The organism is Paenibacillus sp. FSL K6-1566 (genome assembly GCF_038050475.1).
GTDB classification, from domain to species: domain Bacteria; phylum Bacillota; class Bacilli; order Paenibacillales; family Paenibacillaceae; genus Paenibacillus_AQ; species Paenibacillus_AQ lactis.
This window is the reverse complement of the sequence record NZ_JBBOSR010000001.1, coordinates 3276787-3334457: the sequence shown is the minus strand read 5'-3', so window position 1 is coordinate 3334457 and position 57671 is coordinate 3276787. Positions and strand designations below refer to the sequence as shown.

Sequence of the window (57671 nt, the reverse complement as noted above, 5' to 3'; positions counted from 1 at the left end):
TCGAAGCTCGTATAGATTCGGCTGCTCCAGCGACCACTCCTGTACATCCGGGTATGGCAACGTCACAATTAGTTCTCCACGTTCGCCAGGACCGACCACACAGCTGCCCAGCGGCAAATTTGAACCTGCCAGTCTTCCCTGGACATCAGCCTTCTTGGTCACTTGACCGATATTGCGTATGATCACCTTCCATTGCCCTTGCCAGCTGCCTTGCTCTCTGTGAGGAGTGAACATGACGTTCTCGATGTACAGATCACCGATCTCTTCAAGCACGACCGGCCGGATGATTCCTCCGTACGTATAGTAGTCGTTCGGGACGTGAAGCGCGGAGGCCTCGCTGAAAGCATTGTCTGAGTAGACCAGAAGCTCGTGCTCCCCTGGCTCCACATCAGGGATGACTGCATCGAATGCGGTATACGCATTGTAATGACGGGCAACCAGTAGCCCATCAAAGTACACTTGAGCCGTGTGGCTGATTCCTTTAAAAACCAAACGTAAATGGGTCTTCTCTGTTAACTTGATCCGTTTTCTGTAGACCCCCGTCCCCCTGTAGGTTCCGAATTGGGGATGCAATTCCCAGCAGCCGGGAACGGGCAGCTTGTATGGAAATGCTTCAGGGGGTTCCCCTAGAGCGGCTGCAGGCGCGAAATCCCACATCCCCTCCAGCTCCTCGATCTTACGGATTTGATGTGTATTGAATAGCCTGATCAATATGATTCCTCCTCAGCGATTCATTAAGCTCCCAGCACATCCGAAATCATCACTTTACGGCCCGTCTTAGCGCTTTCCAGGGCGGCGAGCACCATAGCCATGCTGTAAATATTATCGCTGCAATCGGTCTCCGGCTTCGTCCCGTTCAGCAGGGAATCGAACATATGCTCAAGGCATCCATGATGACCGATCTTCGCCATGTCCGGGAGCACTCCATTTATGCGCTCATATTTCCGGATAAACTGGCCTGTCTGATCACTAGGGGCGACAACCTCCGCATAAATCTCGTCATGTCCGTCCCAGATGGCGGTGCCCCTCTCTCCCGTCACCCTCCATGCAGCTTCCCATGAGGTCTGAACCCCTTCCGCGCACCATGAGCCGCGGTAGTTGAACACCGAACCATCCGACATCTCATAGATGCACACGGCCATTGCATTGCCGGCATACCAGGACCCCGGCGGGTTAAATTCGTGACAGTATACGGATACCGGGTCCGCTCCGCTGATCAAGCGTGCTTGGTCGAACGTGTGGATCGCCATATCCAGCAGCAGCGGGCTATCCATGACATCCCGAAATCCGCCGAAATGCGGCCCTAGGAAAAAATCGGCTGCCATAAAACCCGGCTTTCCGATGGAACCGCTGTCAATCAGCTCTTTAAATGCCCGTATGCGCGGATCAAAGCGGCGATTTTGCATGACGGCATGCGTCCTCCCGGTTTCTTGAGCTAGACGCACGATTTCCAGACATTCCGGCATGGATTCAGCGAGCGGTTTTTCACTAAAAACATGACATCCATGCTTAAGGGCAGCTGTGCTGATTGCATAGTGGCTAGCAGGGACGGTTACGTCAAATACTACATTGGCTCCGGTCGATTGGATCGCGTCGGTGACATCGGTAAATACGGGACATACCAGGCCGTGGCGGTCTGCCATGGCAACGGCGAATGATTCCTGGATATCCACCAAACCTACGATTTCCGTATCTGCTCTTCCTTTTGCATAGTCCACCCATGTATTCGACATATGGCCGCATCCGGCAACGACGACTTTAAATGGCTTGGTCATGATCTCATGCTCCCCACATCAGATTTTTAGGTGCTCCATTGCATCGCCGGGCAGATAAGATCGGACAATCTGTCCGCCTTAGTCGACTTCTCATTGAGATAAGCACCCGGTTGAAATCATTCGAATATTGGCTTACTGTAAATGAAGCAACTTCATTATATAAGCAGATTTTTTGTTAATCTCTATATAACCTTGTGCATTACCACTCTGATCTTGCGGTTTGAGGTGAGCCCATGTCCAATCCGAAAGAGCTGCACGAAAACACCAGGCTTGATTATAAGGCCTACCCGGTACAGGTCTTCCGCAACTTTAGTCCGAACGCGCGAAGTAGAGACTGCATCCTGTATCTTCATTGGCACGAGCACTTCGAAATCATTCGCATGCGGGAGGGGTATGCCGTCTTTCATATCGACACGGCGCCGTATGCCATGAAGCCAGGCGATGTCATGATAATTCCTGGCGGTTGCCTCCATGTCGGCTATGCAAGCGAGGATGGGGATGTTCGATTTGATTGTGTCGTTGTCAACGGGTCGCTGTTCAACGACTTCATCCATGACCCGCTCCATACCCGCTATGTAGCCCCGTATCTCGAAGGAAAGCTGAGATTCCCTATTAAGCCGGCCGAGGCCAATCCGGTGATCCATGATTACGATAGACTGATCGAAGAAATCATCGACGAGTTAAGCTCACGTCCTCCCGCGTACCAGTTGATAGCCAAAACCAAGCTTTACACCCTTTTCGTAGAGCTTGCAAGAGCCTTTCTGCCCTCTCATCTGGCGGAGAAGCCAGCGGAGACGTATTTTGCCAATCGTGAGCGTTTCAAGCAGCTGATCAGCCGGATCGAAACCGAAATCGGCGAGAAAATCTCCGTGGAGGAGGCGGCCGCGCAGGTTGGCTTGAATCCCTTCCATTTCTGCAAAATGTTTAAAAGGCTTACCGGCCGGACCTTCGTTGACTTCGTCAACCTCACCCGGATGAATGAGGCCGAGAAGCTGCTTCGCGAGCGCTCCTTAACCATCACGGAAATTGCCGGGATTGTCGGCTGCAGCAACCCGAATTATTTTACGAAGCTGTATAAACAGTACAAGGGGATAACCCCCTCTCAGTCCAGGTCTGCAGCGGAATAAGTGGGATGCTGGGCATTTGGAGGGGGACTTTTGGGGGAACTTTGGAGGGCAATGCTCGGGAGTTACTTTTGGGCGCTCACTAGTCCCTTTTCGGGACTTGCTCTGACCGCTGAGCTACTTCGGGCGCTCACTAGTCCCTTTTCGGGACTTGCTGAGGGCGCGGTGCTGCCATTTGCGCTCACTAGTCCCTTTTCGGGACTTGCTGAGGGCGCGGTGCTGCCATTTGCGCTCACTAGTCCCTTTTCGGGACTTGCTGCGGGCGCGGAGCTGCTTTTCGCGCTCACTAGTCCCTTTTCGGGACTTGCTGCGGGGTGCGGAGCTGCTTTTCGCGCTCACAAGTCCCTTTTCGGGACTTGCTGCGGGCGAGGAGCTGCTTTTCGCGCTCACTAGTCCCTTTTCGGGACTTGCTGCGGGACGCGGAGCTGCCATTTGCGCTCACTTGTCCCTTTTCGGGACTTGCTGCGGGCGCGGAGCTGCTTTTCGCGCTCACTAGTCCCTTTTCGGGACTTGCTGCGGACGCGGAGCTGCTTTTCGCGCTCACTAGTCCCTTTTCGGGACTTGCTGCGGGCGCGGAGCTGCTTTTCGCACTCACTAGTCCCTTTTCGGGACTTGCTGCGGGCGCAGAGCTGCTTTTCGCACTTACAAGTCCCTTTTCGGGACTTGCTGCGGGCGCGGAGCTGCTTTTCGCGCTCACTAGTCCCTTTTCGGGACTTGCTACGGGCGCGGAGCTGCTTTTCGCGCTCACTAGTCCCTTTTCGGGACTTGCTGAGAGCCTGGACTACTTATCGCCTGGACAAGTCCCTTTTCACCACATCGCCGCAAAGTTTCGCCAATAGAGCCTACTCTTTTACACGCACAAAGGCTCGCTGGAACAGCCGCTTCGCTGCCCATCGAGCCTTTGTTACAACATGTACGCTCCATCCATGAATCTCATCCTACTATCGAATGAGGTATTTGTGCAGACCACTCGCACTCCGACACCGAATATTACCGATCCACCAGCCACCAACTAACCGGCTATCAGTCTTCTACCCGCACTGTACACCTGTATCCAAGCACAACCGTGGAACCGATACTTACACCGCCGAGTCGCCAGGTTACTGTTAGCCCTCGTGACAACCGCATTACCGATCCGCCGGACCATACCTGCAGGCTGCCAATCTCTTGTTCACCTGTACACCAACCACCGACTCTCCGCTCACTTATTTCTGTTACCGAATCACCAAACCATCATGCATGGCTTGTCGTCCGAGCTTCGACGCTGATCATCGTGCAGCAGTCATCATTACACCGCGCGCCGGGAGAGGCACGCGGTAAGAAAACTCATCGCTCACTCGATTCCAATTACAGAATCACCAGAATACTAGTTATCTGTTCATTCTCACTTCAGCCTCGGGTCGACCTTTCAAGATGACCGCCCAATCGTTGACCACCTCCGAGCCGCCCTACACTTGCCCCGTGGTTCACTCAGTATGCTTTTGGGACCTCTACGCTTCTTGTCTTCCCGTCCCCGTTCGTGAAATAGAGAAGAACGCCGTGATCCTGATCATCAAGAAAATAGGAGACGTACTTGTTCTCGTCCTTTTTCATGGGAACGAGCAAAGTTACAATCCGGTGACTCCTCGCCACATTCGTTTCGGCATGCAAATGCCATTGCGGGTCCAGCTCTTTAATCTCCTCCGGATCAACGCCGGTAAATTGATTATGCTGCGACAGTGTTAGATCGCCGGATGAACTGTAAACGAACCGGCCTTCCATTTCCGCCTTGATTCCCGCGACTCTGAAGGTCTGACCCGAAAGCTTCATTCGATGCAGCGTATGGAAGAGCCACTCGACGCGGGCAGGCTTAGCCAAGTCCACCGTATCAACAATGACGAAATAAGATTCGTCATAAAAGAAGATTTCACGCACATACCTCTCCAGGTAAGGAACATGCTCGAAGTAAGCGTCTGTCGCGTTCATACGCGCATATCCGAGTCCTTGCGAGGATTGGACCTCTTCTATCTTGCCGCTCGCCTCGATACAGCGCACCTTATCCTTGCCCGCATACTGGCCATGTCCATCGATCAGGATGTTGTTCGTGGAGCGGGTTTGCCGCCGCCAATTCATATGCATCGTGCTGCCATAAGCAATGTAATACCCGCTTTCGATCGCCAGCGGCTCGCTGAAGGCATGCAGCAGAAATCCGTTCTGGTCGCCATGGCTGTGACTGATCGAGCCGTACGGACTGCTTTTTGCCAGCAGCATAATATGCTCATCCGGATCATCCATGCGGTGGTGCATGGCAACCCATCCGATGTCGCGGAACCATTTGACGGCCCGAATCGTGCCTGTGCTGCTGACTGAATCCTCGGTCGTCCACTTTTCAGAATTGTTTCCCCTGCTCCACCTCTCTGGATCTTCGATAACCTCCGCTTCAGACTGCCTTATAGCCCCACCTTCTGATTCCCACACCGCTATAGTGGGGGCTACCGCCTCGATCTGTAGGTAATCATGCCGATACAGCATATCGTCAAACCGGAAGTCCCACCATCCATAATTGTAAAATTTCGAATCGGCGTCCTTATCGGCTTTTGCCACCTGCTCAAAATACCATTGGTACAACCCGTTACCTGTAATCCCGGCAAATTGGCGAATGTTAAATGCTGTTTTCAAGCTGACCGGCTCCCCGAGATAGGACTGGTCGCCGAAGCTCGCCCGAATCGTATCCGGACTGCTGCAATACAGCGGAAAATCTCCCGTTCGCGCAAAGAACGGTCGTTTATAGAAATCGATCGATACATAATTGCGGATCAAATTCAACGCATCGATAACAAAGGCCATACCGGTCGTCCAATAGAGCGGACCCTCCGCCCAGCCTCCATCCTCTCCTCCCCACGGGGAGTATAGACAGGCGTAGTATTCCAGCGTGTAATCCAGCCATTGCTGCGCCTTCGGCTCTTCATGCAGCATGGCTATACAGGCGGGTACCAGTACGGATGATAGCGAGCGGACGGCATGGCTGTCGTAGGGAACATGATGAATTTTAGAGCGTTCCATTACATGATAAGCAACCTGCTCTGTACGTCGCATTAAAGCGCTTCGGACAAGCTTGATTTCTTCGGCAGACAGCATGTCATGCAGCCAGTCATAGCCCCATGCGAGCGCACCGACCATTCTAAACGCAGCCTCGTCGTTATAATCTCTCGACGTCGTCCCCTCCGGATCCCAGCCTGCCGCATGAAGCAGCCACTGTTTCGCTTTTGAAAGGATCTGAGCATCCTGCAAAATAACGCCGGCCACGCTCAAATGCCGAATCGCGTACAGCGTCTCCTGGCAATCCATGTACATCTGTCTCCATAAACTCGCCACACGCTTATGATCCGGATACGGCTTCGGCTCCGGAATGAGCGGTTTCTCCAGCCAGGGTACCACCGACTTCTCGTAAAAAGCTTTCCAGCCGCAATCATCGTTCTCCCGCTGCAGCCTCTCGCGGAATGCGGTGATTCCGCTGCTATCCAACCACAGACGTGGATGTGACGCCGAAGTGTTCAGATAACGGTCGGCTCTGCCGGGCAGAGGCGTTTCCGGGAGCCCCTCATGCACCTCAAACCGACGGATTCGGCTCCATGAGGTTCGTCCTCGCAGATCATCGGTCGGAGCTTCCCCTCCATCATGTTTCATCAGTGCATATCTCCAGTAATATGTGCCGGGGGCAAACACATGATCCGGAGTATACAGATTATACGGGATGTCCGTGAACGTCCTCGTCACGCCCGGCTCGAACGATGGCGACATTGATGTTTGCAGAACATAGCAATCGTTGTCCAGCTGCCCCGGCATCCAGGTGAACCTCGGGGGATTTTCGAGCAGCCTGGTCTCTTCGTTCGGCTGATATGGCACAGACAGACGCCCGCTGTGCGGTTCGAATAAGATCTTCATGATTGCACCATCTCCTTCAGTCCTTGGCTGGTCATACGGAAGCTTCTTATAGATTTGCCATCGGACAGCGTCAGCCGCCCGTCTTCCTTCGAAGCCTTCCATTGCAGCTCTACGGGCCTATCTCCGCTTCGGTATACTGCTATAAAACGGGACCTCTCTCCTTTCATGCGCAAGAGAATCCCTTCCATCTTCCGGCTTGGATCATCCGCGGTTCCAGGCGATTCCACCTGCACGCATTCCATGCCCTCAAACGGAACGAAGGACACGGAGGCGCCAAGGCCTGTTTCGCTCGTGATCCTCAAATCGAGCTGTTTCCGCCTAATTCTCAATCTGTGCGTGAGCTTTTCCGTAACGTAACCATAGCCATCTTCCGTTCCGAGTTGACGCGGCCAAACCTCGTTTTGCGGCTCCTCGTCCGGCAAGCGAGTTTGATGATCGTCCCCGGCGTCGACCAGGTTCCCGCTCCCGATATAATGAAACCACCAATCCACTACCTCCGGCTTCTCCGTCTTCACCTCAAACCAATCCAGAAGCCACCCTTCGGTTAGCAGTAAATGGCGGTCCAGCACGGCATGCTCATAGGCTTCTTGCGTGCGGAGCCAAACGTAGGCGCAGCTTTGCGATGATTCATAGCGCACGCATGCGCCTTGGGATGGGAGCTGAGAACGTTCTCCAATGGATACCGTATTATGGCAGGCTGTATGAAGATACCACGCCTTTTTCAGTTTTGAGCCATAGGGTACGGTCCCACGATCCGGCGATAAAGGTGCTCCGTTGATATGAACCATAAGATTTAGTTTGTCAAAATGGCCGTGTGAGCCGCCATGCGGTCCAAAATCGACAAGGGCCTGAATACCGTTCCGAGCCTCCGTTCGTAATAACGCAAATCCGCTGTGCGGAAGGATGATACTAGAGACTACAGGCCCTGCGGAAGCTGCAGACTCAGGTCCGCCCATCGTTCCGTTCCAACTGCTTTTACCATAGAGGAGCGCCTCCAGCATGCCGATTCTCCCCTGTTCGCCGTTCATATCGCGATAAGCGGCGGCGAGCAGCCCGCGGTAGCTCCCATTCTCATACACCGTCAGGCCGATCTCCATAATTTCAGCGATTTCTCTGGCATACGGTACCCGCTTATAAGGACCGTCGTGCAAAGCCGGCAATACGCCGTTTCGGTCTGCCAAGCGGACAAGTACAGTCAGCATACCTTCCATGGACTGTCCATCTCCGCCAGTCAACGCATATACATCTTCGCCAAGTCTTGAGCCCATTTCGGCCGCAATGAGATAGGCCCGCAGAACAAAAACGTGATAATACACGCTCCGCTCGAACTCGAGCTGATCCGGCCGGACCGCGATGCTCATATGGTGCTTTAACCCGCCCTCGCAGCGGATCAGCTCCCTCATTTTCAGCTTGTCGCCTTGCACCGCGTATATACAAAACAACGCCGCGATAAGCCAAGCGGTGTAATTGTTCTCCGGATTTCCCCGCTCCCGGGTCAACACTCGATGGTATTCCGTCATGCTGCTCTCCAACATGTGAAGGAACTCGTTAAAGATCCGCGACTCCGCTTTATCGAAGCGCATGCCTTCATCCCGAAGCAGCAGGTAACCTCTTAGAATCGTTGTCGTCCAGATCGCTTCCGTCAGGGCCTGATGGAACGCCCTGCCTTTCAGCATCCAGGGCTGGGCATCCGGATGGACCGGATATAAGGGAAACTGCCTGGCATAACGGAGGAGCAGATGTTTGCCGAATTCGCTGTATCCTCTCTCACCCGTACCCGCGTAAACAGCGGCAGCTTGAAGGATGTATCTGGCCATCGCCTGATGCTTAAACACGAACCACGCTCCTCGGTACGGCTCGCCCTCCCATCGGCACCCATGAGGGCAGCCATACACTCGTGCATACGCTTCCAGCGGGTCAAAGATCAATTCCGTATGATGGAGGGGACACACATATTGATGCCACCAGCCGCCGGGCTCCTCTGGTACCTCCGGATTACTCGCAATGACCTCATCAAGCTCAGCCTTCAGCAGACGGAGGGTCTCCCGGCTCCAATCATACCGCCGCGATTTTTCCTGAATTCCCATAAACTCTCTCATCGCATAAACATGCCGCCGTTGATCTCGATTGTTTCGCCGGTTATGTAGGAGGCCAGATCCGATACGAGAAACAGGATCGATCCCGCCACGTCATCCGGCGTCCCTTCGCGCCCCAGCGGAATGCCTTGAACCGTTGCCTTCCGTGCTTCATCCGAGGTAAACGTGGCATGAAATGCAGTTTGTCCGATAAAGCCCGGGGAGACGGCATTGACGTTAATGCCGCTTGCGGCAAGCTCCTTGGCCAATCCTTTGGTGTAGCTGATCACGGCAGCCTTACTGGCTGCATAAATGCTGGCTCCGGGTCCGCCGCCGTTATGGGCCGCCACCGATGTCAGATTTACGATGCGGCCGCCTCCGGCCGATTTCATGCCGGGGATCACCGCTTTACTCACGAACACCGTGCTTTTCATATTGACATCCATCACGTTGTTGTACAGCTCTTCCGTCATTTCGGCATTGGCGAGCCGCTGGACCAGATGACCCGCATTGTTCACCAAAATCGTAATCCTGCCGCCGAATGTGCTCTCCACCTCGCGAACGAGCCCCTCCACTTGTTCGATCTGCGTGACATCCGCACGGAACGCATCCGCCTCGCCGCCGCTGCTCCGAATGTCCGCCACCGCCCTTTCTGCCGCTTCCTTGCTGTTCAAGTAATTCAGCGCCACCTTAGCGCCGCTTCGGGCCAGCATGATCGCGGCCGCCCGCCCGATGCCTCCGCTCGAGCCCGTTATTAAGGCAATGTTTCCCGATAAGTTGATGTGCATAAGAATCCCTCCTGATTGGTGTCAAGTTGATCTCCCGTTACCCACTCTGAAGCAGCGTCACGTTTGCAGCTGCTTCAGCCTGCTCTCCTGATCATTAACGCGTTCCATCCGCGGCATCGTCATCACGATCTTGGTTCCCGATCCCGGCTGACTGCGGATCTTGATGCCGTAATCCTCGCCGTACACCATCTGTATCCGCCGATGTACATTCACGATCCCGATCCCGCCTCTGCGGCGGGCATTCCGTCCTTCATCTTCGTCCATGAGACGGTTTTCCTCCAATCGCCGGCGCAGCCGGCCGAGCTTAGCCTCAGGAATGCCGGAACCGTTATCCTCCACGATCACCAGCAGCTGATCCCCTTCGATGCGGGTGTCAATTCGGATATAATGCCACGGCTCAATCCCCTCCGGAAACGCATGCTGAAAAATGTTCTCGACGATCGGCTGCAGGGAGAGCCGGACCATTTTTTCCAGCAGCAGCTCCGGCGGCGTTGCCACCTCGATTTCGAAGTCCCGTCCGATCCGGTGCTTCAGGATGATCATGTAATGGCGGACATGGTTGAGCTCATTCGCAATCGTGATCTCCTCCAAATTTGTCTGAATCGAATATCGGAGCATGAAGGCCATCGACTCCACCATCTCCGAAATTTCATCGGAGTCCTGCACAATCGCATAACAGTTAATCGTTTCGAGCGTGTTATACAGAAAATGCGGATTGATCTGCAGCTGCAGCGCCTGGAACTCCGCCCGCTGCCGCTCCAGCTGAATGTTCTGGAGCTCCAGCTGCGTTTTCTGATTGTGAAGCTCGGTATCGTATACCTGCTCGATCATGTCCGACAGCCGGCTGACCATCAGATTGTAGCTGTGGATCAGCCCTCCGATTTCATCCTCACGCGGCTTGGCGTCCGTAATGTGGGTCCAATTTCCCTTCTCTGTCTGGCGCATGCCGTTCTTTAAGTTCCGTATCGGATCGACGATGGATTTACCGAACCGGTATGCCAGGACAAGCGCTATAATCAATGTGACAAATCCAACAATCATCGTGGTCGATCGGATGCTAGAAATGGGCGCCCTTAGCTCCTCCAGCGGCATCATAATGACCAGGCTCCATCCCGAATAATCCGATTGCCTCGATATGATCATCGTGCGCTCGCCAAGCACCGGTTCGATGAAGCGTTTATCCCCTTCGGCAATAATGCGCTGCGGCAAGCCGCCTGCCGTAATCCCGTTCATATCAACGTGATCCGGTGCATAGACCACCTCACCCTCGCGGTCAAGGATGAAGAAAAAGCCCTGTTCACCCAGATCAACGCCATTCCATAGGCTCGACAGCTGGTTTTCATTAAACTCGATAGCGAGAACGCCCTTTACGTCATACGTGCTCATGCCGCGGATTTTCCGGGCGACCGTAATGACATTGCCGCGATCTTGTTCCAGCAGACTCGTCTTGAGAATGGCGATCTCGCCGTTGTCCGGCGTCTTCTCCATCAGCTCCTGCAGCCGATCCGACGGATCAATCGACATGGCGGAGAAATTTTGATTCTGATCGAAGATCGATCGGCCATGGTACCCCAGGATGTACATCATATGCGTTTGGGTCGGATACTGAATAAAGATTTTCTGAAATACGTCTTTTCGGATCAAATGGGTGAACCGGTAATGCTCGTAGCTGTCGGCCGGGTCCATATCCAGAAATTTTTTTACCGAATCCTGAAGGAGAATGGTATTGCTGATCCGCTCGAACATCTGCAGCTGACTATCCGTCTGGCGTGCGGCATTCGTTATGACAGTCGTCATATATTTCTCCACCTGTTCATCAATGGCTTCGGACGATTTGAGGTAGAAGAACACGCCGACGGTGGTCAGGGAGAATAGTACGACAATTAGGAAATACAGAAAGATTTGGCGGGACAAGCTCCTTCTCATTATTCGATCCCCAGCAGCTCCCGGTATTCGGAAGGGGTGTATCCGGTAAATTTCTTGAAGGTTTTCGTAAAATGGGGATGATCCGCATAGCCCACCTCAAACGAGATGTCCGTTATTTTGTAATGCGGGATGGCAAGCAGCTTCTTGGCCATCTCCATCCTTTTCTTAATGCGGTAGTGCACGAAGGTTTCATCCGTCATTTGTTTGAACAGCTGGCTGAAGTAAGACGGATTCAATCCGAGCATATCCGACACCTCGTCTAGCGAAAGATCCTTGGACAAATTGCGCTCGATATAAGCTTTGGCTTCCTCGACGGGCTCTTTGGCATTGCCTTTGCGCTTTGCCCGGATCTGCTGGACGGTCTGCTCCACGGCTTGCCGGAATGCTTGAAACATATTCCCCGGATTGCCGGACTCCGCCTTAAGAAATCCCGCAATTCGCTCAAAAGTGTAGATATCCCTGCTGTTTAGCTGCTTGATTAGTTTCGCATACAGCTCACCCAGCAAATCCTGAAGCTGAATCGATTCGAGCTCTCGTTCCTGGCAGTATTCCTCGATTTCTTGAAGCCTTACCTGGATTTCGTTCATTTGCAAATGCCATACGGCGAGCTCCAACTGCTCAAGCCAAGCTTCCAGCTTGGATAATGGAAAATACCCCCGCTGCTTCTCAAGCATAAGCTCCAGACCGTCCATTTTCGGCATACGGATATCCGTGAAGATAAAATCCGGCCGGGCTTGTTGGATCGCTTCCAGCGCCTCGATGCCGTTGCCGGCGGTTTCCGTCAGGATCACGGAAGGATCCGCCTGAGTTATCAGTTTGGTAAGGCCCATTCTTATCATAGGTTCATCGTCAACGACCAGAATGCGGTACATTCCCATTCCCCTTTCGGATTAGCGAGTGTGTATAGGGTTAGCAAGATACTCCCCTGCAATGGATAAGCAGAGGAGTATCTTCCACCCTATACTAAAACAAGCTCCACTTATTCGAAAGCGTTTTCTTTTTCGTTATATCGCTTCGTTGCCTCCTCGATGATCTCGCTGCCGCCCTTTGACAGGTACTCCTCCAGCACCTTGCCGTAATCCTCGATCGGCTCCCGGCCGTATACCATTCGAAGCACATGCTCGAGAATCAGCGGCGGGAGCTCGTCGGATTTCGGATTCAGCTCCGGATATTTCACCATGGCTTCCAGCCTCGGATCGAATTCAATTCCCCGGCGCCCTTCGCTTGCAAGCATATGATCGAACGCATCGATCAGCGCTTTGCCGGAATCGGACAGCTCGGATACGCGTTTGTTGTAGGTCGTATCCTGAACCATCCACAGCCAATAGTTTAGATACCGCATTTTATCCGCGCCGGCGGCATCGGTTGGAACCTCGAATACCGGCTTGCCGTCCGTTACTTGATAATCCTCGCCTTCAATGCCGAAGCTGAAGTACAGCTCCGCTTCTTCACTGACCATCCAGTTGAAGAACTTGACGATATCCGCTGCCTTGTCCTTGGCTTTTGCGTTGATGAAGAAGGACCGCGTAACCGGGTTATAATGGGCATATCCGCCCTTTCCGTCCGGGCCGACAGGCGACGGGATGAGCGCAACCTCCGCCTCAGGCACTTTTTCTTTAAGCTGAGTCCCCCAAATCGGGAGTTCGTTCGCATTCATGGACCACATGCCAGCTTTGCCGCTCGTGACGATGGATTTGAAATCCGCGCTCTCGATCGTAGCGAACTCCTTGCTGATCAATCCCTCTTCATGCATCGTTTTGTAGATTTGGATTGCCTTCTTCATATTCTCCTCATCGAAGAAGCTCGGCTTTACCTTGCCGTCAGGGAATACTTTGAACTGGTTCAGATAACCCAGCACGTCATAAGCGCCGAAGAAGGTATCGGCATATTTAAAGTTCTGCCGGCCGGCATAAGGCTGCTCCACTCCCGCCTCTTTGAATGCGCGCAGCACATCCAGCGTCTCTTCAACGGTTGTCGGAACCTCCTTCCCGACCTTCTTCAGCAGATCGGTGCGAATCCATGTCGCGCGCCGGGACGGGTTAGACAGGATCTCCGGAATACCGTAGATATTGCCTGTCTTGGAATCCGTCATCCGCTTCCATGCCTCCTCCGGGATGAATTGGAGCAGGTCCTGACCATGCTCCTCGAGCAGATCATTCAGCGGGAGGAACACGCCGTTCTCTACAGCGCCCGCGAGCTCCGGACCGCTAATCCCGCCGGTACCTTGAACGACATCCGGAATGTCGTTCGTCGCGAACATCTGGACCATTTTATCCTGATACTCGTTATGCGGGATCAGCCGGATGTCCAGGTCCGTGTTCGTCATTTTCTCCAGCTCCAGCACGTATTTGTCCTTGTTGATATCCGGATTCTTCTCCACGTAGGATACGTTCAGCGTTCGCATGGAGATCGAGAATTTTGTCGGCCCTCCATCAGTACCCCCTTGCGTTTCGCCGCCCCCTCCGTTCGCTCCGTTACTGCCGCCGTTATTGCCTGAACAGCCTGCCAGCATGGCAAGCACCAGTCCGGCCGTGATCACACGTCTCCAGCGTTTACTCATAAATCCCCCTCTTTTCAAGCTAGAATGTCCGCTATATAATAGCGCTTTCAAACTTAACCTCAGTATAGAGAGCCGATATGGTAGTCACAAGGAATGTCTTTGGCCCGGTTTGTCGTTTTTTTAGAATCATTCTTTGATCGAACCGATCATCATCCCATGGATGAAGAAGCGCTGCAGGAACGGGTACAGGAGGATAATGGGCAGCGTGGCGACAAGAATGACGGCCATCTGAACGCCCTGCACGGATTGGGAGCTCGCTTCAAATGCCATGTTCCCCGTATCCGTCATCCCCTCGTTGACGAGCAGCTCCCTCAGCTTCACCTGGAGCGGATACTTTGCACGGTCGTTGATATAGTAGAGCGCATCCATATACTTGTTCCAGTTGGTCACCGAGTAGAAGATCCCCACAGTGGCAAGCGCCGGCTTAGATAACGGCAGCACGATGCTCCACAGCGTCCTAGCTTCGCTGCACCCGTCGATACGCGAGGAATCGATCAGTTCATTCGGAATTTGAGCGAAGAAGGTCCGCAGCACGAACAGGTTAAAAGCACTTATCGCCGTCGGCAGCATCAGGGACCAGAGGGTGTTCACCAAGCTCAACTCACGCATCAGAATAAATTGCGGAATGAGTGGAGCCGTAAAGATCATCGTCATCAGAATAAACACCATGATCGTCTTTCTTCCCACGTACTCCGGTCTCGAGAGCGGGTACGCAAGGGATGCGGTCGCCGCCAGATTGATGAATGTCCCCAGCAATGTGATGTAGACGCTGATCCCGAACGCTCGCCAGATCGAAACATCTTGGAACACATGCTCATAATACGCCAGCGTAAATTCTACCGGCCAGAACATCACCACGCCCCGATCGATCGCACCCGGACTGCTGAACGATTGGGCAATGACGTTAAGAAACGGCAGCAGCATGGTCAGCGCGAGAAGGGTCAGGAACATATAATTGCCTGCGAGAAACAGCTTTCTGCCGGGACTATCGTATTTCACCTTCGTCACTCCCCTCTAATACAGCGACTCGCCGGTCGCTTTCTTGCTGATGGCATTGGCTATCGCGATCAGGAACAAACCCACCACGGATTTGAACAGCCCGATCGCGGTCGCGTAGCTGTACTGAAGCTGCTGCAAACCGGCCTTGTAGATATACGTATCCAGAATTTCGCTGGATTGAATGTTGAGCGGATTCTGAAAAACAAAGACGCGCTCGAACCCGTAATCCAGAAAATCGCCGATCTTCAGCAGGAACAGAATCGTAATTACCGGAAGCAGCGCAGGCAGCGTTATGCTGAGCGTCTGACGCCATCTTCCCGCCCCGTCGATGTTCGAGGCTTCGTACAGGTCGGGGTTGATGCCTGCCAGCGCAGCCAGATAGATGATTGTCCCCCACCCGACATCCCGCCACAAGCCTGAACCGACCAGCACGGTCCGGATATAGGAATCTTCGCCGAGGAAATAAATCGGCTCAACGCCGAACCATCCGAGAATGACGTTCACGATTCCCGAGCTCGGTGATAAAATCCCGACGAAGATACCGCTTACAATTACCCACGACAGAAAATGCGGCGCATAAAAAATCGTCTGAATGATTTTTTTGTACAGCACGAGTCTTACCTCGTTCAACAGCAGCGCCAGTACGATCGGTGCCGTAAAAGCAAACAAGATGTCGTACGTTCCCAGCAAAAGCGTATTGCGCAGGATTTTCAAGAAATCATAATGCGAGAACATCCGTTCAAAATGCTCCAGACCGATCCACGGGCTCTTCGTAACGCCTGCGAACAGATTATAATTCTGGAACGCGATCACGGAGCCGAGAAGCGGCACGTATTTGAACAGGACGAAGAACAAAAGTCCCGGAAGCGAGATCAAGTACAGCGCCTTGTACTTCCACATGAAGCCTAATACGTTCTTGCGTTTATTCTTAAGCGTCCCCAATCCAGCCGCATGATTTCGATCGGCCATCCTTCCTCACCTCTTGTTTCTCAAATTGGCCGGCGCATGCTCATCAATCGGAATCTCGTCAAACCGGATGCTGATGAACTCGGGCTCCCGTTCGATAATTCGGGACAGCTCCCTGGTAAAAACCTCGACGATTTCTTCCTTCTGAGCATTCGACCGCCCTTCGTACATTTTGATCGTAATTTGCGGCAACGGCATTCGCCTCCCTTGCTTATGGTGTGAATATGAATACTCATATCCTAAGAGCCCGGCTAGCCATGCAGCAATGGAAGATCATCGGCTTCTTTGTGTTTTTTTTAGGCGAAACCACCGGGCTTGTGTTTTTATAAGACGCGCTTGTCATTTTACTAGATGTTCGATCGGAAGTATGGAAAAAGAAGGCTGCTTGTGGAACAATGAAGCAAAGCCGAGCGATTATGATCGCATCAATCACGATCCGAACGGAGGTAAATCATGAGCGAAAATCATACAGAGGGCCGCGTAATATCGGAGGTGGGCCGCCTCAGCCCGGGGCATGATGCCCATGCGGGGCTGTGGAGGCTGCTGGAGGATAAGCTGTCGAGAATGGCTGGCCAGCTGGCAAATAAGGTCCCGCACGCAGCAGTGAACGGCAAATACGATTCAACCCGCATTGACTGGTGGACATCGGGTTTCTGGCCGGGCATGCTGTGGATCATGTACGATATGACCAAGGATCCCGCGTATAAGGAACGAGCTTGGGAGTGGGACGTCAAGCTGGAGCAGGCTTTCTTTTCACAGAACAACTTCCATCATGATGTTGGCTTTCAGTTTCTGCCGACGGCGGTCATTAAGCATAAATTAACCGGTGATCCGGATGCCAGGCGCAGAGGACTTCTGGCAGCTACGATGCTAGCAGGAAGATTCAACCCGGCGGGTCGTTATATCCGGGCCTGGAACACGGTTGATCGGACGGCTTGGAACCACGGCAATGAAGGCTGGTCCATTATTGACTCCACAATGAATCTATCCCTTCTCTTTTGGGCATCCGAGGAGCTGGGCGATCCGAGATTCGCCCATATCGCCTCCCAGCAGGCCGACACAGTGATCGAGCATTTCATTCGAGCCGACGGCTCTGTCAAGCATATTTGCATCTTCGATCCCGTAACAGGAGACTATATCGGTGCGCTTGGCGGCCAAGGCTTCGGACCGGACTCGGCTTGGAGCAGGGGGGCTGCCTGGGCTTTGCACGGCATGGCAAACACTTGCCGGTATACCGGCGACGCCAAATACCTTGATGCTGCCAAACGGGTTGCGCATTATTTTATCGCCGCGCTCGGTGAGGAGGGTGTTCCTGCCTGGGATTTCCGGACAGAGCTTGTAGAGGCTTCAACATCATCAGATACGGAGCTCGAGCCGCCGGACACCTCCGCTGCCTCCTGCGCCGCCTCGGGATTGCTCGAAATCGCCGCTCTCGTACCGAAGGACGAGGCTTCGCTTTACATACGACATGCCGTAAAAATCATGGACGCATTAACCAAGCGATACGCCGAATGGGACGATCCGGAGTACGAAGGCATTCTGAAAGGGGCAACCGGCCATAAGCCCGCGGGTCAAAATATCAATGTGTCGTTGATATACGGCGATTACTACTATCTGGAATCGGCCGCAAAGCTCATGGGCTGGAAGCAACGGATCTTCTGATCCGACCATGGAATTGTAATACCAATGCTTCGCTTCCAATCGGCTGCTACCTGCTTTGATCTTAATGCCTGTCCGATACGCACGATCGCGTCAAAACTAAAAACAGCAAGCGCCTTCCCTGGCGCTTGCTGTTCGTTATGTTTGTATCGGGACGGTACCCGTGCGTTCGATCGGCAATCGAATGAAGAAACAGCTGCCGTGATTCGCTCCTCGGCTCTCAGCCCATACCTGGCCGCCGTGGGCGGTTACCAGGCGCTTCACGATGGCAAGCCCCATTCCGCTTCCGCCGCTGTTCCGATTCCTTGATTTATCCCCACGATAGAATCTTTCAAAAATAAAGGGCAAATCGTCCGGATTGATGCCTTGGCCGTTATCCTCGATACGCACCAGTACATGCTTATTCTCGGCTATAAGCTCTGCTCGCACACGTCCCCCCATAGGGGTATGTCGAAGGGCATTGCTCAGCATGTTCACCAGGACCTGGTGGATTCGATCGGCATCGACCATCGCAGGCATCGGCGGTCCGCTGGTATACTTCAGCTTCACCTGTTTTTCAAGATACATGGGCTTGACCAGCAGCACCGCCCGCTCCATCAGCTTCGACATATCCTGCCTGGCTAGGCAAAGGCGGAATTCGGGCGATTCCATATCATGCAGATCCTCAAGCTCGGTGACGAGATCGATCAACCGGTCGATCTCGTGCAAGCAAGTGCGAAACCGTTCAGCCGTCGGCTCCCAGATTCCGTCTTCCAATGCACGGGTATGGCTTTTTAACGTGGTTAACGGCGTACGAAGCTCATGCGCGATATCCTGGGTCATGCTTCTGCGAAGCTGCTCCTGCTTCTGAAGCTGCAAAGCCAACTCGTTAAGCGAACCTCCAAGCCCGGCGAGCTCATCTTCGCCATCTACATGAATTCGGGTGGCCAGATCACCTCGCGTCATCCTCTCGGCCGCTTGCTTCATTTGAACCAGCGGCGCGGAGATACGTCTTGCCACGTAAATGCCGGTCACCGTGGCAAGGGCGATCGACAGTATGCAGGTCAGTATGATCGACTGCATCTGAGCCTGTTCCAGATGGTAGTTCAGCTGGTCGATCCCGTGCCCTTCCGCGGTCTGCTGCTGATACATCGCGATATGATAATGGTTGGTCAAAATACTGATCCCGGTAAACATAATCAAGATCCCGGTCGTGATGCTGATAATGATGGCAGCCAGCCGCAGATCCAGCCTTCGCTTCATGATTCCTCGCCTCCGAACCGGTAGCCAAAGCCGTACACCGTTATAATAAACCTCGGTTGTTTGGGATCCTGCTCGATCTTATGCCTTAGATTTTTGACATGCTGATCTATGGTGCGGATATCGCCGTCATAATCAAAACCAAGAACCCGTTCAACAAGCTCCTCACGGGAGAAATGACGTCCCGGATATTTCGCCAGCAGTACAAGGAGTTTATATTCGTTTGGCGTCAAGCTCACGGCCTGTCCATGGCAGGTCACCTCGTGCTTGCCCGAATGAATGACAAGGGCCCCGTGCCGATACACCGTAACATCTGACAGCAGCTCGGCATCATCGCCGGACCGTCTCAAGATGGCCTTGACTCGTGCAAGAACCTCCCTCGGATCGAACGGCTTCAGGACATAATCATCCGCTCCGGAGGAAAAGCCCTTGAGCCGGCTGCTTGCTGCGGATTTCGCCGTCAGCATCAGGATCGGAACCGGGCTGAATGAACGGATGTGGGCACAGAGCTGCTCGCCGTCCATGTCGGGCAGCATCAAATCCAGGATGATCAGGTCCACCTTCCCGTTCCGCATATGCTCCAATGCTTCCTTAGCATTTGCCGCCTCCAGCGTCCGGTACTGTTCTCTTTGGAGATACGACACAAGAACTTCCCGGATGTTCGGCTCATCATCGATGATTAATATCGTCCTCATTCCCGACTCTCCTTGCTGGAATTTATCTTCATGCCTTGAGTTGTTCTATTTTTTTTTAGGGATGCTCCAGGCGTCCCGGATAATCCGAATCATCCGTTATGTCTGAACCGGTATCGAGGCGGGCTGAGCGGGTCTGCTCAGCTTCTTCATGCTTAAATAATACGCTGTTCCAAGCGGAATAAGCGCCCCCAGCCAAGCCAGCGGATTGGCGAGACATGCCCCGGGGAACCCGATCAGAGCCGACAGGAACATAGCGGCAACGACGCGCATGATCAGCTCCATAATGCCGGCGACGGTAGGGATGAAGCTCTGGCCCAGCCCTTGCAGCGAGAACCGGTAAATGAACAGCAAAGATAAGAGCAAATAGGTTGTTCCGTTCGCTAGGAAATACTGGCCGCTGAGATCCAGCAGCTGCTCCTGTCCCTGACCGACAAACAAAGAGACGGCGGCCGGACCTGCAACAATAACAAGCACCCCCACCAGGATGCTAAACGATCCCGAGAGCAAAATGCATTGCTTGACGCCTAGCCGAATCCGGTCGATCCGGTTCGCCCCGAAATTTTGCGCCGCAAAGGTTGCCATCGTAACGCCGAAGGAGTTCATCGGTTGGGTAGCGAGCATATCGATCTTCTGAGCCGCTGTGTAAGCCGCAACTGACAGTGCGCCAAGACCGTTCAGCGTAATCTGAAGAATAATCGCCCCGATGGCGATGATCGATGCCTGAAAGCCCATCGGGAAGCCCACCCGCATATGCTGGCCAATAAACGTCCAATCGATCGACCAGTCGGCCGTTTTGAACTGCAGCAACGGAACCTTTTTATGGATATAGATCAGGCAGAGCAGACAAGAGAACAGCTGTGAGATGACAGTTGCTAGCCCGGCACCCGCTACGCCCATCTTAAAGACGAGTATAAACACGAGATCCAGCACAATATTCAGAATACTTGCGATAACCAGAAACAATAGCGGAGTGCGGCTGTCCCCGAGCGCCCGAAGCAGGTTGGCCAGCAGGTTGAATAACACCGCTGCGCCGACGCCAGCATTGATTACGATCAAATACGAATAAGCATCATCCAATATTTCAACCGGCGTGTTCATCATGACAAGGGCAGGCTTCGTAAACACGATACTAAGGATGGTCAGGACGATCGTGAAAACGATACTGATCCAAAAGCTCGTGCCGACGCTTTTACGCACACCAGCAATATCCTTTGCCCCGAACCTCTGCGCGGTAATGATGGAGAGGCCTGCCGTCAGGCCTTGCGCAAAGCCGATAATAAAAAACATAATGCTTCCGGTCGAACCGACGGCCGCCAGTGCGTTCACGCCGATCGTGCGTCCGACAATGAGCGTGTCGGCCATATTGTAGAATTGCTGAAACAGATTGCCGATTAACAGCGGGATCGTGAACATGATGATCAGTTTAATCGGACTGCCTTGTGTCATATCTTTCATGAGTGCTCTCCTATGATGTGAAGTTCGCCATTCAACATCTTTTTTCTAATATGTATGGTTTCCTGCTGCACACCGGGTCGCTTATCGGGCGATGGGTCTTCCGGGCAGCACGAATGCTGTTTTCTTGTGTATCTTATCATGAACAACGGCAAAAGTGATGCAGGTTTATATTCAAAATCTAAATAATTTCCATGGCACTGCCTTTCCGATCATCGTATGGCCATTCGTAGATAGGGATCTAACGTATCCTCTTATGGAAAAGAGGCCAGCCGTTGGCAATCCGGCTGACCTCTCGCTATTGGGCAGTATTGCATTCTTCAAATGGATTTGATATCAAGCATAAGCGGATAAGGCGCACTTCGGAAGAAGGCTAACACCGTTATGCTTCTTCCACCCCAAGCTTGTCCAATGCCTGTTTGGCACGAGATCGCGCTTCCTCCACCTCGCCTGCGGTCGACAAGGCCACCGCTACTCTTCTGCCAGCCTTTGTCACAGGCTTGCCGAATAGACGAACCTGTGTGCTCGGTACCGCGAGCGCCTGCTCGGCGCCCGTAATCTTGTAGTTTTCAAGCTCACCCGGTGCTTTCAACGGACGGCTGGCGCCCGGGGTGATCAGCACGATTTCCGGAATCGGGTAACCGAGGATGGCCCGGACATGAAGCGCGAATTCGGACAGATTTTGCGTGACCAGCGTAACTAATCCGGTATCATGCGGGCGAGGCGATACCTCACTGAAATATACTTGATCCTCGGTCAGAAACAGCTCGACGCCGAACAATCCGAAGCCGCCCAATTCATCGGTAATGGCCCTCGCAATGCGCTCGGCTTCCTTCATCTGCTGCTCGGATATCGGATGAGGCTGCCAGGATTCGATATAGTCACCGCTTTCCTGCACATGTCCGATCGGCGGACAGAAGCTTGTCCCGCTCACCGAACGAACCGTTAACAGTGTGATTTCCGACTGGAAGGTGATGAACTCCTCGATGATCACCCGGCCGTTCTGTACGCGCCCGCCTTCCATTGCATTGTTCCAGCATGATTCAATGTCGCTCTCCGATCGGCAGACGCTCTGCCCTTTCCCTGAAGAGCTCATAAGCGGCTTAATTACGCAAGGAAAGCCCATCTCCCTTACCGCGACCTCGAATTGTTCATAGTTATCCGCAAAGCGGTATCCGGCCGTCGGCAATCCGAGCTTCTCCGAAGCAAGCCTGCGGATGCCCTCCCGGTCCATCGTCAGCTTGGCCGCTCTTGCGGTAGGAATGACGCGGAAGCCCTCCTCCTCCAGCTTCACTAACTCGGATGTGGCCAAGGCCTCAATCTCGGGAACGATCAGATCAGGCTGTTCCCGCTCGATGACTTCCCTCAGCTTGGCGCCGTCGAGCATATCGATGACGTAATGGCGATGCGCGACGTGCATGGCAGGCGCGTCGGCATATCGGTCTACCGCCACGGTCTCCAAACCTAACCGCTGCGCTTCGATAATGACTTCCTTTCCGAGTTCTCCGGATCCCAGCAGCAGCATTTTTTTCGTTTTATACATCGTTCTCCAGTCCCCTTTTCAAAATAGAAATATTAAAAAGAGGTAAGGGAAAATAAACTTCCCTTACCTCTGCCCAGGCGTACGGCTGTCGTCATCCATGTGCTCCCTCATGGTTCCCCCATGCAGCGCCAGTCACACATCGACCTACTCATTGTCAGCTAAATCATACTGAATATTGAGCATGAATGCAATATGAATGCAATATGACCGCTCATGACAATCACCGAAAGCGGCCACTGACCAATCCGTTCCATGCGCGCAAGTTACCAAATCTATCGCCCTTTCATTGATGAAAGCGCATCCAGCACATATAATAGGGGGGTGATCAAACCTTACAGTCAATTGAAAGGAGACTTGCCGTGCTCCCCTATTCTGTCCAGCGTCAGGACTTTGCTTTTGAACACGCCATCATCGGAATGGCCATCGTTTCAATCGACGGAGAAGTGCTTCAAGTCAATTCGGCTTTGTGTGAGTTATTGGGCTGCTCCAAACAAGAATTAATGGATGGAGCGCTGAAAGCGACGAACATCGGCGGAATTCAGGAAGTGATTAGGCACAAGGCGGGAGATTTCCAGCTCAAGCCTTCTCAGGTGACCGCACTCCAAGTTGGCATGAAATACGAACATCCTGCCGGACGGAATCTGGATTTGAAGCTTCACTTTTCGGCATCCGCTGAAGCGCAATCGCCGTTCCGCCATTGCTTGGTCCAATTTGAGAACCTCACCCCTGTTTACGAGCTGCAGGAACAGCTGACACAGAAGGAAATGAAACTGGTTGAGAAGGAAGAAGGCTTCCTGCAGCTGCTGGAAGAGCTCCCGCTTTCCGCGCTCATTACAAAGTACGGCATGATCCAGTACGCAAATCAAGCGACGCTACGGCTGCTTCACGCCTCGAATGTCTCCGATGTGCTCGGAATTTCAACCGATGTCGTGGTAGATCCCTCTTCGCATCATAAGCTTGCAAGGCGAAGAACGCGTTATGCGGAATATCGGGAAATCGGACCCGTTACATATCTTATCCGCTGTTTCGACGGTCAACAAAAAATCGTCTCCGGTATCACGCTGGTCACCACCTATAGAGGCGAAAAGGCCGCGCTTAGCATATTCAAAGATATCACAGAGCAGAAGATGGAAGAGGATCGCATCATGCAGTCCGAGAAGCTGACGACAGCAGGACAATTGGCAGCAGGAATCGCGCATGAGATCCGTAACCCGCTCACGTCAATTAACGGCTTCATTAAACTCCTTCGTTCGTCGGAGCAAAGCAATAAGCTGTATTTCGATATCATCGAATCGGAACTCAAACGGATCGAGCTGATCGTCAATGAACTGCTGGTGCTATCCAAGCCGGAAACCTCCCATGTCAGCAAGCCATTTGACGTGCTCGGCATCGTCGAACAAATCGTTACCCTGATGAAGGTCCAGGCTGCGCTGAACAATATCGAGATCATCCCGCGTTTCCCAGCCGAGCCCGTGTACGTTCACGGCGAAGCGAATCAACTGAAGCAGGTATTCATCAATTTGCTGAAGAACGCCATGGAGGCGATGGATCAAGGAGGAACGATCACGCTGACCATTCAGCAAAGCGACAGCGATGTCCATATCATCGTCCAGGATGACGGTATCGGCATGACGCCAGAGCAGATCCGGTCGTTGGGACAGCCATTCTATACAACGAAGGACAGCGGAACCGGGCTCGGATATATGATCACGAAAAACATCATCCACAATCACGGCGGATCGATCCATGTGGAGAGCTCCCCGGAGCAGGGCACCAGCTTTACGATTCAGCTGCCCGCTTTATAGATATTAGCGAAAAGGCGACAGCACGACATAACCGGTGTAATAAAACATCTCCCGAAGCAGGAATGGAACCTTGCTCCGGAAACTTTGATATGCACTTCGATCCGTTGGTGACGGATATGCCTTCATTCCGTAATCGTCCGCCATCGTCATCGCCCGCTTCATATGAAGCGGGTCGCTGACGATCAAATACGTGGACAAACCTTCTTGTTCACCGACCGCTTGGGCATGGGACAGGTTCTCTTCCGTTATCTTTGACACCGTTTCGATCAGAATGTCTGCTTCCGGAACTCCCCGGGCAATCGCGTAATCCCGGGCAACCTCGGATTCCGCCGACTCAAGGTCCGATCCCCGTCCCCCCGTAAAGATCAGCTTATCCACATACTGATGCTTATACAGCCATAAGGCATGATCAATGCGTCCCTGGAATACGGGGGAGGGTTTATCGCCCCACACGGCCGCTCCAAGCACAATGGCGGCATCGGATTTTACAGGCTCGGTCTTTGCTCCGTAAGTCCATATGGCGACGGCCGCATAAACCATATATGCCATGATAACGGCAGCAGCTGAGAGGACGATTCGCCGGATCGTCTTTCTTCGGCTTCCTACGACTTTGCGAGACCGATTTACATTATTCACAAAATCCCCCCGATCTTCCTCGAAAGCCTTTTCGCAGTAAAGCGTTGATTTTTAAATTGATAGGAGCTGAATCCGTTCAATACGACTCCATTCTACCATACCGGTCCTCTCCCCCGGTATTTTCATTAGGTTATAAGCTCCTTTACCGGCTTAAGTCCACTAGGTGCGAGGATCAAGGTCGGGTTAGATGTGAGCGATCGATGCACGGATTAGATATACGGGATTAGATGAATGGGCTAGAGGTAAGATCGAGGTGGAGCGGCTCGAAGCCGGAGCAGCGACTAGATCGAGCTAGCCACGACGCTTGCCACGCAAAATGAAAAAACAGGGATTCAAAGCATCCCTGTTTAACCGTCGCCTTTAGCTGAGATTTATCCTTTCTTCTCATCCGAATACAATTCTTTTCAGCCATGACATTGCTAGCCCACGATCTCGTACTTCGGCTTCACGTTATTAAAGTCGGGATTTTCACCGCTAACCATCAGCCCCATCCCCCAATCAAAGTGAACATTGGCCGTCGGCAGATCCGATGCATCCCGATATTGGAACAACACGTTTCGCCTTGTTCGCTCGCTGCGGTTTACGTCCGACCCATGGATGGTCAGATAATTGAAGAAGAGCACATCTCCCGCCGAGGCTGGACAAGGCGTCCCTGACGATATCGGGTATTCCTTGTGGTTCAGGTAATACGAGCCTACATGAGGAAGTATTCCTTCTTTGTGGGAACCGGGAACGACACTCAGGCATCCGTTCTCCGTATCCGCATCATCCAGGTGAATGCTTGCCGCAAGCATGGTATGATCACGATGAGGGAAGTAAGGATAATCCTGGTGCATCGGAAAGGCTGCCCCGTTTGAGGGAGGCTTCACCAGCATTTTGGAATGATGAAGCTGCACATTCGGTCCGATAATTTGCTGCAGTACGGCGGTCATTCGCGGGTGGATGGCGGCGCGCATGAAAGCGGCATCATGATAGTGTACGTCATGAAACCCTTTCAGCACGAGCTTCTTCAGCTGCTCGGGAGGCAGATAATCGCCCTGCCAAGCGTGGTTCTGATCCGCCTTGGCGCGCGCCGCCCTCCGGATAATCTTCTCAACCGCTTCCCGCATCTCTTCCACTTCCGCCGGATCGAACACGTTCCGGACCAGCAGATACCCATAATCTTTGTAAAATTGGACATCTTGTTCATTAATCATGCCTTAGAAACCCTCCTCAATCTTGTTTTGGTTCTGGTTTCATTATAGGCAGCTCATGCATCGACGTATTTGCACAGCGAGGACCACAATTTGTACAATTACGCCAAGGAGGTGTTCATAACGATGATTCAATGGACCCACAGCGAGGAGCGGCTCAATCGGTATGCCGGGCATCTGCCGGGCGAGCGTCTTTCCTTTCTCGTACATTATTGGGGAAGCGTCCGGAATTTGGCTACCAATGCGATGCATAAGCATTCCTTCCTGGAGATTTGTTACGTTGACAATGGCGAAGGCATCTATACTGAAGCCGGCGTCGATTTTCCCTTGCGACAAGGCACAGCCTTTTGTTCAAGGCCAGATATTTACCATCGGATCCAAAATGTCGATCAACTGGATCTGTTATTCGTTGCTTTTGAAGTCAGAAACCATCCGGCTGAGGATCACGCCATGAACTACTTGCGTGTCCTGGAAGGAGGGCCGGTATGGATTGAGGATGCCCGCGAAGCGCCGTCAATCCATCTGTGGAAATCGCTGCTCATCCATGAACAGCCAGGCCAATCACTGCCGGTTACGCTCTTGCCGCCCCTCGCGCATGCGCTGCTTGAGTCTTTTTCCGTCATGTTCGGCAAAAAGGACACGCTCCCGAAAGGGCCGGAAATCTCCACCGGTTTCTCCCACTCCGCCCAGCTTGTTCAGCGGGCAAAGCTCTACATCAGGGATAACTTGGGCCGTCAGCAGCTGTCTTTAAGCGAGGTTGCACGATTTTTGAATATATCCCCTCGCCAGCTGTCGCGATTGTTCGCAACCTGCATCCATGAGTCATTTTCCAGCTTCGTCCGAACGGAGCGAATTCGAGCCGCTGAGCTTATGCTGACGATTTCTGATGAACCGATTAAGCTGATTGCCGAGCGTACCGGCTTTTCGTCCGTCCATTACTTCACGAGATTGTTTACCATGACGAAGGGCGTACCACCGGCAGCATACCGCGCTAAATTTAAAGCAGTCTTGGCAGCACGTACCGAATAACAGCTCATCGATTCGGCTTGATCGTTCTGCTGTTAACCCTCTGTATATCCGGTGGTGAACCATTGATTACGGTATGGGGCCGGCTCAGGTATGGTTTCTCCCAGCTGCTCGGCTGCCGTCCGTGGCCAGAACGGGTCTTTCAGCAGGGCACGGCCAACCGCGATGAGATCGGCCTGACCTTTGCGGAGGATCTCTTCAGCCTGCTTCCCGCAGGTAATCAACCCGACTGCAGCGGTCGGCATTCCAATCTGACGGCGAATCGCTTCCGCATAGGCAACCTGATAGCCTGGATATACCTCCGGTTTTTGATCGGTTACGCCCCCGCTGCTCGCGTCGATGAGGTCGACCCCTTGCGCTTTCATCCGCTCGGCAAAGTCAAGGTGATCCTCGATATGGTTCCCATGAGGATGGTATTCTTCCGCAGAGATTCTCACGAATAGAGGACCGTTCCAAACCTGCCGCACCTTCTCAAGGGTCCTCCCGAGGAAGCGGTACCGATTCTCCCTTGAACCTCCATACATATCCTCTCTCTGATTGGTCAAAGGGGACAAAAAGTCATTGATGAGGTAACCGTGAGCGCCGTGAAGTTCTATGACGTCAACGCCTGCTCGCCTAGCACGGACAGCCGCGTTCCTGAAGGCCTCGATGACCCTTTCGATCTCCGCAATCGTCATCGGCTTCGTCCTTTTCCCCCGATACGCTGCCCCTGACGAAGAGAAGCCGGTGCCTTGCTCCTTCTTCCTGCCGGCATGACCCAGCTGCATGCCAACAGCCGTCCCTTGCCGGTGCAGCATGCTCACAAGCTCTCGAAGCCGCTGCTCCTGCCCATCATCCCATAATCCCAATCCGCCCGGATCTGCCCCCGTCCTCTCAACGGCCGTTACCTCAATCATGATTAATCCCGCTTGGCCGATCGCCCTCGCGCCGTAATGCAAATACTGCCATTCGGTTAGCTTCCCTTCTTGGTCTGCTGCTAACGTGCCCATCGGCGACATCATGATTCTGTTTTTTAACCGTACGCCGCGGATGGTAATCGGACTGAATAACATGGACATAACTGCTCTCCTCTCCGTTTTTTATGCTTTGCATCTCATGGCTTAATCCTATATGATGAAGGCGCAAGCGAGAATGGAAAGTTAAAGGTTTTTCATTATTTTCACCGCAATTTTCAAGGAAGTTTCGGGATTTACGCTTTATTTTCTAAGGAGGTGCGCATGTGGATCGAACGGATGTCCAAATCCTCGAATTGCTGCAAAATCATGCACGGCTTTCCATGACGGAGCTAGGCAAGCTCATCGGGCTGTCTCAGCCGGCCGTAACCGAGAGGGTCCGCAAGCTGGAAGAGCAGGACGTCATTATCGGATATCGGGCCGTCGTGTCGACTGAGAAGCTGAACAAGCACTGTATGGCGTATTTACTGTTCCATACGAAGCATTGCGAGAATTTCATTGCTTTCTGCGAGCAATCGAACGAGGTTGTCGAATGCCATCGTATCAGCGGTCAACATAATTATCTTATAAAAGTGGTCTGCGACTCGATGCGGGCACTCGAAGCGTTCATTAACCAAACAGGACAATTCGACGATTCCACGACATTGATCGTCATGTCGTCCCCGATTGAGAACAGGGTGCTACTGCCCTCACAGGTTGAAGACTAGCCGGATTTCGGCAAGCGCCGAATCGGTTAACAAAAAAAAGGTCTCCATCCTCTGATAGGACGAAGACCTTTTTCAATTGGCATCGTTTATCGGCTTCAAGCTGGTTCTACCATATCGTTATGTTGCTGCTGCATTTCAATCCCCACGCCTTGTGGAACTTCCTACTTCGCATCCTTGCTGCTCCGGCTTGAACAGAGTACCCACTCCGACTTCAGCACCGCGTAATAGTATTCGTCCCACCAGGTACCGTCTTCCCTTGGGATGCACTGAATAAAATGCCCTTCCCGGCGCATGCCGATCTTCTCCATCACCCTGTAAGAAGCGATGTTATCCGGCTGACAAGTAGCCACCACCCGGTGCAGCCCAAGGTTGGTGAAAGCGTAATTCAACGTGGAAGCAGCGGCTTCCGTTGCGTATCCTTTACGCTGATATCCGGGATGGAATACCCAGCCGATCTCGTACGTGTGCTCGCCGAACCATGGGTGAAACACGATATGACCGATCAGTGCTTGTCCCTCTCGAAGGGTAACCGCATAATTTTTGGCGTTGCCCTGATGGAGCAGCACGAACTGCTTCGCTTTCTCTTCAGTAAATACGCCCTCTGGGATATATTTCATCACAACCGGATCTGCGGTGTATGCCAGTACTTGATCCCAATCATCTTTAACGAATTCCCGTATGATCAATCTTTCTGTCACGATATGCATTTTAAAGCGCTCCTTATTAAAGTTATTTAATGATCTAATAACTTCAATAGAGTCGCAAATGCGTTTCGTCGAATAAAGCGATGTGCTTGAATAACTACGAATCAACCCCTTTTGTTCACCCTGCCATTGTTGGCATAACCATCATATTCGACATGAATATGATCATTCCCTTCGTACGCTTTCGCATGCTCATCTAATTTAAGGTAGAATATGTACAAAAGAGTCCTTTGGAGGACTTCTGCCTTGCCTTTTTTAGTACGTTACCCTATTTAGAATCGTCTTGATTTTGTCAAAATGCATGCCTTCATGGTAGAGACAGAAGCTTAGAAATTCTTCCACGGTCGTAAGCTTCAAGCCTTTGGAGGTCGTATACGGTGATTTCACGGTTTCTTGCAAACGATGGGTGTATCGCTCCTCGATCCGTCGAACCTGACCTTCAAGATGCTGGATGATCTCCTCCATCGACGGCCAAGCTGCCTCAATTTCTTTTGGCTTGGTCCCCGAGCGGAACAGCTTTTGGTAGGCCTCCGGCAGCTCCGCCGATTCACCGTTCACAACGAAAGCAAACGATTCCAGCGTGTAATAAATATGCCCGGCATTCCACTTTATATGGTTGTTGATGCCCTCCGGGATGATCTCGGCGTCCGCGTCGGAAACCTGCCGGATGACATTCAATGTCTGATTCCGTACGAAATCTAAATGCTCAAATATAAAATCTCTCATGTTTGGCACCCCTTCTAAAGGAAAAAATAGTGTGTAGCGTAATTTCGCTTATTTCGATACTGGCGTCGTTTCCCTTCTAACGCTCGAAAAGTCGTATTTTGATGTTGTTATGAATGATCGATATTCTCTCTCCTCCATACTCGTATTGGCGCCCCGGTTATCCCGAGTGTATCGTATGGCATGAAAAAAGAATAATATGGATTTCAAGCAGACTCATAAAAAAAATGGATGAATCATAATCAACCATATCATCCTTCGATTGTCTGGCCTGCTGTCCTTATATCGGATTGGATATAGGAAATAAACGAGCGAATGACGGAGGACTCGGTCCCATGCTTTCTTGTGCACACCCGAATCGGATGCGGCAGTTTGACGTCCTGGACATGGATTCGTTGAAGCTGACCGGAAGCGAGCTCTTTCTTCACGAACAGAGCAGGCAGGAGTGCAATGCCAAAGCCCGATATAACGGCTTCTGCCGTTTCTTTCAGGCCTTCGATCAGAATCGCACAACGGGGCTGGTCGTATCCGGTGGATCGAAATAACGTGAGCAGCTGGTCACGCGTGTAGCTCCCCTCCTCTCTCATGACAAAAGGCTCCTTCACCAGCTCATCGAGCGTAACCTCCCTCCCGGCAAGCCGGTGGCTGTCCGGGACGGCAAATATCAATTCATCCTCGAGGATGGTGAAATAATCCACGGCTTCATCCTCAATCGGCCAATTGCCGCAAACGATCGAAATATGTACTTGCTCATCCAGCAAGCGCTGCAATGCAGAGCGGGCTTGGCCCTTAAGAAGCTGGATCGCCACTTCAGGATGCTCAAGCTTATAACCGGTTATCCAGCGATGCAGCAGCGTACGTTCAGGAAGTTCCGTCGCGCAAATTTTCAAGCTTCCTAGAAGGCCTGTTTTCATCGCAGCCATGACGCCCTCGATTTCAGCCTCCATTGCGAATAACCGCTGCGAATGCTGAGCCAGAAGCTCCCCTGCTTCGGTAAGACCGATATTCCTTCCCCTGGCCTCAACGAGCTTCAAACCGAGCTCGCGCTCAAGGTTTCGAATTTGCGCGGTGACGGCCGGCTGGCTTAAGAGCAGGTTCTGTGCTGAACGCGTGATGCTTCCTGTTTTGGATACGTCGTTAAATATTCGAAGAGCATGAAGGTTCATACGAATCCCCCCTTTATAATCCATTAACAGCTCCATAATCAATTAGATATCTTATATCCTATAGCAAGCCGATTTGTAAACCGGAAGTTTTTCAATTGGCATGAGGCCGTCCTAATCACATAAACAAAAAGATGAGGAATTTCGTTTTCCGTTTTTTTAGCGGACTGCAACCTTTGCATTTATTTGCCGTCTATGACTATGAATCCAGCACATTTTACCAAGAAAATCGTGCCTGGTTACTTCCTATCGCGTTAGGACAATCTACATAATAATGGAGGAGACCCGTAATGAACAAAATTTACAAAGTACTAGCAACGACAACACTTCTTGCGATGGCAGCCATGCCGGTTGTTAATGCGCAAGCAGTGTCTCCCGCCCCGATAACTTCCGGTCAAGGAAACGTACAACAGCAAGTGAAGGTTGTGCCCGGAACGATGGGTTATATCACCGATTATGTAAATGACAGCAATGGAAAATGGATTACGGTAACCGGACACGGGCTCGGACCTACCGATCAGAGCGAGATCCGATTGTCGGTGAACCAAGATACGAAGGTCATCGATGCCAAAGGCAATAAAGTACAACTGCAGTCAATCGTCGACAAGAACAAAGCGATCAAAGCATTTTACAGCCCGAATATCACCAAGAGCCTGCCCGCACAAGGTCAAGCATTGACCATCATCGCGCTGGACAGAGACTTCGCGGCGATTGACGGTACAATCTCTGAAATCAGCAAGGCCGGTATTCTTGTGGAAGGACGCAACCTCTACACATCCGATGAGGAGACCATATTGCTCCATCTGGATCCGAAAGCTAAAATCATTGACCAGAACGGAAATACCCTGAAGGAAAGCGAGCTTAAAGCCGGCATGCAGGTGAAGTCTTTCTATGGCCCGGCCGTTGCCATGAGTCTTCCTCCGCAATCGACAACCAACTATATCCTGGTTAACACCGAAGCTGCAGAACTGCCTGATCTTGACCAGCCTGCGGGAACGACCGGCATCATAACCGACACGACAGATGGCAAAATCACCGTCATTGGTCAGGCTCTTGAAACCGGCGGCGTCAACTACGTCATCTTAACGGTGGATGAAAAGACAGAGATTGTAGACAAGAACGGGGCTGCGCTCAGCCGTGACGTTTTGAAGGAAGGCGTGCGCATTGAGGCATTGTACTCCCAGGTGATGACGCTGATTTATCCTGCCCGGACCCATGCCGACAAGATTGTGGTATCCGATACGAAGGCTCCGAAGATTGAAGGAACCGTCGCCGAATCGGAGCGCAATTCGAAGGAACAGCTCTATATCAATGTGGGATCGGATTCCTCCACCGACAATGACGTGATCCTGAACATTTCGAAGGATACACAGATTATTGCGGGACTTGGCCCGGATGCAGAGCTTGCACCTGGTACCAAAATTACGGCTTATCATTCGCCGGTAATGACGAAATCGCTGCCGCCAATTACGGCTGCCGAAGTGATTATCGTTCATCAGAATCAAGAGTAATCGGCCCCATACGTCAAATATGACGAAAGTGGATGGTAGAGTTGCAGTTAATGCAGCGATTTTATCCGCCTTGTTCGCCTGGAAGCGCGTCATAACGGATTCGAATTCGGAGATGCCTTTGCTGGATCAACGCATGCAACTTCGCCGTCCAAAACTATGTCATGTGGAAACAGAGCATTAATTGAGCCGTTTATTTCGGGATATTGACGCGTACAATCGTTGTTATTTCGAGTGTATAGGCGAACGGTACCGTTCTGCTGCGAGTAGATCAAGCGGTGACCATCTATTTTAGGTTCGAATATATAGTGCAAGTCCGAGAACGGGGTTTTTGCTGTTGCGAGTAACATCGGTTCAATAAACATAAAAACGCCTCCTTATCGAATTATAGCGTTTTGCTAAACGATAAGGAGGTGGTAAATTTTAGAGATTAAACTTTTTACTTTTTTTCGTATATTAGATCACCATTAGCTGAAAAGGCCTCGAGTTTACTGTCCGCAGAGTAGGGTTCTTCTAATATGAGGTACCAGAAAGTTAGACCATCACTTAAGGTAATTTTATTTGTTACTTCTCCATTTACCTTAATCTGTTCTATATCTCCTTGATTAATTGATCCATAAACAATCCTAAACGGTACTGTTTCTGAATAGTCCCAAACGTAAGAAATTGGAATATCTTTATCAACTAAAGAGGCACTTCCACTACTATTAACCAATTTCCATTTCCCTGAGTTATATTCAATATAGCTCTCATTAAGACTGTCATCATGAGTGTAAAAAACAACAATTCCATTATCTACTACTTCGTAATGCAATATTTTGTCAAAGCTAATACTTGCTTTCTCTAGTACACTTTTTAACTGATTCTCTAGAGCAGGGCTATCTGGTGCTTTTGTGCAACCAGAAAGGATAGAGATTAACAGACACACCAGTAAAGTGAATTTAAGTTGAATTTTCATTTGATGTCAATCTCCTTGATGAAAAGGCGCATATATAGACGCCCGATTCCTTTTAATATGCTCTGCCTGTGCTAGTACGAGGGTAACGATTATTAACCGATTTATATGTGACAGTAAGTTGAGTATCTTTTAAACCTGTTCCTGAGATTGTTGCAGAAGCATCAAGTTTATGAGTTTTCCAGTTGTGTTCGAAGTCGAGAAAAACTTTGTTTGTAGAAGCTGAGCCTATTTTAGTAAAGTATAGCGTTGCTCTACCATGATCCGTATCATAACTTCTAATTAATATCGACTTGTCTGCAGCACTTCCACAAGACCAAGGAATACTAGATGAGTAAGCATTAGTATCATCAATTGTCCAGATAACTCCATTCGCAGTTTCTTTTTGCTTAGTTACTTTAGAATTGGCAATAGGAACTCCATTGTTATCGTATCCAGATTGACTCTCTTTATATGATATCCTATTTGCCGCAGTAACGCTACCACAATAACGCGCTTCAACTTTAGTAGTAGTTGCGTATGATTTCACTATGCCAATCTGATTATTGCTTCTAATGGCTAAAACATCGTAAGTATCAGCATAATTATCCCATCCAGTGAGGTCCGTGAAGTTAAACTCTCCTGAAAATTGATATTGTTTTGTACTGGAGTTATACAAGATAGTTTCGTCCGTCATTGCCAACTGAGAAGGAGTTGAGAGCGGAGTAACAACATTTTCAGTTTCCGATACTTCGCTCCATCCATTCTCTAAAAGAAACTTTTTGTTCTCCTCTTTAGCTGCTTCCCGATACTTATCATAAATTGCCTTTTCATCTATGACTGCATTGTCTATATTCAAACTAATGCTTTTTCTCGTTTTTTCTTTCTCAATCTCTTCTTCTGCTTTTTTATAAGCATTCTCGTAAATTTGGTCTGTTATTTTTTGCGTTTCCTCAGCTTGTTGAATCTGCTCTTGTGTCGGGAGTTGCTCATTTCCTGCATCTGCAAAAGATATTGCACTTCCGCCGATAGAGAAAGCTAAAAGTAAAGATGTCAAAGTGACTGCTATTTTCTTCATTTGAAACCTCCAGTTGTTAGTATGTACATCAATTTACAATTTTTGAGACAAACATACAATAGGAGTATTTAACTGTTTATTCCAATATAAAACCAAAAAATGGGACTTTCGTATCTAATTTGGATGTTTTGGAACTTCTCTATCTTTCACACGCTACTCAATAACCATCGCTATCATAGCGCCTCCATTTTGTAACGAAAATTTTAATTGATTCTCTTCTTAAACATTCAATTATTTCAATGAGAATATAATGCAAACTCTATAAGTTCATTAACGGGCTTGTTGTTTTTGCCAACTCAATTATCTGTTCATCTTGAATTGACTGTAGATAACGATTAGTGATTACAGTCGACTCATGTCCTAATAATGTTTACGCTGAAGCATAATGCCCGAAAGCTGACGGTGTTGCCTGTCCGGGGATTGACGAATATAATGTCCGTATCACAGAAAAGGAAAAGGATGCCTCCATATAGCGTGAGCCTGTTCGCGCAAGCTCACTGGAGACATCCCCTCACAAAACGTATGATCATTGTATCAAATTACGAGCTGGTTGAGAAGATCCCCGGCGTTTTTTGTTAGGTGTGCAGAAATTGTTCCTAGTCCTTGTTGCATTGCGAGTTTGACGGTGATCGGGAGCCGAAAACGGAAGCTTGTACATGCTACGGGAGAAAAGAGCGTCTTGGTCATCCGAAGACTACGTTGTACGGCTTGCCGGAAGATTCATCATGAGTTACCGGACTGCATTGTGCCTTACAAGCGTTACGAATCAGAATGTGTGGAGAATGTCATTGCGTCTGAACCCACGGAAGTAGATGTTGCCGCAGACAACTCCACACTGTACCGTTGGCGGACTTGGCTTTGCTCAATGGCTACCTACTGGTTAGGGTGCCTAGAGTCCATCGCCATTCGCTTTCATCTAGATGTTGTGAAGGAACCGTCCGCACCTTCACAAACTGCACACCATAGATTCGGACGTTATGTCGGAGATGCCGATGGATGGCTAGCAAGAGTTGTCCGACCTGTTGTGAATTCAAAATTGTGGGTACATACCCGTTCTGCATTCTTGTCCGAAGCCCTCTGAGATAGACTCGTAAACGAATCTACCAAAAGAGGTGTAAACGGATGAAAGATCAGAAGAAAGCGGAACAGATCGCTGCGGATCGTGTGCAGCTCCTTGCCCCGTTGCTTACGGAAGGGCTCGACCCGGCAAAGGCGAGGGAAATCAAGCAAAGAATTTGCGAGCAAATCGGAATATCGGAGAGAACGCTGCGGCGGTATTTAGCAGCCTACCGGCAAGATGGCTTTGGCGGATTAAAGCCGAAGAGCAAAGGAAAACAACCCACAGCCCCCGCCATTCCACCGGAGGTCTTGGAGCAAGCGATCTTGCTGCGGCGGGAAGTGCCAAGTCGCAGTGTTGCCCAGATCATTCAGATCTTGGAATGGGAAGGCCGCGTTAAGCCAGGTCAAATCAAACGGAGCACGCTTCAAGAGAAGCTCACTGAACGTGGTTATAGCACAAGGCATATGCGAATGTATGCAAACTCAGGTGTAGCGGCTCGACGATTCCAACAGCCACACCGCAATCGTCTATGGCACTCGGACATAAAGTACGGTCCGTATCTGCCCATTGGACCGGACGGAGCGATGAAACAAGTGTTTCTCGTTACCTTTATCGACGACGCGACGAGGTTTGTCCTGCACGGTGAGTTTTACCCGGTCATGGACAAGACGATCATTGAAGACAGCTTCCGAAAGGCCATTCAGAAGTACGGTGTTCCGGAAGCCGTGTACTTCGACAACGGGAAGCAGTATCGAACTAAGTGGATGACGCGAACGTGCTCCAAGCTCGGCATTCGCCTTCTGTTTGCTAGGCCATACTCGCCCGAATCAACCGGGAAAGTTGAACGCTTCAACCGGGTGGTAGATTCTTTCCTTAGCGAAGCAGCACTTGAAAAACCAAAGACGCTTGACCGCCTGAATGAATTGTTCGAAGTTTGGCTTTCGGAATGCTACCAGAACAAGCCGCATTCAGCACTTGACAAACGAAGCCCTGAAACCGCCTTTCGAAGTGACAAGAAGGCGCTTCGGTTTGTGGAACTAGAGATACTCGCCAATGCATTCCTTCATTGCGAAACCCGCAAAGTCGACAAAACCGGGTGCATCAGCTTCTTGGAGCGTAAATATGAAGTGGGGCTTCCGTTCATCGGATGTACCGTGGATGTCGTGTATGACCCGGCGGACATCACCGAGCTCGTGATCGAGTACGAAGGTCACGAACCATGGAAGGTAAAGGAACTCGTAATCGGGGAACGTGTCGGGAAACGTCCTCCACTGCCGGATCAACTTCAGCCGCTGCCGGCAGATTCATCGCGGCTGTTAAGCGTTGCTGAAGTACAAAGTCGCGGGCGCCGCGCTGAGCAAGTGCCGGCCATCAGCTTCCGTAAGAAAGGCAAGGTGAATGGCAATGTTTGAGGCATTCTATGAGCTTAGCCGTTCACCGTTCTCCAGGGACATTCTGCCTAGTGAGTTATATGAGTCGGAAATTTTGGAGGAGACGCTGGGGCGGCTAGAATATGCGGCAGAACGGCAATGGTTTGCGGTCGTGACCGGTGACTGCGGAACCGGAAAGACAACAACGATTCGGCGGTTTGCCGAAGAACTGGATCCTGCGAAGTTCAAGGTGCTCTATCTGTCGGATTCAAAACTGACACCGCGGCACTTCTACAAGGGGCTGCTGGAACAACTCGGTTGTGAATCGAAGTTTTATCGCGGGGATGCGAAACGTCAGCTGCATCGAGAGATCGAGCTCATGCGGGGAATTCATGGACTGCAGCCCGTCGTGGTCGTGGATGAAAGTCATCTTTTGGACCGAGAGATGCTGGAGGAAGTTCGCTTTCTACTAAATTTCAAGATGGATGCTCAAAGCCCAATGGCCCTCATCCTCGTCGGGCAAAGTGAATTGTGGGATCGCATTAACCTACAAGCCTACGCTGCGATTCGTCAACGCATCGATCTTCAATGCAAACTTCCGCATTATGACCGGGCCCAAACAGGAGCCTACATCGAGAGACACATGACTTATGCCGGTGCGGAACGAGACATCTTCACTGACGGAGCTATTGACGACATCTATCGTTACTCTGGCGGAGCAGCTAGGCTAATTAACAAAGTATGTACTCATTGCATGCTCTACGGCGCACAGAACAAACACCGCATTATCGACGATCATATGGTTAAGCGCGTCATTCAGGGAGAATTATCATAATTCTCCCTCTCGTATATCCGGATGCGGTCAGATTAACCGTCAATAGCAGGATAACTTACACCATCAATCTCCGGACATTATGCGTTAGCAATAACACTAATAATCTGCTAAGACTGTAAACATCTAACCCTAATCTTAATTGTTTTTGAGCATAGTAATGTCTCAGTGTATGAGGACTGCAACGAATGTGTTCTCGAACCTTAGCCTCCACTCCAGCTTTTTTGACTATTACCTCAATTGCAACTACAGTAAGAGTTTTACCATTTTGGGATAGAAAAAAATTGGAATCAGTCATGATTTTATCTTTAAAATATGCCTCTTTTACTCTCTCGTATTTAATAATGTACTTTTTCAAAAGAGGTGAAATGTATAAATGTCTTTCCTTATTCCCTTTTCCATGAATCTTTATAACACTATCTCTTACATCAAGAGAACTAAGCGTACATAATTCCAAATTTCTGATTCCTAAGTCCACAAAGAACATCAGAATTAGCTTATTTCGTAAACTTAAATAGTAATCCCCTTTAAAAACGTTAAGCATCCTTTTCACTTCATCATCATTGAAAGTCTGAATTAGAACCTTTGGTTCCTTCATCCACTTCAAACCTAGAACAGGATTTCTTTTTTCAGCAACATATCCTTCTTCTACATTGAAACGGAAAAACGAACGAATGTTTTTTTGTATTCCATTGATATAGGTTTCAGATAAACCTTTGTCTTTTAAGTTCCTAAGATAGGCTTTGATATGGGAAGTATTAACTTCTTCCACTTCAGTCACTTCAAATTCATTAATCAAAAAATTTAAGAATGCTCTGTTATTATTTCTATATCCTTTTATAGTTCGGATACTATAATTCTTGATCTCCAAATCAAATAGAAACTCTTTGTAAACATCCTCTAATAACATAAAAAACTCACTCCTTGTATAGTTATTTCATACAAAAAGTGAGTTAAAATAATGAGTACTTCTAGAAAAACGTTCATCATCATAAATTTCTTCAATCAACATAATGTATACCATCGCTGATTGAGGAAAACAGTGAAATTCGGATATCTACCCATATTTGAATCAGCAGTAGGAGCTTCTAAACACTGAATTTAAAGGATTCTTGTATCCTAATCTTCAAACTCCACGTTATGATACACCTGCTGCACGTCCTCGAGGTCTTCCAACGCATCGATCAGCTTCTCGAACTGGGCAACTCCGTCCTCCGGCAGGGTGACGAAATTTTGCGCCAGCATTGTCAGCTCGGCGACGGTAAACTCGGTTACTCCTGCATTCTTGAACGCTTCCTGAACCGCATGGAATTGATCCGGCTCTGCATAAACAATAACAGCCTGATCCTCTTCGATAATGTCACGGACATCCAGGTCCGCTTCGAGCAGAAGATCCATAACCTCCTCGGAAGTTTTGCCCTCTACGCCGAATACGGCTGTCTCATCGAACATATACGTAACCGATCCGCTGACACCCATATTGCCGCCGTTTTTATTAAACGCTGCCCGTACAGCGGAAGCTGTACGATTCACATTGTTCGTCAGCGCATCGACAATAATCATGGAGCCATTCGGCCCGAAGCCTTCATAACGAAGCTCTTCATAGTTCTCATCGCCGCTGCCTTTGGCTTTCTCGAGCGCACGGTCAATGATGGCTTTCGGCACGTTATATGTTTTGGCACGCTCCAGAACGACCTTCAGTGCACGGTTGGATTCCGGATCCGGCTCACCCTTCTTCGCGGCGACATAAATTTCAACGCCGAACTTCGCATACACGCGACTTGTATTCGCATCCTTGGATGCTTTTTTCTCTTTAATATTATTCCATTTACGGCCCATACTTTTCCGCTCTCTTTCATCATTGAATCTGTAGCCGGTATTCAACAAATACCCTCGTCCATTATATCTCTATTAGAGGAGATGAACAAGTTAAGAGCGAAGAAACAGGGGATGTGGAAGGATAACAGCCTTTCGCTCATCCCCAAGCTGCGTCCGATACCAAACTGGTCAATAGGGCGTAAAGTAACTCGGATATGGATGTTGAAAGTAACGTTAACGATACAAGTCCTTTCTGGGGACTTGCTGCGGCGCGTGTGGAGCCCGGTTCGCTCGTACAAGTCCCTTTTTGCAGCTAGAATAGAAAGTAGACACCCCTTAGTGATAAAACGATAATGAAACAAAGGAGACGAGAAGGTGTCCAAAAAATGAGTGGCCATAGACAACATTATAACGAGACATTTAAACGTGAAACCGTAAAGTATGTGCAAGAACAATCGAAGACGGTGGAGCAGATCGCCGATGAATTGAGTATTCGTGCACGAGTCTGTCAACCATGGTGAAACCTTACGTCAGCGGGGCAACCGGCAAGCTCTTCTCTTGTCTCCACTCCCACCATCCAATAAGGAAACGACCGTTTCTCCTAAGCGGGAAACGGTCGCTTCTTATTTTTATGGCTCGGTGGTTCTTCGGTCGTTCCTTTTTTTAAAACTTCAAATTACTTTCCGAACGCTTTTAATGTTAGTGCCAGGCTGTATTCCCGGTTCGCGTACAGGATATGCTCCGGATGAGGCTTTGCTCCCCAGCTGTCGTCACCGCCGACGCCCATTTGCTTCGCCATGAGCCGGATAACGGTTTTGTCGGAAGCCGACAGCTTATAGGCATGATCGCTCGCCTCGATTTCGGACGGCGTATACGGCAGCGCATTAAATTCAAACCTGGTGTTACCTTCGAACAAGAAGCCCGTTCCGGCTTTGTTCTCCACCGATGCCCATCGAACTTCCGTCTTGTTTCCGCATTCCTGCGGCCGCAAATATGGAACCCATTGATCTTTGACGAGTCCTTCATATTTACCGATCTTCGTTCCGCTGTTCCGGTCGGAATAATTCTCAAACGGGCCCTTTCCGTACCACTTGATTAGATCGAACGAGCCTTCCATTGCAAACAGCAAGCCGACTTCCGGGATTTCCGGCAAGCCCTCGCCGGGTGTGAGCCGCATCCGCACATCCATCGTTCCGTCGCCTTGAATGCTGTATTCCAAGGTACAGCTGGACTCCGGTACGGTCGGCAATGCATAGCGAACCCTGACATCTGCCGAAGCCGGAGCTGCACGATAGGAGAACTCGAGCAGCCTCCGCTCCATGCTGGCTGCGCGCCATATTCCGCTGCGCTCCTCCAGATTGTTCCCGCGGTCATTATCCACCATGGCCCGCCAGAAGTTCGGACGGAGCGGCACAGCGATAAGCTCTACGCCTGCGGCTGCGTAAGAAACCAGTTCCCCCGTGATTTTATCAAAAACAACCGCAAACTCCTCCCCTTTTACGGTAACCTGATCCTGTTTCACGTCCAGCTGTACCGGCTTCCCGGCAGGAATCGGGTTCACTCGAGTCTTCTGAACGGCCGGAAGCACAAACTGTCCGAAGGCAACCTCATGCCCTCGTTCAGCCCATGTCGTGCCTTCTTTCAACTGAAATCCGAAGGTTGCGATAAATTCATCACCGGCCGATCCAGCTTCCGTATGCTTCAGGATGTCCGTGACATCGACTTGGATGACGTCGCCCGGCGCGCAAGGAAAAACGCGTTCGCCTTCCGCGACTGGATCGCCGTTACGCATGAGATTCCATACAAAATCAAATTCCGAAAGATCCGTAAACAGATACTTGTTCGTTATGCTCAAGCGGCCATCCGATAGCTTGCTTCCATCAAATCGGACGCTTTGATAGCATTTTTTTACTTCAGCGATCTTCGGCGACACGGTTCGATCCGCAAAGATGAGGCCATTGCCGCAGAAGGTGCCGTCATGCGGCGATTCGCCGAAATCTCCGCCATAAGCCAAGTACTCCTCGCCGTCTTGGTTGCGGGTAAGAATGGATTGATCGATCCAATCCCAGATAAACCCTCCCTGAAGCACCGGATACCGGTCGAACAGCTCCCAGTAGGCGCTTAACCCGCCGCAGGAGTTGCCCATAGCATGGCTGTACTCGCACAGGATGAACGGTTTGGGCGGGTTGTTTCGGGCATAGCTCTCAATATAATCGAGCTTCGTATACATATGGCTTTCGATATCAGATGCCGCATCCGACCGGCGATCGTGGAACACGCCCTCGTAGTGCACGATGCGGGACGGGTCATTATCTTTGAAGTAACGGTACATATGAAGGAAATTGTCTCCGCCGAACGATTCGTTGCCTAGCGACCAGATCACGATCGACGGATGATTTTTATCCCGTTCATACATCGACTTGGAGCGGTCCAGCACGTTGCCTAGCCATTCCGGCTTGCTTCCGGGGATCGTATCCTCTTCCTCTTTCTGTCCGTAGCGCCAAGTTCCGTGGGTTTCAAGATTCACCTCGTCAATGACGTATAAGCCGTACTCATCGCAAAGATCGTACCATTTCGGATGGTTCGGATAATGGGAGGTCCGGACCGCATTGATGTTATGTTCTTTCATCAGCTTGATATCCGTCAGCATCTCTTCGACGCCGATCGCGCGGCCCTTCAGCGGAGAAGATTCATGGCGGTTGACGCCCTTGAATTCCACCGTCTGTCCGTTAATTTTCATCAGCCCGTCTTGAATCTCAAACCGGCGAAAGCCTACTTTGCAGCTTACGTATTGAACGGGCTCGTTTCGTTCATTTTTCAAACAAACGACCAGCGTATACAAATTCGGATATTCCGCGCTCCATAGCTTTGGAGAATCGACCTGGCCAGGCAAAGTGATCGTCTGCGCCTTGTCGGTGCCGAGCGTGAAGCCTTCCGATACGGCATTGCTCCACACCGGCTGCCGATGCTCGTCAAACAGCTGCATTTCCAGCGCCAATTCCCCTTGATGCTGTTCGCTATAATTGTTGATTCGCACGGCAACGTTCAGAGAAGCATTCTTATAATCGTCATCCAGCTCAGGGAGCGCTTTAAAATCGTAAATATGGGCATCCGACGCCGTGTAAAGGTACACATCCCTGAATATGCCGCTCATTCTCCAGAAATCCTGATCCTCCAGCCAGCTGGCATCACTCCAGCGATATACCTCGACGGCGAGCTTATTCTCGCCCTGCACCAGGTAAGGGGTAAGATCAAATTCAGCTGGCGTAAAGGAATCCTCGCTGTATCCAACCATCTCTCCGTTCAGCCAAACATAAAATGCCGATTCAACGCCTTGAAAGCTGATAAAAACAGGTTGGCCGCTCCAGTCGTCCGGAACTGCGAACGTTTTTATATAGGAACCGACGGGATTGTATTTCGTCGGCGCGTAAGGCGGTTTCAAATTCTCCTGCTCGACCCAGGGATAACGGACGTTCGTATATTGTGGGTAATCATAGCCTTGAAGCTGCCAATGCCCGGGGACGGTAATCTCTTTCCAGTTCGACGCATCATAATCTCGTTTGTAGAAATCCTTGATCCGCTTCTCCGGATTTTCCGCCCAAGCGAATTGCCATGAGCCGTTTAAACTCAAATAGTTTCGGGAATCCTCGAACCTACCTTCGATAGCTTCCTCCAAAGTGTCATATGTAATGAGCGTGGCATGGGCATCCATACGGTTCAATTGATAAATTTCAGGGTTATTATTCCATTCGGGATAACCGTTCGCTGGCGGGCTGTAGATCCACTTCGTCTTTCCCAAATTCCGTTCACTCCATTTCTGTTATAATTATATTCACATTATAGAGTGATGAATTTTCTTTTTTCCATTAAACGATATTCAGCATGATTTAAATATTTGAAACCGAGGTGCAGACTTCTATGGATATTATCCATTTCTGCCATCTGAGTGAATCGGACAGACGTCTTCCCGTGTATCTTACGTCAGCGGGACAATGGAACCACCAGGAGCCCGTTCATAGGCCTGACGGCTTCGCATCCTACCAGTGGCTCATGATCTTGTCGGGTGAAGGAGCTCTCTATACAGACGACAGCGTTTATTCCGCCAAAGCGGGGCAGGCGATCTGCCTGTTCCCGGATGTTCCGCACCGCTATCACGCACTCCAGGAGCCATGGAAACTGATGTTCATTTCCCTGGAGGGCAGTCTATGCGGGCCGCTTCTCGCCCAAGCCGGAATTACGAAGTCGGGCGTGTATACGATGCTGGACCCGGATAAGATGCAGGCGGTTTTTTCAAGCATCATTGAGAGTGCCGGCTCAAACGACAGCCATGCCGGCGTGGAATGCTCCAAGCTGCTTTACGCTCTGCTCCTGGATATCCCCATGCAAATCCAGGCCAAGCAGCATACCCGGCATCAGCATTTCGAGCGGCTGCAGCCTGTCATTCGATACATTAAGGAATATTGTCAGCATCCGCTAACGCTCGATCTCTTGGCGGAACAGGCTGGCGTCACCCCGCAATATTTGTGCTTGCTGTTCAAAAAAGCTTTCAATTTAAGACCGATGGAATACGTGAATCGGGAGCGCATTCAATTAAGCAAAGAGCTTATGGTCTTGGAGCCGCAGCTTAAAATCCAAGAGATTGCCGGCATGGCCGGATTTGAGCACACCAGCTATTTTTGCACGGTTTTCAAACGATTAGAGGGGGTTTCCCCTGAAACATTCAAGAAATCTCAAAGCTATTAGATTTCTGGATCCCGTGTTACTTGCTCGTTGCTGCGAACGCGTCAAGCTGATCCTGCAGCTCGGCCATAAACGTTCTGAAGCCGGCTTGATCCAGCTGCTGTACGGCATTCGCCAAATCCGATTCGATAGGTTATACATGATGAAGCCTGGGTCTGGTATCAGTTCCGGCAGTGACTGGCTTAAGACATGAAAAAGCCGCGATCATCGCGGCTTCCATTCGTAAAAGTCTCAGCTTGGCTTATAAAGTTAATACCACTTTTCCTCGTCCGTGGCCGGTCTCTACCAGGCGATGCGCCTCCTGCGCCAATGCTAGCGGATAGGTTTGTCGGAGATGGATCCGAACGGCCCCTTCCTCATACAGATCGGTCAGCTCTTGGAGCCTGGCTGCGCTTCGCATGCCTTCCAGCGCAGGTACGCCAAGCTCGTCGGCGGTCTCGCTCGCTACCATCGTTCGTATCCGTTTCTTGTCCGGAACAAGCTCTACCGAAGCCCTAAGCGCCTCGGCTCCTGCGGCATCAAGTGCAGCATCTACGCCCTGGGGTGCAATCGCGCGTACCCGTTTCACAAGTCCTTCCCCGTAATGGACGGGGATGACGCCGAGTGAACGCAAATAGTCATGGTTTGCTTCGCTAGCCGTACCGATGACGACCATGGCCCCCCAGCGCTTAGCCAGCTGGCAGGCCCATGTGCCGAATCCCCCTGCCGCGCCATGGATGATCACGGTATCGCCATGCCCGATGCCGATCGCCTTCAGAGCCATATGCGCTCCTTGGCCGTTGCCGGATAAACCTCCTGCAATATCCCACGGCATATACGGCGGCTTCGTTACGATTTGGTCCGCACTGACTACGATATACTCCGCATAGCTGTTGAATAGGGAGAAGCCTAGCACCTCCATACCGGCCTCGAACCCCTCAACCCCCTCGCCTACCTGATCAATGACCCCGGCAAACTCATTCCCCGGAATGATGGGCAGCGGTTTATTACGGACATAGGATATCGTTCCTTCCCGTACACGGCAATCAAAGGGCATCACGCCGGCAGCTTTCACCCGAACTCGCACGGTGCCGGGACCTGCGGAGGGGTTCTCCATTTCCATAAGGGTTAAGACTTCCGAAGGACCGAAAGTGGATACAGCCATGGCTTTCATATACAACCTCTCCTTTATACGAAATTAATTTTGACAGATATAACTTCCTTCGCCCTTTCCGCACCTGGACTTTCACCCTGTTGAGGAAGCATCGTGAAGCTTCTTCGACCGCCGTATGAACGCTGCTGCATAGATCATGACGACCGCCATCATCAGCATGGCCAGCAGCAAATAAATGTTGCTGAAGGTATTGGCTTCAGCGCTTTTCTCTCCAATCAAAGGGTTCCAGGCGGAACCGATCCCTTGGTCCACCATTCTTCCGTACAGGCTGGCAAAAACAGCTCCTGAAACAAAATTCATCATCGACATCAACCCCAGGCCAACACCGCTTTGATCCTTCGGAAGGGCCAGCGATATGGTTTTGGTAAGCGAAATCGCCATAAACGCCTGGCCTACAGTGCCAAAGATTAGGAATAAGGCGATGAGAATCTGCGCACCCATTGAAAAAGAAGACATCATCAAGAAGCAGATCATGTATAGCGTCGAGGCTAAGAAGAAAAGAAAGCTGTTGCCCTTGCGATCAACCGCGCGCCCTCCCGACTTGCTTAAGAGCGCTGCGAGGACAGCAGCGGGCACCAGCACCCAACCGGCCTTGCCGTCTCCCATCCCATGCAATTCGGACAGCAGGGTCGGTGTCAGAAATGCCAGCGAGTAGCCGATGCCAGTTGTCATAAAGACAATACCCAGGCCCAGCGCATAACGCCTATTCGAAAAAAGCCGGGGACTGATAAAAGGTTCTTCAGCTCTCGTTATTCTCAGGAGCAGAGCCGACATAAGCAAAACGAAGCCAATGAATGTCCATTGTGCCACCGACGTTACGAACAGCAGCAGCATGGCAATCGTCCCGGCAAGCAATCCCCCTCCAAGCCAATCCATCCTTACCTTGCGGCCTTGCTGATCATCCTGTAAATATTTGTAGTAAAGCGGCAATAACAGCAGGGTCAGCACAGGCAGCAGGAACAATAGCCGCCAATGCACAACGCTCGACAGCAGGGCTGCCAACGCCGGGCCTGCGGCGCTGCCGACAGCGCCGCCCGTCATCGTAATCCCCAGGGCTCTCCCCCTCGTGGATGACGGAACATAACGAACAGGGATTATTCCTGATACAGCAGGGATTACAGCCGCGCCTGCGGCTTGCAGCATCCGTCCGGCAATGACCATGCCATAGGATACCGACAGCATCCCGACAAGCGAGCCCGCCGCAAAGGTAATGAATCCAAACGTAATCAGGGATTTTAACCGACAAGCATCTGCGAGTTTGCCGTACACTACGCTGCCGACCGCAAACACCAGCAAATACGTGGTGCTCACCCAACTGACCTCTGACATGCTTAGCTTGAATTCATGCCGAATCTCTGGAAGCACAATGTTGAACATCGTTGCATTCATAACCGTAACGGCAAGGGTGAGGGCCACTAAGACCATGAGGCGGTCCGTGGGTGACTTAATTGACCGTTTCTCCATGCATAACACTCCTGACTTAAATGGAATCCCCGATAAATAGAGGAATGACCTTCTGTTTCACTTGTATTTTATATGGCTTCTGGAATAAACTGAAATATATATCCTAACATGTTGATCATATACTTCAGTATATAGGGGGATGAAGATGGAGCTGCTCCAGCTGCGTTATTTTCAGACAGTAGCCAAAATGGAACATATGACGAGGGCCTCACAGGAGCTGCACATCGCTCAGCCTGCTCTTAGCAAGACGATTGCAAGGCTGGAAGCCGATGTCGGCGTCCCTCTTTTTGATCGCTACGGCGGACGGATTCGGTTAAATGCATTTGGTAAATTATATTTGGACAAGGTGGATCGCGCGCTGCGGCTGCTTGAGGAAGGTCAGAAGGAAGTAATGGAGCTGGCCGGTCTCGAGCATGGAAGCATCCACTTGGCAACCTCTACGCTCGACCTGCTGTCCGATCCGCTCAGCCGATTTATTGGACGATATCCTGACGTGAACTTCAAGATCTCCCAGGTCAGTCCGGATGAAATGATCCAACTGGTGGAAGACGGGCGGGCCGATATGTGCTTTACTGCAATAGCCCTGGAGCAGCCCTTTTTGTCCCAGGTTACCGTGCTGAGCGAAGACATCTATTTAGCGGTACCGGCGGGGCACCGGCTGGCGGGTCAAACGAGTGTCCGGTTGTCCGAGCTGGGCGGAGAATCGTTTATTGGATATAAAGAAGATTTTATTTTTCAAAAGATGTATGACGAGTACTTTCGTGAAGCGGGAATCCGTCCAAAGTATGTATGCAGGGTGGATGAGCCGCCGGCGGTTGCCAGCCTGGTTCGAGCGGGGATCGGGGTTGCATTGTACGGATGCAAAAGCGCTCAGGACGGTAAGCTTACGCTGATTCCGATCACGGAACCGAAATGCAGGCGCGATTACCGGCTGGTCTGGCATAGCAAACAATATCTGTCTCTGGCTGCCCGCACATTTCGCGAGTTCTTGATGGATTATTTCAAGGATTCCGATGGAAGCACATCCCTATAAACAAGCACAAAACAAAGAGCCCCCCCTATCATCAAGGGCGTGGCTCTTATTTCGTCTATCTGTACGTTTAGGCGTGAAGCTGCAGGCAGTCCAGTACCTCCTGCACATAGCCTGCACGAACGATAATCGCCTATTCCTCTGCAGCATCATAAACACGGAAAAATAAACGCTTGTAATTTTATAGACATTTCATTATTATGTCTATGTATTAAACATCGTTCTGCGCATTCGTTTGTTTGATTACGTTATTTAGCTTGATTCATTCGATAGCCTAGAAAGGAGCCCTATTTCCGTGTCTAACAATCCCTACGTCCGCGTCATTTTGCTGTCGCGGGTGTTTCTCAACCTGGGCATTTGGGTCCGTAACTTTGCGATTTTGCTGTACGTTACGGATTTGACCCAAAATGACCCGCTGTACGTCTCGCTGATATCCGTTGCGGAATATGCGCCGATCTTCCTCTTTGCGATCATCGGAGGAACGTATGCCGACCGCTGGCAGCCCAAACGAACGATGCTCGGGGCTGATATGCTGTCCGCCCTTTCCGTATTTCTCGTATTGGTCGCCGTTCACCTCGGATCATGGCAGGCTTTGCTCGGACTAACCTTTTTCTCAGCGGTCGTCTCCCAATTCTCGCAGCCTTCCACGATGAAGCTGTTTAAACGTCATGTGCCGGAGGAGCAGCTTCAATCGTTGATGGCGATGTTTCAATCGTTGGTGGCTTTCTTTATGGTCATCGGCCCGATCGCCGGAGCTTTCGTCTACCAGCGGTACGGCATCGAAATATCACTGGTCGTTACGGGCGTGTTATTCAGCGGATCCGCACTGTTCCTATCCCGTCTGCCAAGAGACGAGAAGAATGCCCGGCCATCTCATAAGCCTGATTTTAAACGAGAGTTGACGGAAGGGTTTCAGTATGTCTGGAAACGGCCCGCCTTGCGCTCTCTTGGCGCTACGTTTACCTTCGCCGGGCTGGCGGCAGGCCTGATCCAGCCCTTATTGCTGTTCGTCACGATCGAGAATCTGGGGAAGGACAAAGCGTTTCTTCAATGGCTGCTGACGGCGAACGGTGCGGCTATGCTCGTTGGCGGTGGATTCGTCATGTGGTTGGCGAAGAAGGTTTCCCCTCAAACTCTACTGGCCGCTGGACTCGCCGTCAGCGCCATCGGAACAATCGGGATCGGCTTTTCTACCCATATCCCGCTAACGCTGCTGCTTCAAGTCGTGAACGGTTTTTTCTACCCTTGCATCCACATCGGCATCAATACGCTGATCCTGAAAAATACCGACAGCTCCTTTATCGGCCGGGTAGGCGGCATTCTCACCCCGATGTTCATGGGCATGATGGTCATCGGCATGTCGCTGGGCGGCATGTTGAAAGGCGTCTCCTCCATGGTTACCGTCTACTCGATCAGCTCCATCCTGTTCCTTGTTGGCGTCCTCTTCCTCCTTCCGTTATTGAAACGAAGCGCGGTTTCCAAAGGAAGCGTTTGATCCCTATCCGAAATAATTCAAGAGCCTCACCCTGGACAGAAGGGTGAGGCTCTTGGTATTTTTCGCGAACCGATTATGCGTGGAACTGCCGGCCGTCCAGTACCTCCTGCACATAGCCTGCCCGAATGACAAAATCACCGAAATGCTCGCCGTCGTGCCGGTCTTGGGCATAGTGGGCGATGATCGGACGAAGGGTATCCAAAATTTCCGCTTCTCCGATGTTCTCCTTGTACAGCTTGTTCAGTCGATGACCGGAAAAGCCTCCACCCAGGTACATATTGTATTTGCCCGGCGCTTTGCCGATAAATGCAATCTCCGCAAGCATCGGCCGTGCGCAGCCGTTCGGGCAACCGGTCATCCGAATGACGATATCCTCTTCGCTCAGTCCGTGCTCCGCAAGCATCGGTTCGATTTTATCCAGCAGCGAAGGCAGGTAGCGTTCGGACTCCGCCATTGCCAGACCGCAGGTCGGCAGCGCCACGCAGGCCATGGAATTGCGGCGAAGCGCAGAGCCGTGTTTGCCGTCCGTCAATCCATAGGTTTGGATGAGTTCCTCGATCTTTTTCTTCTTATGGCTGCTGACATTGGCAATGATCAGATTCTGGTTCGCCGTGAGGCGGAAATCGCCGTTATGAATATTCGCAATTTCCCGCAGGCCCGTCATCAGCAAATAATCCGGTTCGTCCTTCACCCGGCCGTTCTGGATAAAGAGGGTATAGTGCCATCGTCCATTGCTGCCTTTTACCCAGCCATAGCGGTCACCGTTATGGTCAAAATGGAACGGACGCGCCTCCTCCAGCTCCCAGCCCAGCCGGCTGCTCAGCTCGCCTACGAACCAGCCGATTCCGCGGTCATCGATCGTATACTTGAATCTGGCATGCTTTCGCACGGCCCGATCGCCGTAATCACGTTGAATCGTAACCGTCTTCTCCGCAACATCGATGACCTGCTCCGGCTTACAGAAGCCGATCAGCTTCCCTACCTGCGGATAAGTGAGCGGATCCCCGTGCGTCATCCCCATGCCGCCGCCAACCGTTACATTGAAGCCCTGGAGCTTCCCGTCTTCCACAATCGCGATCAAGCCAAGATCCTGCGAGAACACGTCGACGTCGTTGGAAGGCGGAACCGCAATGCCAATCTTGAATTTACGCGGCAAGTAGACTTTGCCATAGATCGGCTCCTGCTCTTCATCCTCACGGCTGTCGACAACCTTTTCTCCATCGAGCCAAATTTCGTGATATGCCCGTGTGCGGGGATCCAGATGATTGCTGATCTTGCGTGCCCATTCGTAGACCTCCGAATGAACCTCGGATTGGTACGGATTCGGATTCAGCATGACGTTCCGGTTCACGTCACCGCATGCGGCCAGCGTGCTCAGCATCGCTGCGTTCACTTCCTGGATCGTGCTTTTCATATTCCACTTAAGCACGCCGTGAAGCTGGAACGATTGACGGGTAGTCAACCGGATCGTCCCGTTGGCATACTTCTGTGCGACCCGGTCCATCATCAGCCATTGCTCCGGCGTCACCACGCCTCCGGCGGCTCTAACGCGAAGCATGAATTGATAGGCAGGCTCGAGCTTTTGCTTATGCCGTTCATTCCGCAAATCCCGGTCATCCTGCATGTAGCTGCCGTGGAACTTCATGAGCCGGTTATCATCCTCCGGGATGGAACCCGTGATGCGGTCTTGAAGCGTCTCGACCAGGCTGCCTCGCAGATAGTTGCTTCGGCGCTTAATATCTTCTACATCGCTATGCGGTGCACTATTCGGTGATAACAAATGATTGTCAGACATGTCCCTGCTCTCCTCTCGCGATCACGGGATATCGTTTCCAAAATTAATAGACATCCCGCTGATAACGTTTCTGTTGCTGCATAAGGGTAAGGTATTCCGATGCCTCTTCCGGACTAAGGCCGCCTTCCTGCTCCAGTATGGTGCCCAGCGCTGCATGCACGTCATGAGCCATCTTCTTCTCATCACCGCATACATAAACGCAGGCTCCCTCTTGCAGCCACTGGTATAACTCTTTGCTGTTCTCCAGCATGCGGTGCTGTACATAAACCTTCTGCTCGGTATCACGGGAAAAGGCTACATCCATCCGCGTCAGTACCCCTTCCTTCAGCCAGCGCTGCCATTCGATCTGGTACAGGAAGTCCGTGGCGAAATGCTGATCCCCGTAGAACAACCATGATTTCCCGGAGGCGCCTATCTCCTCGCGTTCCCCGAGGAATGCCCGGAACGGAGCAACGCCCGTACCCGGTCCGATCATAATAATCGGCGTGTCCGGATTCGCCGGCAGTTTGAAGTTCGGGTTGTGCTGAATGTACACCGGCAGCGAATCGCCGGCTTCTAGCCGCTCGGCCAATTGAACGGAGCAAACGCCGTAACGGTTCCGGCCATGTGCCTCATAACGGACCGTTCGTACCGTAATGTGAACCTCGTCCGGATATGCCTTCGGACTGCTTGCAATCGAATACAGGCGTGCTGGAATCTTACGCAGCACCCCTACCAAATCACGGGCTGGCACTTCCCGCAATCCGTAATCCTGAACCAAATCCAGCAGGTCGCGCTCTTGAATGTAATTGCGCAGCTCCTGTTCGTGGCCTGGCTCGAGCAGGCCCTTCAGCCCTTCATGGCCCGTCAGCTTCGCCACTTGTTCAATCAAAGGCTTTGTCAGCACGGTAATCTCATAATGACGCAGCAGCGCATCGCGAAGCTTGCGCACCTCGCCGTTCTTGTTGATCACAACCTCTTCGTCCGCATTCCATCCCATCGCCGTAATCAGCTCATCTACCAGCAGCGGATGATTTTCCGGGTAAATCCCGAGGCTGTCCCCCGGTTCATACTGGAGATTGGAACCTTCGAGGGATATTTCGATATGGCGGGTCTCCCTCTCTGAACCCCGGCCGTTCAAGTTCATGTTTTCCAGCACTTCGGCCTGAAACGGATTGCTTCTCGAATATTCCGATTCCGTACTCTCGCTCAGAGCTACCGCAGCAGCTTCACCCGAAGCAGCCGAAAGCCCGCCGGACTGATTCAAGGATCGAAGAACTTGAGTCATCCACTCGGATGCCGGCTCATCAAAATCTACGTCGCAATCCACTCTCGGCGCCAGCCGTTGTCCTCCCAATTCTTCGAGCCGCTTGTCGAAATCCTTTCCGGTCTGACAGAAAAACTCATACGAGGTATCTCCCAGCGCCAGCACGGAATACTGCAAACCGTCCAATTGCGGAGCACGCTTGCTGTGGAGGAATTCGTAGAAAGGGATCGCGTTATCCGGCGGTTCTCCCTCACCGTGCGTGCTCACGAGAATGAGGAGATGCTGCAGCTTTTTCAGCGTGTTCGGTTTGAAGTCGCTCATGGATGACAGCGTGACCTTCATCCCTGTTTCCTCGAGCTTCTTGGTGAGCTTCTTCGCCAATCCATGACAGTTGCCGGTCTGAGAGCCGAATAATACGGTGATTTCCTTCGGTGCAGCCGCCGCGGGAGCTGCGCTGACCGAAACCGTCGCTTGCGTAGCAGCAGCAGGGATAGCCAAGGCAGCTGCCGTACTTTGGAGAGCTGTAATATAGCCGCTGAGCCAGGTTCTCTGTGCTTCCGTCAATGTCGGCAGCAAACGGTTCAACAGATCAACCTGCTCTTGGTTGAAAGGGCTGTTCGTTACTTGAAGTTCCAACAATATCCACCTCGCAAAAGCATCCGATTTTAAATTCCCAGTAATACGATACAATTAATTTTATTACTCCTCTGAACCTATCATAGCTAGGGGAAACGGTCAATTCGAATGTTCTTATAGCAGTTATCAGATCTGCTGATAAATCGATAAGTTCGGGATATGATGCTCTCAAAGTTGACTATTTGGACGTGTTGGGCGGTATTTGCGGGGAGTGGCTTTTACAAGGAGAGGTGTTTGCGTACAGCAGCCATAAGAATATACGGATAGGGGAATAGTAAAGATACCTAAGGATAAGGAGGGAAATTCATGGGATCAAGCACGGAACATTGCAATTTTGCCCCGCTGAAGCACAAGCTTGAGGAGCAGCTCGTCGAGATCGAACAGCAGATCCGGCAGATCATCGAGAAGCTGGATCAGGATCAAACCTGCCTGCTCAATGATCTGGATCTCGTCAGATCCAAATTCCTGGAGGCTGAAGCTCTTTCCTCCACCTATTATTTGAACTGTTTCCTCTATCCTTTTACGAAAAAATACAAAGAAATTGCGACCTCGATCTATCATTTAAGCCAGAAGAAGATGGGCGCGCTGATCGTGATTCAACGAGAAGATGTGCTGGAGCCTTTTATCACCCCAGGAATTCCGTTGTCTGCCGAAATCACGAGCCCGCTGCTCGAGTCCATCTTCATTCAAGGCAGCCCGCTTCATGACGGGGCCGTCCTTGTTCGGCAGGATATGATTCTCTCGGCAGCCAATGTATTGCCGCTAACTGGCCGTACCTACGGAGAACGGAAGCTGGGCACCCGGCATCGGGCGGCCATCGGTTTGACTGAATTGTGCGACGCCCTCGTGCTGGTCGTCTCGGAGGAAACCGGCAAAACCTCTTTTTGCATGCAGGGAACGTTGTATCCATTGTCGATTCCTATCCCCTAATCATGAACCTAGTTTCCGCAAACGCAAAAAACCGCCCTTTGACGGAATGGAAGCGAAGAGCGACCATTTCTCAAAGGAACGGTTTCGATCACCAATACTTGCTTAAGCGAATGTATATGTCCAGAAGCGCTCGGTCCCGAAGCGCTGCTCGATTTCCTTCGTCTTCAGCTGCTTCTTGCCAAGCAGCTCCGCTGCCTGAAACTGCGAGCGATGAGCCTGGATCGAGTTCATCTTCTGTACAATAAACATAGATACGTCATGAATAACGTCCGGCTTGCCGAGCTCCTCCTCACAATTCTTGGAGAATGCCAGACAGTGTACGGCCGGTCTCTCTTCCGCCGACATCCGCTGAATGGTACGCGTTACGGCTGCGCCGGTTGCATCATGGTCCGGATGTACGCTGTAACCGGGATAGAACGTGAAGACAAGCGAAGGCTTGATTTCCTCTAGCAAGGATGCAATCACTCCATCCAGCTTATCTTGATCCTCGAACTCGATCGTTTTATCATGGAAGCCCATCAGCCTCAAATCCTGGATACCGATGGCCTTGCAGGATTCCTCCAGCTCGGCTTTACGAATGCTCGGCAATGTAATGCGGTTGGCGAACGGCGGAATGCCCATATTGCGGCCCATCTCCCCGAGTGTCAGACAAGCGTAAGTCACATGCGCGCCTTCAACGATATATTTAGCCAGCGTCCCGGATAAGCCGAACGCTTCATCATCCGGATGCGGCAGGATTACCAGTATGTTTTGCCCCATTCTCCTCAACTCCTCTCTGTATTTAAAAAGGCTCCCGACTAAGCTGCAGTGCGACGACCAGCTTCCCTTGACTGTCATGGCCGGCCATGATCAGCCGCTCCGTATCGGATTGCTCGAAATGCGTAAGCCCTTCGGTGTAAACCCAGCCATGGCTCATCTTCAATCCGACCCGGTAAGGGCCGTTCCCCGATATAGAGCCGTGCTCGTACCGGATCAGTGCATTCGTGATGAAATTCGCTGCAGGATGCTTCGAGCTGTCATAATGAGCCGCATAAGCACCTGTCGTCATTTCAAGATGAATATATAAATCCTGATTCTTCAATGTATCGATCATTCGCTGTACTTCAGCCGGATTTATGAGTTCCATAGTTCCCTCCTGTATTCAATAGATCGTCTCAAATCTCGTAAGGCGTATGGTCCATTCTACCATATTCCTGCACAGGGGCGAAACAAGCAAGCTGTGATACAGTCACTGCGGTCGCGCTTAAACTCAGGCATATTGGCTTTCCGCTCTTGCAATGCCTGATGCCCCTCATTTAAGTATCATGATTCGCGGCGTGATTGTCAACGAACCACCGTTCAGCGATACTGCTCTTAGCGGTGATGACGCCCTTCAATCATGGAGAATAGATAATGGGTACAATCCTTTCAAATAGCAAATCCTCCCTAACAGCCTACCGGATGGCCAGAGGCACCTTCTTCAAGAAATGGTCCATGAGCAGCGGCAGCGAGATCAGAATCGGCGGATCATCCAATCTAGGAACGTGCAAGGTTACTTCTAACAGCGGAACCTTGGTATAAGGTGTCACGACAATCGGCTCCCTGGAACGGGTGCGCAGCGTTGTAGATTGGGTAAGAAGAACGTCCACAGGTTGCATGCCCCATGGAACGGAGGTTGCCATCAAGTAATACGTTCCGGGTTTAACATCCGTGAATCTGAAGGGACCCAGCGATGGCAGGAGCGTGCCGTACAGCGGAAGGCCTTCGGGTATGGGCTTTGCGAATAATCCGATCAGAATAACACCCTGAAACGGGGCATGAGCATGTACCGTGCCTTCAATGGTCGCGTTGGGATTTAACACAGGCATCGATTGCCGCCAGTCGCTCAGCTTTTGAAGCGCTAACAAACGCTCGTTCACCTCATCCCTTGAATTGCGAAAATTCGACGGAGATACCCCTACCCTTTCGGTAAAGCGGGTTGTAAAGGTGCCCAGGCTTTGTTGTCCGATCTCAAGCGCGATATCTCGGATGCTCAGATGTGTATGCAGCAGCAAATCCTTGGCCTTCTCAAGTCGGAGTGAGGATACATAATACAAAGGAGGAAGTCCGATGCGCTCCTTGAAGATCCGGGAGAAGTGATATGGGCTGTATCCAATGTAGTTGGCTAATAATGACAATGGTAACGGCTCGTAAATGTTCTTATGTATGTATGCGATGACTTCATCTATCTCGGCGTAACGCTCATTCATGAACGGCTGCACCTTCCTATTGATCAAGTTATGGGATATAAAATGGTTCTTTCAATTACCCAACAGAACAATCGTTCGCATATGCTGAATGATACCATATTCATGCATATAATGGAAGAACTCCGTCAGATATTTCTTGTCCATATGAAGTGCCGAAAACCATGACGAAATGATCATTTACGAGATGTATGACCCGATTCACCCAAAGCCCAATGCAATCAGAACCACCCGTCAAACGGGTGGTTTGCTCTTGGGGTATAACCCCTTGTTGCCAAACTGCGCCTAAAGACGCTAGCCTGACAATAAAATTGTTCAGGCTCAGTGTAATTTGTCACTTTCACTTACCAGTTAAACTGGTTTACTTCTTCTTGCTACTGTTTTTGCTGAATGGGTCTTCATACTCTTTCACACTCAGTTTATCAATTGCCTGGTCGTGTGCTTCTTGCTCACGGATATATTTTGCCACGGTGGCTTCATTCAAGCCCACTGTGCTGACGTAGTATCCCTCCGCCCAAAATTTTCGATTACCATATTTATACTTCAAGGTAGCATGCTTCTCGAATATCATGAGTGAGCTTTTCCCCTTCAGGTATCCCATAAATGATGATACTGAGATTTTTGGGGGAATTGCTACCAACATATGTACATGATCGGGCATCATGTGACCTTCGATTATCTCCACTCCCTTGTATTTGCATAATCGTTTGAAAATTTCGATT

49 protein-coding genes and 1 riboswitch (2 of these 50 only partly in view) are annotated in these 57671 nt (G+C 51.0%); of the genes, 13 read left to right on the top strand and 36 right to left on the bottom strand.

Features of this window, described 5'->3' with window-relative positions; translation table 11 throughout:
* Window positions 1-711 carry the 5' end (the start) of a glycoside hydrolase family 2 protein gene (locus NST08_RS14635; protein WP_007130097.1) on the bottom strand. It extends 969 nt beyond the left edge of the window, so only the first 711 of its 1680 coding nucleotides appear in the window; its start codon is at window positions 709-711; its stop codon lies beyond the left edge, outside the window.
* A gap of 23 nt (window positions 712-734) precedes the next feature.
* Window positions 735-1775, bottom strand: coding sequence for a Gfo/Idh/MocA family protein (locus NST08_RS14630; RefSeq protein ID WP_007130098.1), 1041 nt, complete (start codon window positions 1773-1775; stop codon window positions 735-737).
* A gap of 233 nt (window positions 1776-2008) precedes the next feature.
* Between NST08_RS14630 and NST08_RS14625 the strand changes: the two genes are divergently transcribed.
* A complete protein-coding gene (locus tag NST08_RS14625; protein WP_341341926.1) occupies window positions 2009-2902 on the top strand; it encodes a helix-turn-helix transcriptional regulator in 894 nt (297 codons plus the stop codon).
* A gap of 1467 nt (window positions 2903-4369) precedes the next feature.
* Here the strand turns inward: NST08_RS14625 and NST08_RS14620 are convergent.
* The 9 genes from NST08_RS14620 to NST08_RS14580 all read right to left on the bottom strand — a co-directional run bounded on the left by NST08_RS14620 (window position 4370) and on the right by NST08_RS14580 (window position 16329).
* Entirely contained in the window at window positions 4370-6823 is a 2454-nt protein-coding gene (locus NST08_RS14620) for a DUF4962 domain-containing protein (RefSeq protein WP_341341925.1), read from the bottom strand.
* Window positions 6820-8910 (bottom strand): heparinase II/III domain-containing protein, encoded by a 2091-nt coding sequence (locus NST08_RS14615; protein WP_341341924.1) that lies wholly within the window; start codon window positions 8908-8910, stop codon window positions 6820-6822. The genes NST08_RS14620 and NST08_RS14615 overlap by 4 nt, the downstream gene beginning before the upstream one ends.
* An 8-nt stretch (window positions 8911-8918) precedes the next feature.
* The gene (locus NST08_RS14610; protein ID WP_144878868.1) at window positions 8919-9686 is read right to left on the bottom strand and encodes an SDR family NAD(P)-dependent oxidoreductase; all 768 of its coding nucleotides are present in this window, start codon (window positions 9684-9686) and stop codon (window positions 8919-8921) included.
* A 57-nt stretch (window positions 9687-9743) separates the two neighbouring features.
* A complete protein-coding gene (locus NST08_RS14605) occupies window positions 9744-11615 on the bottom strand; it encodes a cache domain-containing sensor histidine kinase (RefSeq protein ID WP_144878869.1) in 1872 nt (623 codons plus the stop codon).
* Window positions 11612-12484, bottom strand: coding sequence for a response regulator transcription factor (locus NST08_RS14600; protein WP_341341923.1), 873 nt, complete (start codon window positions 12482-12484; stop codon window positions 11612-11614). Before NST08_RS14600 ends, NST08_RS14605 begins: the two co-directional genes overlap by 4 nt.
* A gap of 107 nt (window positions 12485-12591) precedes the next feature.
* On the bottom strand, window positions 12592-14172 hold the full coding sequence (locus NST08_RS14595; protein WP_341341922.1) for an extracellular solute-binding protein: 1581 nt from the start codon (window positions 14170-14172) through the stop codon (window positions 12592-12594).
* 126 nt (window positions 14173-14298) lie between these two features.
* Entirely contained in the window at window positions 14299-15171 is an 873-nt protein-coding gene (locus tag NST08_RS14590; RefSeq protein WP_007130108.1) for a carbohydrate ABC transporter permease, read from the bottom strand.
* A 15-nt stretch (window positions 15172-15186) separates the two neighbouring features.
* Complete coding sequence (locus NST08_RS14585) at window positions 15187-16140, bottom strand: ABC transporter permease (protein ID WP_007130109.1); 954 nt, start codon at window positions 16138-16140, stop codon at window positions 15187-15189.
* A 6-nt stretch (window positions 16141-16146) separates the two neighbouring features.
* Window positions 16147-16329, bottom strand: coding sequence for a tautomerase family protein (locus tag NST08_RS14580; RefSeq protein WP_341341921.1), 183 nt, complete (start codon window positions 16327-16329; stop codon window positions 16147-16149).
* Window positions 16330-16701: 372 nt separating this feature from the next.
* On the opposite strand from NST08_RS14580, the gene NST08_RS14575 reads away from it, so the two are divergent.
* Complete coding sequence (locus tag NST08_RS14575) at window positions 16702-17799, top strand: glycoside hydrolase family 88 protein (RefSeq protein WP_341342634.1); 1098 nt, start codon at window positions 16702-16704, stop codon at window positions 17797-17799.
* A gap of 135 nt (window positions 17800-17934) precedes the next feature.
* Here the strand turns inward: NST08_RS14575 and NST08_RS14570 are convergent, their stop codons facing one another.
* The 4 genes from NST08_RS14570 to purT all read right to left on the bottom strand — a co-directional run bounded on the left by NST08_RS14570 (window position 17935) and on the right by purT (window position 22725).
* A complete protein-coding gene (locus NST08_RS14570; RefSeq protein ID WP_007130112.1) occupies window positions 17935-19038 on the bottom strand; it encodes a sensor histidine kinase in 1104 nt (367 codons plus the stop codon).
* Window positions 19035-19730 (bottom strand): response regulator transcription factor, encoded by a 696-nt coding sequence (locus tag NST08_RS14565; RefSeq protein WP_144878872.1) that lies wholly within the window; start codon window positions 19728-19730, stop codon window positions 19035-19037. The genes NST08_RS14570 and NST08_RS14565 overlap by 4 nt, the downstream gene beginning before the upstream one ends.
* Window positions 19731-19826: 96 nt before the next feature.
* Window positions 19827-21185, bottom strand: coding sequence for an MATE family efflux transporter (locus NST08_RS14560; RefSeq protein WP_007130114.1), 1359 nt, complete (start codon window positions 21183-21185; stop codon window positions 19827-19829).
* Window positions 21186-21564: 379 nt separating this feature from the next.
* A complete protein-coding gene (gene purT, locus NST08_RS14555) occupies window positions 21565-22725 on the bottom strand; it encodes a formate-dependent phosphoribosylglycinamide formyltransferase (protein WP_007130115.1) in 1161 nt (386 codons plus the stop codon).
* Between the two features lie 64 nt (window positions 22726-22789).
* A riboswitch (ZMP/ZTP riboswitch) is annotated at window positions 22790-22871 on the bottom strand.
* Window positions 22872-23084: 213 nt separating this feature from the next.
* Between purT and NST08_RS14550 the strand changes: the two genes are divergently transcribed.
* Window positions 23085-24530: an ATP-binding protein gene (locus NST08_RS14550; RefSeq protein WP_341341920.1), complete on the top strand. Its 1446-nt coding sequence runs from the start codon at window positions 23085-23087 to the stop codon at window positions 24528-24530.
* A gap of 3 nt (window positions 24531-24533) precedes the next feature.
* Here NST08_RS14550 and NST08_RS14545 read toward each other — a convergent pair whose 3' ends face one another.
* Together NST08_RS14545 and NST08_RS14540 are read right to left on the bottom strand one after the other, a co-directional pair.
* Window positions 24534-25166: a YdcF family protein gene (locus tag NST08_RS14545; protein WP_341341919.1), complete on the bottom strand. Its 633-nt coding sequence runs from the start codon at window positions 25164-25166 to the stop codon at window positions 24534-24536.
* A 419-nt stretch (window positions 25167-25585) separates the two neighbouring features.
* The gene (locus tag NST08_RS14540) at window positions 25586-26362 is read right to left on the bottom strand and encodes a phytanoyl-CoA dioxygenase family protein (RefSeq protein ID WP_341341918.1); all 777 of its coding nucleotides are present in this window, start codon (window positions 26360-26362) and stop codon (window positions 25586-25588) included.
* Window positions 26363-26485: 123 nt separating this feature from the next.
* Between NST08_RS14540 and NST08_RS14535 the strand changes: the two genes are divergently transcribed.
* The gene (locus NST08_RS14535; RefSeq protein WP_007130119.1) at window positions 26486-27388 is read left to right on the top strand and encodes an AraC family transcriptional regulator; all 903 of its coding nucleotides are present in this window, start codon (window positions 26486-26488) and stop codon (window positions 27386-27388) included.
* Between the two features lie 32 nt (window positions 27389-27420).
* Here NST08_RS14535 and namA read toward each other — a convergent pair whose 3' ends face one another.
* Complete coding sequence (gene namA, locus NST08_RS14530) at window positions 27421-28443, bottom strand: NADPH dehydrogenase NamA (RefSeq protein ID WP_144878875.1); 1023 nt, start codon at window positions 28441-28443, stop codon at window positions 27421-27423.
* Between the two features lie 161 nt (window positions 28444-28604).
* Between namA and NST08_RS14525 the strand changes: the two genes are divergently transcribed.
* Window positions 28605-29045 carry an Lrp/AsnC family transcriptional regulator gene (locus NST08_RS14525; RefSeq protein ID WP_341341917.1) on the top strand — a complete coding sequence of 147 codons (441 nt, stop codon included), beginning with the start codon at window positions 28605-28607 and terminating at the stop codon, window positions 29043-29045.
* 161 nt (window positions 29046-29206) lie between these two features.
* Here NST08_RS14525 and NST08_RS14520 read toward each other — a convergent pair whose 3' ends face one another.
* The 3 genes from NST08_RS14520 to NST08_RS14510 all read right to left on the bottom strand — a co-directional run bounded on the left by NST08_RS14520 (window position 29207) and on the right by NST08_RS14510 (window position 31638).
* Window positions 29207-29752 (bottom strand): GNAT family N-acetyltransferase, encoded by a 546-nt coding sequence (locus NST08_RS14520; RefSeq protein WP_341341916.1) that lies wholly within the window; start codon window positions 29750-29752, stop codon window positions 29207-29209.
* Between the two features lie 252 nt (window positions 29753-30004).
* Window positions 30005-30475, bottom strand: a complete 471-nt coding sequence (locus NST08_RS14515) for a DinB family protein (RefSeq protein WP_341341915.1) — start codon at window positions 30473-30475, stop codon at window positions 30005-30007.
* Window positions 30476-30723: 248 nt separating this feature from the next.
* Entirely contained in the window at window positions 30724-31638 is a 915-nt protein-coding gene (locus NST08_RS14510; protein WP_341341914.1) for a LysR family transcriptional regulator, read from the bottom strand.
* Between the two features lie 287 nt (window positions 31639-31925).
* Here NST08_RS14510 and NST08_RS14505 point away from each other — a divergent pair, with 287 nt between their 5' ends.
* Window positions 31926-33146 (top strand): peptidase, encoded by a 1221-nt coding sequence (locus NST08_RS14505; RefSeq protein ID WP_341341913.1) that lies wholly within the window; start codon window positions 31926-31928, stop codon window positions 33144-33146.
* A gap of 89 nt (window positions 33147-33235) precedes the next feature.
* Here NST08_RS14505 and NST08_RS14500 read toward each other — a convergent pair whose 3' ends face one another.
* The 3 genes from NST08_RS14500 to NST08_RS14490 all read right to left on the bottom strand — a co-directional run bounded on the left by NST08_RS14500 (window position 33236) and on the right by NST08_RS14490 (window position 35155).
* Window positions 33236-33508, bottom strand: coding sequence for an ATP-dependent DNA ligase (locus NST08_RS14500; protein ID WP_007130126.1), 273 nt, complete (start codon window positions 33506-33508; stop codon window positions 33236-33238).
* 74 nt (window positions 33509-33582) lie between these two features.
* Window positions 33583-34101: a hypothetical protein gene (locus tag NST08_RS14495; protein WP_210095190.1), complete on the bottom strand. Its 519-nt coding sequence runs from the start codon at window positions 34099-34101 to the stop codon at window positions 33583-33585.
* A 52-nt stretch (window positions 34102-34153) separates the two neighbouring features.
* Window positions 34154-35155: a hypothetical protein gene (locus tag NST08_RS14490; protein WP_341341912.1), complete on the bottom strand. Its 1002-nt coding sequence runs from the start codon at window positions 35153-35155 to the stop codon at window positions 34154-34156.
* Window positions 35156-35684: 529 nt separating this feature from the next.
* On the opposite strand from NST08_RS14490, the gene NST08_RS14485 reads away from it, so the two are divergent.
* Genes NST08_RS14485 through NST08_RS14475 form a run of 3 tightly spaced genes read left to right on the top strand, consistent with a single transcriptional unit; the run spans window position 35685 to window position 38420 of the window.
* Window positions 35685-36236, top strand: a complete 552-nt coding sequence (locus tag NST08_RS14485; RefSeq protein WP_341341391.1) for a DUF6431 domain-containing protein — start codon at window positions 35685-35687, stop codon at window positions 36234-36236.
* Window positions 36237-36277: 41 nt separating this feature from the next.
* The gene (locus tag NST08_RS14480) at window positions 36278-37627 is read left to right on the top strand and encodes a DDE-type integrase/transposase/recombinase (RefSeq protein WP_251537694.1); all 1350 of its coding nucleotides are present in this window, start codon (window positions 36278-36280) and stop codon (window positions 37625-37627) included.
* The gene (locus NST08_RS14475; protein WP_251537695.1) at window positions 37620-38420 is read left to right on the top strand and encodes an ExeA family protein; all 801 of its coding nucleotides are present in this window, start codon (window positions 37620-37622) and stop codon (window positions 38418-38420) included. Before NST08_RS14480 ends, NST08_RS14475 begins: the two co-directional genes overlap by 8 nt.
* Window positions 38421-38475: 55 nt before the next feature.
* On the opposite strand, the gene NST08_RS14470 is transcribed toward NST08_RS14475, so the two are convergent.
* The 3 genes from NST08_RS14470 to NST08_RS14460 all read right to left on the bottom strand — a co-directional run bounded on the left by NST08_RS14470 (window position 38476) and on the right by NST08_RS14460 (window position 44034).
* Window positions 38476-39327 (bottom strand): tyrosine-type recombinase/integrase, encoded by an 852-nt coding sequence (locus NST08_RS14470; RefSeq protein ID WP_341341911.1) that lies wholly within the window; start codon window positions 39325-39327, stop codon window positions 38476-38478.
* 209 nt (window positions 39328-39536) lie between these two features.
* Complete coding sequence (locus tag NST08_RS14465; protein WP_028407082.1) at window positions 39537-40256, bottom strand: YebC/PmpR family DNA-binding transcriptional regulator; 720 nt, start codon at window positions 40254-40256, stop codon at window positions 39537-39539.
* A gap of 655 nt (window positions 40257-40911) precedes the next feature.
* Window positions 40912-44034 (bottom strand): glycoside hydrolase family 2 TIM barrel-domain containing protein, encoded by a 3123-nt coding sequence (locus NST08_RS14460; RefSeq protein ID WP_341341910.1) that lies wholly within the window; start codon window positions 44032-44034, stop codon window positions 40912-40914.
* Window positions 44035-44153: 119 nt separating this feature from the next.
* Between NST08_RS14460 and NST08_RS14455 the strand changes: the two genes are divergently transcribed.
* The gene (locus tag NST08_RS14455) at window positions 44154-44978 is read left to right on the top strand and encodes an AraC family transcriptional regulator (RefSeq protein WP_341033226.1); all 825 of its coding nucleotides are present in this window, start codon (window positions 44154-44156) and stop codon (window positions 44976-44978) included.
* Between the two features lie 16 nt (window positions 44979-44994).
* Here NST08_RS14455 and NST08_RS14450 read toward each other — a convergent pair whose 3' ends face one another.
* The 3 genes from NST08_RS14450 to NST08_RS14440 form a co-directional block, all read right to left on the bottom strand.
* Window positions 44995-45093, bottom strand: a complete 99-nt coding sequence (locus NST08_RS14450) for a hypothetical protein (RefSeq protein ID WP_341033225.1) — start codon at window positions 45091-45093, stop codon at window positions 44995-44997.
* A gap of 123 nt (window positions 45094-45216) precedes the next feature.
* The gene (locus NST08_RS14445) at window positions 45217-46128 is read right to left on the bottom strand and encodes an NADP-dependent oxidoreductase (protein WP_341341909.1); all 912 of its coding nucleotides are present in this window, start codon (window positions 46126-46128) and stop codon (window positions 45217-45219) included.
* 72 nt (window positions 46129-46200) lie between these two features.
* Entirely contained in the window at window positions 46201-47592 is a 1392-nt protein-coding gene (locus NST08_RS14440) for an MFS transporter (RefSeq protein WP_341341908.1), read from the bottom strand.
* 145 nt (window positions 47593-47737) lie between these two features.
* Between NST08_RS14440 and NST08_RS14435 the strand changes: the two genes are divergently transcribed.
* Both NST08_RS14435 and NST08_RS14430 read left to right on the top strand, forming a co-directional pair.
* Window positions 47738-48625: a LysR family transcriptional regulator gene (locus NST08_RS14435; RefSeq protein WP_251534545.1), complete on the top strand. Its 888-nt coding sequence runs from the start codon at window positions 47738-47740 to the stop codon at window positions 48623-48625.
* A 292-nt stretch (window positions 48626-48917) separates the two neighbouring features.
* The gene (locus tag NST08_RS14430) at window positions 48918-50117 is read left to right on the top strand and encodes an MFS transporter (protein WP_341341907.1); all 1200 of its coding nucleotides are present in this window, start codon (window positions 48918-48920) and stop codon (window positions 50115-50117) included.
* Window positions 50118-50190: 73 nt separating this feature from the next.
* Here the strand turns inward: NST08_RS14430 and cysI are convergent, their stop codons facing one another.
* The gene (cysI, locus tag NST08_RS14425) at window positions 50191-51912 is read right to left on the bottom strand and encodes an assimilatory sulfite reductase (NADPH) hemoprotein subunit (RefSeq protein ID WP_144865963.1); all 1722 of its coding nucleotides are present in this window, start codon (window positions 51910-51912) and stop codon (window positions 50191-50193) included.
* A 43-nt stretch (window positions 51913-51955) separates the two neighbouring features.
* Window positions 51956-53794, bottom strand: a complete 1839-nt coding sequence (locus NST08_RS14420; protein WP_341341906.1) for an assimilatory sulfite reductase (NADPH) flavoprotein subunit — start codon at window positions 53792-53794, stop codon at window positions 51956-51958.
* A gap of 306 nt (window positions 53795-54100) precedes the next feature.
* Between NST08_RS14420 and cdaS the strand changes: the two genes are divergently transcribed.
* Complete coding sequence (gene cdaS / locus NST08_RS14415) at window positions 54101-54724, top strand: sporulation-specific diadenylate cyclase CdaS (RefSeq protein WP_007130143.1); 624 nt, start codon at window positions 54101-54103, stop codon at window positions 54722-54724.
* A 102-nt stretch (window positions 54725-54826) separates the two neighbouring features.
* On the opposite strand, the gene bshB2 is transcribed toward cdaS, so the two are convergent.
* From bshB2 to tnpA, 4 genes are all read right to left on the bottom strand, one after another.
* On the bottom strand, window positions 54827-55483 hold the full coding sequence (gene bshB2 / locus NST08_RS14410; protein WP_341341905.1) for a bacillithiol biosynthesis deacetylase BshB2: 657 nt from the start codon (window positions 55481-55483) through the stop codon (window positions 54827-54829).
* 22 nt (window positions 55484-55505) lie between these two features.
* Entirely contained in the window at window positions 55506-55850 is a 345-nt protein-coding gene (locus tag NST08_RS14405; protein ID WP_007130145.1) for a YojF family protein, read from the bottom strand.
* Window positions 55851-56157: 307 nt separating this feature from the next.
* Window positions 56158-56952 (bottom strand): helix-turn-helix transcriptional regulator, encoded by a 795-nt coding sequence (locus NST08_RS14400; protein WP_341341904.1) that lies wholly within the window; start codon window positions 56950-56952, stop codon window positions 56158-56160.
* 358 nt (window positions 56953-57310) lie between these two features.
* On the bottom strand, window positions 57311-57671 hold the 3' portion of the coding sequence (tnpA, locus tag NST08_RS14395; RefSeq protein WP_213613863.1) for an IS200/IS605 family transposase. Its footprint extends 113 nt past the window's final position; only the last 361 of its 474 coding nucleotides appear in the window; its start codon lies beyond the right edge, outside the window; the stop codon is at window positions 57311-57313.

Coding starts and splice junctions, on each gene's coding strand:
- NST08_RS14475 (WP_251537695.1), top strand. CDS start 37,620: ATGTTTGAGGCATTCTATGAGCTTAGCCGTTCACCGTTCTCCAGGGAC.
- NST08_RS14620 (WP_341341925.1), bottom strand. CDS start 6,823: ATGAAGATCTTATTCGAACCGCACAGCGGGCGTCTGTCTGTGCCATAT.
- NST08_RS14630 (WP_007130098.1), bottom strand. CDS start 1,775: ATGACCAAGCCATTTAAAGTCGTCGTTGCCGGATGCGGCCATATGTCG.
- NST08_RS14490 (WP_341341912.1), bottom strand. CDS start 35,155: ATGAAGAAAATAGCAGTCACTTTGACATCTTTACTTTTAGCTTTCTCT.
- NST08_RS14445 (WP_341341909.1), bottom strand. CDS start 46,128: ATGAAAGCCATGGCTGTATCCACTTTCGGTCCTTCGGAAGTCTTAACC.
- NST08_RS14565 (WP_144878872.1), bottom strand. CDS start 19,730: ATGAGGACGATATTAATCATCGATGATGAGCCGAACATCCGGGAAGTT.
- NST08_RS14520 (WP_341341916.1), bottom strand. CDS start 29,752: ATGCATATCGTGACAGAAAGATTGATCATACGGGAATTCGTTAAAGAT.
- NST08_RS14440 (WP_341341908.1), bottom strand. CDS start 47,592: ATGGAGAAACGGTCAATTAAGTCACCCACGGACCGCCTCATGGTCTTA.
- cdaS (WP_007130143.1), top strand. CDS start 54,101: ATGGGATCAAGCACGGAACATTGCAATTTTGCCCCGCTGAAGCACAAG.
- NST08_RS14405 (WP_007130145.1), bottom strand. CDS start 55,850: ATGGAACTCATAAATCCGGCTGAAGTACAGCGAATGATCGATACATTG.
- NST08_RS14495 (WP_210095190.1), bottom strand. CDS start 34,101: ATGAAAATTCAACTTAAATTCACTTTACTGGTGTGTCTGTTAATCTCT.
- NST08_RS14540 (WP_341341918.1), bottom strand. CDS start 26,362: ATGATTAATGAACAAGATGTCCAATTTTACAAAGATTATGGGTATCTG.
- NST08_RS14575 (WP_341342634.1), top strand. CDS start 16,702: ATGGCTGGCCAGCTGGCAAATAAGGTCCCGCACGCAGCAGTGAACGGC.
- NST08_RS14510 (WP_341341914.1), bottom strand. CDS start 31,638: ATGAACCTTCATGCTCTTCGAATATTTAACGACGTATCCAAAACAGGA.
- NST08_RS14505 (WP_341341913.1), top strand. CDS start 31,926: ATGAACAAAATTTACAAAGTACTAGCAACGACAACACTTCTTGCGATG.
- NST08_RS14480 (WP_251537694.1), top strand. CDS start 36,278: ATGAAAGATCAGAAGAAAGCGGAACAGATCGCTGCGGATCGTGTGCAG.
- NST08_RS14400 (WP_341341904.1), bottom strand. CDS start 56,952: ATGAATGAGCGTTACGCCGAGATAGATGAAGTCATCGCATACATACAT.
- NST08_RS14470 (WP_341341911.1), bottom strand. CDS start 39,327: ATGTTATTAGAGGATGTTTACAAAGAGTTTCTATTTGATTTGGAGATC.
- NST08_RS14595 (WP_341341922.1), bottom strand. CDS start 14,172: ATGAGTAAACGCTGGAGACGTGTGATCACGGCCGGACTGGTGCTTGCC.
- NST08_RS14515 (WP_341341915.1), bottom strand. CDS start 30,475: ATGAGAGATTTTATATTTGAGCATTTAGATTTCGTACGGAATCAGACA.
- NST08_RS14610 (WP_144878868.1), bottom strand. CDS start 9,686: ATGCACATCAACTTATCGGGAAACATTGCCTTAATAACGGGCTCGAGC.
- NST08_RS14615 (WP_341341924.1), bottom strand. CDS start 8,910: ATGGGAATTCAGGAAAAATCGCGGCGGTATGATTGGAGCCGGGAGACC.
- NST08_RS14570 (WP_007130112.1), bottom strand. CDS start 19,038: ATGAAGCGAAGGCTGGATCTGCGGCTGGCTGCCATCATTATCAGCATC.
- namA (WP_144878875.1), bottom strand. CDS start 28,443: ATGTCCATGTTATTCAGTCCGATTACCATCCGCGGCGTACGGTTAAAA.
- NST08_RS14535 (WP_007130119.1), top strand. CDS start 26,486: ATGATTCAATGGACCCACAGCGAGGAGCGGCTCAATCGGTATGCCGGG.
- NST08_RS14585 (WP_007130109.1), bottom strand. CDS start 16,140: ATGGCCGATCGAAATCATGCGGCTGGATTGGGGACGCTTAAGAATAAA.
- bshB2 (WP_341341905.1), bottom strand. CDS start 55,483: ATGGGGCAAAACATACTGGTAATCCTGCCGCATCCGGATGATGAAGCG.
- NST08_RS14625 (WP_341341926.1), top strand. CDS start 2,009: ATGTCCAATCCGAAAGAGCTGCACGAAAACACCAGGCTTGATTATAAG.
- NST08_RS14600 (WP_341341923.1), bottom strand. CDS start 12,484: ATGTACCGCATTCTGGTCGTTGACGATGAACCTATGATAAGAATGGGC.
- NST08_RS14455 (WP_341033226.1), top strand. CDS start 44,154: ATGGATATTATCCATTTCTGCCATCTGAGTGAATCGGACAGACGTCTT.
- cysI (WP_144865963.1), bottom strand. CDS start 51,912: ATGTCTGACAATCATTTGTTATCACCGAATAGTGCACCGCATAGCGAT.
- NST08_RS14500 (WP_007130126.1), bottom strand. CDS start 33,508: ATGTTTATTGAACCGATGTTACTCGCAACAGCAAAAACCCCGTTCTCG.
- NST08_RS14560 (WP_007130114.1), bottom strand. CDS start 21,185: ATGAAAGATATGACACAAGGCAGTCCGATTAAACTGATCATCATGTTC.
- NST08_RS14465 (WP_028407082.1), bottom strand. CDS start 40,256: ATGGGCCGTAAATGGAATAATATTAAAGAGAAAAAAGCATCCAAGGAT.
- NST08_RS14435 (WP_251534545.1), top strand. CDS start 47,738: ATGGAGCTGCTCCAGCTGCGTTATTTTCAGACAGTAGCCAAAATGGAA.
- purT (WP_007130115.1), bottom strand. CDS start 22,725: ATGTATAAAACGAAAAAAATGCTGCTGCTGGGATCCGGAGAACTCGGA.